Origin of the sequence: Rhodococcus sp. NyZ502 (genome assembly GCF_041464245.1) — a bacterium.
Classification (GTDB): Bacteria; Actinomycetota; Actinomycetes; order Mycobacteriales; family Mycobacteriaceae; genus Rhodococcus_F; species Rhodococcus_F qingshengii.
The window spans coordinates 997,150-1,054,820 of record NZ_CP167155.1; the positions used below are offsets into that span (position 1 = coordinate 997,150).

Here is a 57,671-nt window from a genome sequence, read left to right on the forward strand (position 1 = left end):
TGGCGGGATATACCGAGAACAGCCGACGGCTGGCCGGCCCGGACCTGGAGCTGATCTCGGAACTGCGGCAGGCACTTCCAGATGCAGTCCTCATCGCCGAGGGGCGGTACCACAGCCCGGAGGATGCGGCACGCGCCATCGCCCTGGGTGCAGACTCGGTGGTTGTCGGAACCGCAATCACGGATCCGGCGTTCATCACGTCGAAATTTGCAGCCGCAGTATCGGGCGCCGGAAGGCAGAGGGTGTGACCCCGACGTCGAAGGGTTTGAAGTCCAGGACTGCTGAACGGATTCGACTGGAGACTTTGCTCGTAGACTCCTCGACGCCGATACGGTGGGTCTTCACCGGCGACAGCATCACTCAGGGATTGACGCACACCGACGGTCATCGAAGTTACGTCGAACACTGCGCCGAGCGCATCCGTGGTGAGCTTTCCTTGTTCAACCACGTCCTTGTCAACACCGGGGTGAGCGGCAATCGATCCTCCGATGTGCGTGCGGGTTTCGCACACCGCATCGAGGTGTTCGAACCCTCGGTGGTGTTGATCATGCTCGGTACGAATGACGCATTGGATGGCGAAGAAGGACTGGAGCGGTTTCGAGACGACCTCTTGGACACGATCTTCCGGACACGAGCGATCGGTGCGGTGCCGATCCTGCAGACGCCGCCACCGATCGACGTCGAGAATGCGCCCACCAGAGCGGGATTGGTTCAGTACGTCGAGGTCGTGCGGCAGGTTGCCGCCTCGACGCGCGTGGTGTTCGTCGACCACTACGCGCAGTGGACGGCCCATTCTCCCGAGGGCCCACCGCCGGCTCTCCTGGCTGACGCATTCCATCCGAACGAACAAGGGCACTACGTGCTCGCGGACGCCGTGCTCCGTGAGTTGTCGATCGCGGATACCGAAGTTCCCGTTGTACCGCAGGTGATGTCGTGATGCATCGTAGACAAATTCTTCGTGGACAACTGGTGACCGGTGGGCAACTGCTTCCGGACGGTGTCGTCGAGATTTCCGGTGATCGTGTGGTGTGGGCCGGGCCCGCGTCGCAGCGAACCGACCCGTTACCCGAACGGGCAGCTGCGGGGACAACGATCATCCCGGGGTTGGTGGACGTTCACTGCCACGGCGCCGGCGGATTCGGTTTCCCCGAGGCAGACGAGTTCGGATCCACCGTGGCTGCCGATCACCACCGGACGAACGGCACGACCTCGGTGATCGGCTCGCTCGTCTCCGCGCCGCCGCAGATCCTGCGCAGTCGCATCGAGCTCCTGGCAGGACTGGTGGACGAGGGCACGCTGGCCGGAATTCACCTGGAAGGTCCATTCCTGTCGGTACTCCGTTGTGGCGCCCAGGATCCCGACAGCATTCTCGACGGCGACCCGGCTCTGCTCGAGTCGCTGCTCGAAGCCGGCCGCGGGCACATCCGCTCGATGACGATCGCTCCGGAGACAGCACACTTCGGCGAACTTGCCTCATTGCTGGAGCGTCACCGGGCCGTCGTGAGTATCGGACACACCGATGCGTCCAACCCGATTGCGACACGTTCGATCGCACACTCGGCGCATGCACCGCTCAGTGCCACTCACCTGTTCAACGGTATGGCTCCGATGCATCATCGCGCTCCCGGCGCAGTGGCGGCGTGTCTTGCCGCGGCCGCGAAAGGACAGATGGTGGTCGAGTTGATCGGGGACGGAGTACATCTCGCCGACGAGACGGTGGCGACGGTGTTCGATCTGGTCGGTCCGCATCAGATCGCGTTGGTCTCCGACGCGATGGCTGCGGCGGGAATGCCCGACGGGCGCTACCCACTCGGACCTCTCGACGTCGACGTGGTCGGTGGCGTGGCGCGGCTGGCCGGCCAGGGGGACACGGCCATTGCCGGCGGGACGAGTCGGTTGATGGACATTGTCCGCAGAGCCGTCAATCACGCGGGCGTCGATCTGCTTTCGGCTGTCATCGCAGCGACGGCAACGCCTGCTGCGCTGATGGGGCTGGCCGGAATAGTCGGCGATCTCGTGCCGGGTTGCCGGGCCGATCTGATCGTCACCGGTCCAGAACTCGAAACGCGCGCCGTCATGGCCGCTGGGAACTGGCTCATGAACTACACCGAAAGCTGAGGAATCAACCGATGGAAATTGTCATTGTCGACAGTGCGGAGGCGGCCGGCACCGTTGTTGCCGACGTCTTCGAACACGCGGTGCATTCAGGTGCACGGACTTTGGGCCTGGCGACAGGATCTTCACCGCTCTCGGTGTACCGCGAACTCGCGCGCCGTCACCGCGAGGAAGGGTTGAGTTTTGCCGGCGTGCAGGCGTTCCTGTTGGACGAATACGTCGGCCTGCCGGAAGGCCATCCGGAGTCGTATGCCCAGGTGATCCGCACCGAGCTGGTGAATCACCTGGACCTGGACGCGGCAAGGGTATTCAGCCCCGACGGAACCGCGCCGGATCCATTTGCCGCCGCGGCGGCCTACGACCGGGCGATTGCGTCGAATGGTCCGGTGGACGTTCAACTTCTGGGCATCGGCGGCAACGGTCATATCGGTTTCAACGAACCGACGTCCTCACTGAATTCGAGGACCAGGGTCAAGACGCTGACGGAACAGACTCGAACCGACAACGCCCGATTCTTCGAGAGTCCGGACGACGTACCACGGCACGTGATCACCCAGGGCCTCGAAACTATCTGCGAAGCAAAGCATCTGGTGATGATCGCGACCGGCGAGCACAAGGCCGCTGCGATTGCCGCTGCCGTCGAGGGGCCGCTGGCCGCGGTGTGCCCGGCATCGGTCCTCCAACTGCATCCACACGCGACAGTGGTGATCGACGAGGCAGCGGCGTCACAGCTTCGGCTCACCGAGTTCTACAAGACGGTGTCGGCGCACAAACCGCTTGCTCAGCACTACTGAGACATCGGACTAGACGGGCTCTCGCGTCTTCTCGAGGCCGAGTGCCATTTCGGGAGTGAGTAATTGGAAGTCGGATTCCCCACGCCGACGGATCCACACCGGATCGGAGGTGTTCCAGCGTTCGGCGCTCTGCGTTCGAGTGACCACCTTGAACGTCGCCGTTCTCGGGAACTCACTGCACACTCGGATCAAGGTCGGCTTCTGCTTCGGCCCGAGTTCCGGCCGGGAATCGATGTATTCGGCGACGGCTGCCGGGTCGAAGTTGTCGACATCGCCGACCGGAATCACCGACGCCATGACGCGGTCGCCGACGTCGCTGTCGGGGACTGCGTACACGGACACCTGCGCGAAGCCCGGGTAACCGACCAGGGAGCGTTCGATGGGTGCGGCACCGATGTTCTCGCCGTCCACTCGCAGCCAACCGGAACTGCGTCCCGCGAAATAGACGTAACCGTCGACGTCGGTGTACGCCAGATCGCCACTCCAGTACTGGCCGTTGCGCATTCGCTCGGCGTCGGCGTCCGGGTTCTTGTAGTACCCGGCGAACGTGCCTGGGCCGGTGACATTGACCAGTTCACCAGTTGCCTCGTCGGCGTTGGTGATCCGGCCGTCGGCATCGAAGACTGCAGGCGGGCATGGCGCTCCGGTCTCGGGATCGAGGATCTTGACGCCGTCCGGGAGCAGTCCGAGGGCGCCGGGCCGGGGAACCGGTGCCGCGGAGATCGAAATGCCGCCCTCGGTGGAACCGAACCCGTCGATGACGCGAGCGTCGAAGCGCCGGACGAAGGTGGCGACGGCGGGCGCCGAACCCTCGTTGCCGTACATGATCTTCAAGGTGTTGTCCCGCTCGTTCGGCACCTCGGGGGTGGAAGCGATGAAGGACAACGGCTTTCCGACGTAGTTGGAGTACGTGATTCCGTACTTGTGAACGTCGGGTAGAAAACCCGAAGCGGAGAACTTGCGTCGCATGGCAATTCCCGCACGAGCGTGCAGCGCGACCGTCCACGCCGCCATCATCGCGTTGGAATGGAACATGGGCATCGCCATGTAGACGACGTCGTCGGCGCCGAGCCCGAAACGATCGGCAAGCATGACGCCGGGAGAGGCCAACTTGTGGTGCGTGCACCGAACCGCTTTGGGATCACCGCTGGTTCCGGAAGTGAAGATGAGCATCAACAGATCGTCGGGCTGCGCCGTCGACGCGTAGGCCGGCGTATCGGCGAAGGGCGCCAACAATTCCGCCCAGGCCGGAGAATCCACGTTGATCACCCGGACGTCGCCGAGATCGATGTCGTCGAGTAGATGTGCCTGGTTGTTCTCGGTGAAGATGACCTGGCAGTCGGAGAGCGCAATGTCTCGCGCCAATGCCGGGCCGCGCCTGGTCGTGTTCAGCCCGGCGGCGACCGAACCCGAGAACGATGCCGCTCCGAGCAGCAACGAGAACTCGGGGACGTTCTCCATCAGAAGTCCGAAATGCCTGGGGCGCGTTCGATCGAGCAGCGTGTCCAGCAGCGCTGCTCGATCGAACGAGCCTTGAACGTGCTCGCGCCAGGTGATGACCTGGTCCTCGAAACGGAGACCGCGGTCGTCGATCTCGCTGACTCCGAGGAGTAGATCGGAAACAGTGGGGCTCTGACTCATAGCTGCATCATCATCGATTCGTCTCGGACCAGGTCATGGATTTCCACTCGGTGGGACGCACTCAGGCAGGGACTGCGGCAAGTACCTTGCCGAGCGCGCGAAGCTGATCCGTTGCGTTGCCGAGCAGGAACTCGTGATGCTTGGCCGCGAGGAAGTAGCGGTGAACCGGATGGTCCTCGTCCAGACCGACACCGCCGTGAACATGAACCGCAGTGTGCCCGACACGGTGTCCCGCATCTGCAGCCCAGAACTTGGCCGTCTGTACAGCGCCGTCGGAAGGAAGTCCTTCGCTCAGACGCCACGCGGCAGCCCACAGAGTCAGACGGACACCCTTGACGTCGATGTATCCGTCTGCGAGGCGCTGGGCCACGGCCTGGAAACTACCGATCGGTCGACCGAACTGCACACGCTCGGTGGCATATTCGGCGGTCAGCTTCAACGCTTGATCGAGCACTCCGTACTGGTAGGCGGTCGAACCGAGCTGAATTCGCTCGACGATCCACGCCGCGATGTCCGATCCCTGGGCAACCGAGCCGAGAACACGATCGGCCGGGATCTGCACCGAATCGAATTCGACGAGACCCGCGCTCGAGAAATCTGTGGTCGATTGCCTGGTAATGCTCACGCCCGCGTCCGACGGTTCGACGAGGAAGACCGCGACGCCGTCCTCGGTGATGGCGGGGACGAGGAACAGATCTGCGAGCGGTGCACTGTCGACGGTGATCTTGGCTCCGTCGATGCGCCAACCGTCGGCGGTCTTCTCGGCACGCGTGACGGGGTGGGCCGGGTCGTCGTTGTATTCCTCGGCGAGGGCCGCGGTGAGTATCTTCTCGCCGGCGGCGGCGGCGCTTGCCCAGTCGTCGCGCTGCTTGTCCGAGCCGAATTCGGCTATCGCTGCGGCGGACCCGACGATGGACGTCAGGAACGGAACAGCTGCGACGCCGCGGCCAAGTTCGGCCAGGATGCTGCACTGCTCGAGGACCCCGAATCCGTCTCCGCCGACCGACTCCGGAAGGGCCGCACCGAGGACGCCGGCCGAGGCCAGAGCGTTCCACAAGATGGCGTCGAAGCGGTCTTCCGCGGCGTCGAGTTCACGAAGGCGATCGTTGGTGACCAGTTCGGTGACTACGGATCGTGTCAGGCCGGACAGGTCCTGCTGGGCCTCGGTAAGGGTGAATTCCATGATCGTGGGTCCTTATCGCTTCGATGCGGGAAGCCGCAGAGCTGTCATTCCGATGATGTCGCGTTGCACTTCGTTGGTACCGCCGCCGAACGTCAGGATCAGCGAAGAACGATGCATACGTTCGATGCGGCCGCGCAGAAGGGCGCCGGGGGAGTTCTGCCTGATCGTGGCGGAGGATCCGAGGATTTCCATCAGCAAGCGGTAAGCCTCGGTGGCGAATTCGGTACCGAACACCTTGTTGGCGGACGCAGCTTCGGGGCCGGGAGCGTGATCGGTTGCGGAGGCGATTTCCCAGTTCATCAACTTCAGGTACTCGGCTTTGGCATGCACGCGAGCCAGATTGATCTGCACCCATTCCTGGTCGATCATGCGTCGGCCGTCGGGCAGCTTGGTGTTCTGTGCCCACTCACGGACCTCACGCTGCGCGGTCAGAATCGGTCCGGCCGAGGTGAGGGCAACGCGCTCGTGGTTGAGCTGATTGGTGATCAGTGCCCAGCCGCCGTGTTCCTGACCCACGATCGACGACGCCGGGACCCGTACGTCCTGGTAGTAGGTGGCGCTGGTGTCGGGGCCGGCCATGGTGTGAACCGGTGTGTAGGAGAAGCCTTCTGCCGTGGTGGGGACGATCAGCATGCTGATTCCCTTGTGCTTCTTGGCTTCCGGATCGGTGCGGCACGCCAACCACACGTAATCGGCGTACTGGATCAGGCTGGTCCACATCTTCTGCCCGTTGATGACGTAATCGTCACCGTCACGGACCGCCGACGTGCGCAGAGAGGCCAGGTCGGTGCCGGCCTCGGGCTCGGAGTAGCCGATCGCGAAGTGGAGCTCACCGCGAGAGATCTTGGGCAGGAAGAAGGCCTTCTGCTCGTCCGTACCGAAATGCATGATTGTCGGCGCTACCGAATTGATCGTCAGGAACGGCACCGGTGCACCGGCGATGGCGGCTTCGTCGGTGAAGATCAGCTGGTCCATCGCGGAGCGTTCCTGTCCGCCGTACTCTTTCGGCCAACCCAGGGTGAGCCAGCCGTCCTGGCCCATCTGCGCGACGACTTCGCGGTACACATTGCCTTCGCCGTACTCACCCGTCGTGGCGGCGAGCGCTTCACGCCGCTCGGGAGTCATCAGTTGTGCGAAGTAGGCACGCAACTCCTCCTGGAGCTGTTGCTGCTCAGGGGTGTAGGTGATGTGCATGGTTACCTCTCCATAGAGATACGAATCAAAGCGTCAACCATTCGATTGACACAGGTTCTATCGATGCGTTCATCGGCGACAAGGGGCGCCCTCGCCGTCGCCGGCGGATCGTTCGACGTCCGTTCTCGGTACTTTTTCGAATCATTGCACACGACTGAAACAGGTTCTAGTGTTATCGCCAGGAACGGTGTGCGGCACAGCCCTGCGGCACTCGTTTCGTATCCGTGTTCGTGTGAGCAGTTGTGAGTAGAGAAGAGGAATCGCCATGGAGGTCAGGGTTGATCTGGACCGTTGCGAGGCAAACGGTGTGTGCGTCGGGATCGCGCCCGATATTTTCGACCTCGACGACAACGAGGAGCTCGTGATCAGTTCTGTGCGCCCACCGGAGGATCGCTGGGAGGATGTCCGTTCCGCGATCGCTCAGTGCCCGCGCGCGGCACTGACCGAACATCCGTGACGATGGTTGCCCAAAACAAGAACACGTTCTAAAGTTGCGAACTCGTGGGTCACGGCAATCGAGCCGGGTAACTCGACACACGACCGCAGAGAACCGGGAGAGCGCTTCGATGAATGCTGTGAACAGCCCAGAAAACAGTCTCGAAGGCAAGGTCGCCATCGTGACCGGTGCCGGATCGGGGCTTGGAAAGTTCGAGGCCATCGGTCTGGCGAAGGCCGGTGCTTCGTTGGTCGTCAATGATCTGGCCCCGAACGAGGCCGTCGAAGCGACGCTCGAGGAAATCCGTGGTCTCGGTGCCAAGGTCGAATTCGTGGCAGGCAACGTCGGTGAGCGTTCTACTGCCGACGCACTGATGGAAGCAGCGCAGGGTCAGTTCGGCAGTGTCGACATCGTCGTCAACAATGCAGGGGTCGTACGCGACCGGATGCTGTTCAACATGTCCGACGAAGACTGGGATCTCGTACTCGAAGTGCACCTTCGCGGCCATTTCCTCTTGTGCCGCAACGCCGCTGCCTACTGGCGGGCGAAATCCAAGGAAGCCGGGGCGCCGGTGTACGGGCGCATCGTCAACACTTCTTCGGAGGCGGGTCTCCTCGGACCGGAAGGGCAGCCCAACTACGGCGCTGCAAAAGCCGGAATCACGGCGCTGACGTTGTCGGCCGCACGTGGGCTCTCGCGCTACGGCGTACGGGCCAACGCGATCTGCCCGCGGGCACGGACGTCGATGACCGAAGGTGTGTTCGGTGACGCGCCGGCCGACGGCATCGATCCGCTCTCGCCCGAGCATGTGGCATCGCTCGTCTCGTACCTGGCGTCACCGGCGGCCGACGCCGTCAACGGTCAGGTATTCGTGGTGTACGGACCGATGGTTGCGCTGATGGCGGCGCCCGTCGTCGAGCAGCGGTTCGACGCAGAGGGAGATTCTTGGTCGCCGGAAACGCTGTCCGCGGTGATGGGTGACTACTTCGCTGACCGTGACCCGGCAAAGATGTTCTCGGCATCGGCGGCCCTGCGCGCGTTGGGCTGATCGACGGGTCTGATTCTCAGGTGCGCGACACGTAGAACCGTTGTTCACACTCAGACGGTCTACGTGTCCACTTCCTGGTAGAAATAGCGTGTTCACGAGTCGGTGGGCGCGGCAGTTTGCCTGCGTTCCGTAACGAGACCAACGGTCTCGAAAAAACTGGACTGTGTTCCAATTTTGCATTCCTGCGAACGATGCGATATTCGATCGGCGTGCCCAGTCAAGGCTCTCGCATGGCTGAATTTCGAACCTGGCGCCGAAAGGCGCCGATCATTCAAAAGTATTAATTTCCAGGATATTTCGGCGAAAATCGCATCGAAAAGGGATGCTTCCCATGTCTCCGATCTTCCGGTTTCGGATCGGCGCCGTGAGGCTACTCCTTAGAGTTGGACACTTGTTTTTGACAGGTGAACACGTTCTAGTTAATATGACCTGAGTCACAAGCTGTCGGGGGCTGGACTATGAGAACAGACAGTACTGCGGCAACCAAGGACGAGGAGGGCGAATGGTAGACCTCGTCGAGGTGCCATTACGAGCGGTCGGTGGCTTCTTTCAGATGTCCGCCCAAACCTTGAGGGCAGTCTTCTCCCGCCCTTTCCAGCGGCAAGAGTTCATCGATCAGGCCTGGTTCGTGGCCCGAGTCTCGATGGTGCCGACGGTGCTGGTCGCAATCCCGTTCACTGTGCTGGTCAGCTTCACCATCAACATTCTCTTGCGCGAGATCGGTGCAGCCGACCTCAGTGGTGCCGGAGCTGCCCTCGGCACCGTCACGCAGGTCGGCCCCATCGTCACCGTGCTGATCGTCGCCGGCGCCGGCGCAACCGCCATCTGCGCGGATCTTTCGGCCCGAACCATCCGCGAAGAGATCGACGCCATGAAGGTGCTCGGGATCAATCCCATCCACCGGTTGGTCGTTCCCCGAGTGCTCGCGTCGACAGGTGTGGCGCTGCTCCTCAACGGACTGGTCTGCACCATCGGCATCCTCGGCGGTTTCGTCTTCTCCGTGTTCATCCAGGACGTGAACCCCGGCGCCTTCGTCAACGGCATCACACTGCTCACCGGATTCGGTGAGCTCATGCTCTCCATGGTCAAAGCAGGGCTGTTCGGCATGATCGCCGGCCTGGTTGCGGCCTACCTCGGACTCAACGTCAAAGGCGGCGCCAAGAGCGTCGGTGACGCGGTCAACCAGACCGTCGTGTTCGCGTTCATGGCGCTCTTCGTCGTCAACGTGCTCATCACGACCATCGGTATCAAGTTGACGGCCGGATGAGGCCCACGGCAGTCGGAGAGATCGAAGTGGACAGAACGACAAACGACAGACGGGAGGAGATCTGATGGCGTTGGCCGCAGCGGGACGCTTCCCGCGCACACGTCGACAGATCGGCTCGATCTCTCGCAGTATCGACAGCATCGGTGATCAAGCGCTGTTCTTCGCGAAGGCTCTCGGTCACGCTCCCAAGGCGCTGATGCGCTATCCACGTGAAACTCTGCGACTGATCGCCGAGATCAGCATGGGCACCGGTGCGCTCGCCGTCATCGGTGGCACCGTCGTGATCGTCGGATTCCTGACACTGTTCACCGGTGGCACCATCGCCGTTCAGGGCTACAGCTCGCTGGGCAACATCGGTGTCGAAGCACTGACGGGCTTCTTCGCCGCCTTCATCAACGTTCGCATCGCAGCGCCGGTCATCGCCGGAATCGGCCTCGCCGCGACCATCGGCGCCGGCTCCACCGCGCAGCTCGGTGCGATGCGCGTCTCCGAGGAGATCGACGCGCTGGAGACGATGGCGATCCCGTCGATTCCGTATCTGGTCAGCACCCGCGTCATGGCCGGCATGATCGCGATCATCCCGCTGTACTCACTGGCGGTCATCGCGTCGTTCGTCGCCAGCCGCTTTGCGACGGTGTTCCTCTACAACCAGTCCGGCGGCGTGTACGACCACTATTTCACGACCTTCCTGATACCCACGGACATACTGTGGTCGTTCGCTCAGGCGATAGTCATGGCGCTGGCCGTCATGCTCATCCACACCTACTACGGCTTCAACGCAACCGGTGGCCCGGTCGGCGTCGGTGTCGCGGTGGGTAACGCAGTGCGCGCCTCGTTGATCGCGGTCGTCACGGTCACCCTGCTCATCTCACTCGCCATCTACGGCGGGTCCGGCAACTTCAACCTGTCGGGATAGGCGGGCAAGCGATGACCGTACCCAGATGGCACAAGAAGTTGGCCGCAGCCGGCCTGGTCCTCGGACTCGTGGCGATCGTCGCCGTTGCTCTCACCATGTTCTCGGGTGGGTTCACCAAGAGCACGCCCATCACCGTGACGTCCACGCGTGCCGGCCTCGTCATGGAACCCAATGCCAAGGTGAAGTTGCGCGGAGTGCAGGTCGGCCGCGTCGAATCGATCTCCCTCGACGGGGACCAGGCTAACCTGAAGTTGGCGATGGACCCGGGCCAGATGTCGAAGATTCCGTCGAATGCCCGGGTGGAGATCAAGACCACCACGGTGTTCGGTGCGAAGTACGTCAACATCGTGATTCCCGACGATCCGTCGACCCAGCCGATCCAGGAGGGTGCTGTCATCGCTTCGGACAGCGTCACCGTCGAGTTCAACAGTGTCTTCGAACATCTTTCGGACGTACTCGCGAAGATCGAACCGGAAAAGCTCAACGCCACACTCGGCGCGATCTCCACCGCACTCAACGGGCGCGGCGAGTCGCTGGGTGAGGTTCTCGAGCTCGGTGACACCTATCTGAAGAAGATGAATCCGGTTCTGCCGCAGCTCCAGGAAGACTTGGTCGGCGCCGCCGATGTCACCAATCTGTACGCCGACGTGGCACCGGATCTGATGCGCATTCTCGACAATGCCACCGCGACAAGCGGATCGATCGTGGCCGAGCAGGCAAACCTCGACTTGCTGTTGCTCAACGTCACCGGCCTCGCGGACACCGGCAACGCGTTGTTGACCGACAACGAGCAGAACCTGACCACCGCCCTCGACACTCTGACCGCGACGACGACCCTGCTCGACAAGTACTCGTCGGGTCTGACGTGCTTCATCGTCGGGTTGAACGACGGCCGGATCAAGTTCGAGCCACTGGCAGGCACCGGTGACAAAGCGGCACTGATGCTGAGTGCGAGCTTCATGTACGGCGCCGAGGCGTACCAGAATCCGCAATCTCTCCCCAAGGTCGCGGCCTCCGGCGGACCCAATTGTTATGGTCTGCCCGAATTCGATCCGAAGGTCGACGGGCATGCACCGTTCGCAGTCACCAACACCGGCAACGTGCCCTTCGTTCCCAACACCGAACTGCGCGTTACCGTGCCGACCATTTTCCAGTATCTCTTCGGTGACTCCTACGAGCAGGAAGACGGGAAGTGATGAGACCGACCACGGTCAAGCTGCTGATTTTCACCGTCGTCATGGCGGTCATCTTCGCCGGACTGGCGATCGTCTTCAGTCAGGTGCGCTTCAGCAGCAGCAACGGATTTCACGCCACCTTCTCGGACGTCTCGGGACTCAAGTCCGGCGACAAGGTCCGCATCGCCGGTGTTCCGGTCGGGTCGGTCACCGGAGTGTCCATCGGTGACTCCAACCAGGCCGAGGTCGAGTTCGACGTCGACACCAAGTACTCGCTGATGAAGAGCACCAAAGCGACTGTGCGCTACGAGAACCTGGTGGGCGATCGCTACATGGAACTGCTCGAGGGCGCCGGTTCCACCGAGACGCTTCCGTCGGGAGGATCCATTCCGGTCGATCAGACGTCGCCCGCTCTCGATCTGGATCTGCTGCTCGGCGGATTCAAGCCGCTGCTTCGTTCGCTCGACCCGCAGCAGGTCAACGACCTCTCCGGGGCCCTGCTGCAGGTACTCCAGGGGCAGGGCGGAACGCTGGTTTCGTTGCTGGGAAACACCAGTTCGTTCACCAGCACGTTGGCGGACCGAGACCAGCTGATCGGGGACGTCATCACCAATCTCAACGACGTACTCGGCACCATCAACGACAAGGGCGATCAGTTCTCCACCACGATCGATCAGCTCCAGCAGTTGGTCAGTGGATTGGCGAAGGACAGTGGCCCGATCGGTAATTCGATCACCGAGATCGCCGGTGCCACGGGAGATCTCGCGTCGTTGCTGCAGGCGACACGTCCGGACATCCAGACGCTGATCGGGGAGACCAACCGAACGATGACGCAGCTGGACCTGGGCAAGGACGACATCAACACCGCTCTCGATCGTCTGCCGTCCGACTACCGGAAGCTGATCCGAGTGGGCACGTACGGAGCATTCTTCCAGTTCTATCTGTGCGCCAACACTTTCAAGTTCTCCGGACCCGACGGGACGACGATCATCTTGCCCACGGCAGTTCAGGACACGGGAAGGTGCGCAAAAGTCTCATGACCCCAACCCGTGAACGTAATCCGGTACAGATCGGTGTCATCGGTCTCGTCCTGGCGGTGGCAACCGTCGGTGCCGCGCTTCAATACGATCAACTCCAGTTCATCAACGGTGGCATTCGCTACTCGGCGTACTTCCAAGATGCCGGCGGCCTGGTCACCGGCGACGACGTGACCATGGCCGGCGTGAAGGTCGGCAAGGTCAGCGACGTCGAACTCGACGACCAGAAGGTGTTGGTCACCTTCACCGTTCAGGACGGTGTCGCCCTGGGCGAGCAGACAGCGGCCGACATCAAGACCAACACGGTTCTCGGGCGAAAGTCGTTGGCGGTACGGCCGGAAGGATCCGGACTGCTGCGGACGGACACGCCGATTCCTATCGAGCGCACCAACTCCCCGTACTCGCTCAACGACGCTCTGGGTGACCTCGGGACAACGGTGTCCGAACTCGACACGGAACAGATCAACGATTCGCTCAACGCGATCTCGGACACGCTGGCCGATACTCCGCCCGAACTGCGCACCGCGTTGGACGGAATGACGCGGCTTTCGCAGAGCATCAACTCACGCGACGAGAGCCTGCTCCAATTGCTCTCGCGGGCCGAAGATGTCACCAAGATCCTCTCCGACAGAAGCGGTCAGATCGATTCGTTGCTGGTCGACGGCAACAAGCTGTTTGCCGAACTGAGCTTGCGGCGTGACGCGATCAGCGAACTGATCGTCAACACCGGCGCAGTCTCACGTCAACTGTCAGCGCTGGTGCAGGAGAACGAGGCTCAGATGGGGCCGACCCTCGAGAAGCTGAATTCGGTCGCCGAGGTTCTCCAGCAGAACAAGGACAACATCGCGGGAGCGCTCGACGGACTCGGACCGTACATCACCGCGCTCGGTGAGACCGTGGCCAGCGGCCCGTTCTTCGACGCCTTCATCATCAACATTCTGCCGAGCAACTGGTGGAAGACCCTGGTGGACACCAGCGTCGCGCCCGAGCAGGTTCCGGGCGACCTGGAAGACTTCTTCCCCGGTATTCCACCGACGATCAGGGGGCCGGGAGAATGACCGAGACCATGACTTCACAGGATCCACAGGGCTCCACCAACCCACGCAAGAAGTGGGTGCTGATCGGAGCGGGTGTGCTGGTCGCGCTGCTCGTCGCCGGTGCGGCCTACCTCTTCATCCCAGGCCTGGGCAAGACCAAGATCTCCGCGCACTTCGTCTCGACCACCGGTCTCTACGAGGGCGATGTCGTGCGAGTGCTCGGTGTCAACGTCGGCAAGGTGACCAAGATCGAACCGCGTGATCGGGACACCTACGTCGAGATGAAGATCGATTCGAGCGTCGACGTTCCGGCAGATGCCAAGGCGCTCATCGTTGCTCAAAGCCTCGTGTCCGCACGCTTCATGCAATTGACCCCCGTGTACTCCGGCGGGGAACAGATGCCCAACGGCGGCGAGATCCCGATCGAGCGCACCGCCGTTCCGGTGGAGTGGGACGAGATCAAGACCGAACTGACCAAACTGTCGGACGCACTCGGACCGGAGGGTCTGGACGATCAGGGTTCCCTCGGTCGATTCATCGACACCGTGGGAACGAACCTCGACGGTAACGGTGAGTCGATTCGGTCGACGCTGCGCGAACTCTCGGCCACGATGCACACGCTGTCCGAAGGCCGGACCGATTTGTTCTCCACCATTCGGAACCTGCAGGCGTTTGTCACTGCGTTGTCCTTGAGCAACGAGCAGATCGTGCAGTTCAGCGGTCACCTCGCTTCGGTGACAAGCGTTCTCGCAAGCAGCTCCGACGAGTTGGGTACAGCCCTCAGTGATCTCGACCTGGCCGTCGGCGACGTCCAGCGGTTCGTCAAGGACAACAGCGAGGGACTGAGCGAATCGGTTGCGCGTCTCGCCGATGCCACTCAGGTACTGACTGACAAGCGCCCGGAGATCGAGCAGGTTCTGCACTCCGGACCGACGTCGCTTGCCAACTTCTATCAGATCTACAAGCCGGCTCAGGGCAGTATGACCGGCGCAATTGCACTGAGTAACTTCAAGAATCCGATCCAGTGGATCTGTGGTTCCATCGAAGGTATCGAGAGTGGTAACTCCCAGAACAGTGCCGACCTGTGTAAGCAGTACCTCGGGCCGGTGCTCAGCACGATGATCGGCAACTACCCCGGATTCCTGTTCAACCCGGTCGCGGGCGTGCAGGCTTTCCCGGATCAGATCGTCTACACCGAGCCGGGATTGGAAGCGGCAAGTCAGAATCAGCCGGAAACCGTCGCAGGACCGATGTCAGGTGCTCCCATGACGAGTGTTCCCAAGGATCTCGCCGAACTCTTCAACATGGGCGGAGGGAACTGATGCGGGTAGCTCGCAAGACCACGGTTGCGGTGTTGGCCACGGCAGTGGCTCTCGGCGCCAGCGGTTGTGAATGGAACGGTCTCAACTCGGTGCCGATGCCAGGCACTCAAGGCCGGGGCGAAGGCGCATACGAGGTTCAGATCGAGATGCCGAACGTGACTACGCTGTCGCAGAATTCGCCCGTCCGGGTGGATGACGTGGCAGTGGGAAGCGTTTCGAACATCGAGGTTCAAGGCTGGCACGCTCTGGTGACGGTGTCGCTGAATCCCGAGGTTCAGTTGCCGGCCAACGCGACGGCAAAAATCGGTCAGACCAGCTTGCTCGGCTCTCAGCACATCGAGTTGGCGCCGCCGGTTGGAGAAGAGCCCGAGGGCCGACTCGAAGCCGGTGACCTGATTCCGATCGAGCGAGCGGGTGCTTACCCGACGACGGAACAGACGCTGTCGTCGCTGTCGGTTGTTCTCAACGGCGGCGGTCTCGCTCAGGTTCAGGACATCACGAAGGAACTCAACGCCGCTCTCGGTGGGCGTGAAGATTCCGTTCGAGACCTCCTGCCTCAGCTCGATCAGCTGGTCGGAAGTCTGGACAAGCAACGAGGCGACATCGTTTCGGCGATGGAAGGACTCGATCGACTGTCCTCGACCGTCCAGGCACAGCACGACACCTTGAACAAAGCGCTCGAAGGTATTCCGCCGGCACTCGAGATTCTTGTCGCTCAGCGTCAGGACATCACCAACGCGTTGACCTCCCTCGGTGGTCTCAGCGAGGTGGCCAGTCGCGTCATCCAGGAGAGCGGCGACGATTTCGCGACCAATGTTCGGGCGCTGTCGCCGACTCTGAAGGCCTTGGCGGATTCGGGTAATGCTCTCACTCAGGTTCTCGGAGTCCTCTTGACGTTCCCGTTCCCACAGAACGGAATCGACAACGTCATCCGCGGTGACTATGCCAACCTGGCGATGACCATCGACATCTCGCTGCCCCGACTCGACGCGAACTTCCTCACCGGAACTCCGTTGGCCGGAACACTCTCCGGACCAGAAGGCGTGTTGGGTAAGCAGGCGGGGCTCGCCGGACAGACAGGCAACCCGTTGAGCGATCCGCTCAAGCCTGCCGCACCGCCGGCACAAGCTCCCGCCGGACAGGCTCCCGCTGCGCAGGCCCCGGCAGCGGATCCGAATACCATTCAGATTCCGGGACTTCCGCCGATCAACATTCCAGGACTTCCTCAGGGGGCACCGGCACCATGATGCTCACAAAGTTCGTCCGCATCCAGCTCATCATCTTCGCCGTCTTGACGGTCGTCGGTTTGATAGTGATGGCCACTCAGTACGTGCGTGTTCCCGCTATGGTCGGTATCGGCCGATACGACGTCACCGTCGAATTGCCCGCCACCGGTGGGCTGTACAAGAACTCGAACGTCACCTACCGCGGTCAGACCATCGGCGTCGTGAACGCGGTGGAGTTGTCGGAAACGGGCGTGAATGCGCGTCTGTCTCTCGAGAGCGGCGTCAAGGTGCCCTCGGACGTCGACGCTGCGGTCAAGAGTGTGTCGGCGATCGGCGAGCAGTTCGTCGATCTGATTCCGCACACCGACAGCTCCGGAGCGATCGTGGTCGACGGGCATCTGGAAAACGGATCGGTGATTCCCGAAGACCGAACCAGCATTCCGCAGGATGTCGGCGCGATGCTCGATCAGGCAGATGTGTTGCTGCAGAGCATTTCCGACACCAAGCTCAAGACCGTCATCGACGAATCCTTCAAGGCGTTCAACGGTGCCGGCCCGGATCTGCAGAAGCTGATCGACTCGGCTCGGCTGTTCGTCGAGGAGGCGAACAACAACTCCGACGCGACCAAGACCCTGATCGAGCAGGCCGGTCCACTCCTGGACACCCAGGTGGTCAGCAGCGACGCCATCCGTTCCTGGACAAGCAATCTGGTGACCTTCACCGATCAGCTCCGAGCCAGCGACCCTGATCTGCGTGCCGTCATCCAGAAGGGGCCGGCGGCAGCGGCGGAGGCGAATGCTCTTCTGCAAGACATGCAGCCGACATTGCCGATTCTTCTGGCGAACCTCGTGTCCGTCGGACAGGTCGGCGTGATCTACAACAACGCGATCGAGCAGATTCTGGTCATCTATCCGCCGCTGGCCGCAGCGCTGGTCACGGTGGCAGGCTCCGGCCCGGCTGCGGATGGTGCACTGGTGGACTTCCACATGGAGGTCAACGACCCGCCGCCGTGCACTACAGGATTCCTCCCTGCAGAGCAGTGGCGCAGTCCGAAGGACGAATCACCGATCGAGACGCCGTCGGATCTCTTCTGCCAGGTTGCCCAGGATTCGCCGATCGCCGTGCGCGGCGCGAGAAACCTTCCCTGCGAGGAGTATCCGGGACGTCGTGCGCCGACGGTCGAACAGTGCCGTTCCGGCTACGTACCGATGGGCACGAACCCGCAATCCGGGCCTCCGGAACCGATTACCGCGACCCCGAGCTCGTACACGTCGACGCCTTCGGTCTCGGCTCGTCGGTACGATCCGATTACAGGCACGTACATCGGGCCGGACGGAAGGACGTACTCGCAACCGAACCTCGGTGGCGGCGACGTCAGTCTCGAACAGTTCATGAAGGGTCAGCAGGGTTGATGACAGACGAAGATCCACAGGCCGGGCAGCGGGTGCGCCGTCGCGCGTCCCGCAGCGCCGGACCCACGGGTGCGGATGCAGACGCTGCCGCGGTAGTAGTGCCCACCGAAAAGAAGTCGGCCGAACAGAAGTCGGCTGAGCAGAAGTCGGCTGAGCAGAAGCCAGATGAGCAGAAGGCGGCGGCGCCAGTTGCTTTGGGCAAGCCCGATACTCCACCTGAGAAGGTCGTCAGCGGTGATCAGGTCGCGACCAAGGCTGAGCCGACCGGTACCGCCGAAACCCCCGCAGAAACTGCTGTGGACACCCCTGTTCGTTCGAAGCCCAAGGTCGGGTTGGTAGTCGGGATCGCCATTGCTTCGGTGATCGCCATCGCTCTCGCAGCCCTGACGGTGTTTCTTCTCGTCGACCGGAACAAGGCGTCCAATGCCGACGAGGACCGAGCCCGCTACGTGGCCGGTGCCCGGACCACCGCACTGAATCTGACGACACTGCACGCGGATACGGCGGCTGCCGACCTCGACAAGTTCCTCGCCGGCACCACCGACGAGTTCAAGTCGCAGTTCGACGGACGCAAGGATTCGTTTGTCAACGTCCTCGGGCAGGCCGGAGTTCAGACCGACGGCGAGGTGCTCGAAGCCGGGTTCGAGAAATCCGACGGCGATTGCGGGACTTCATTGGTCGCGGTGCGTGCGATGCAGAAGAACGGCGACGAAGCGCCCGCTGAACGCAACTACCGACTCCGAATCACCATGTGCGACGTCGACGGGCAGTTGCTTGCCTCGAATGTGGAGTTTGTGCCATGACCCCAGAAGTGAACCCCGAGACGTCCAAGCAAGTTTCGCCGAAGCCGAAGCGCGCCTCACCGCTCGCCATCATCCTGTGCGTCATCAGTGCAGTGGCCATCGCGTTGGCGGCAGTGTCGGCGTATCTCTACTTCGGTCCGGACGGAACGCGTGACACCGCAGCGATCGATCAGACCAGAGACGAAGTGGCACAGGCCTCTTCCGATCAGGCGGTAGCGATGTTCCAGTACGACTACAACAACGTCGACCAGCAGTTGCATGCAGCCACAGACGGTTTGACGGGCGATTTCCAGGGCACGTTCACCAACCTGATCGAATCGGTGATCATTCCGGGAGCCAAGGAAAAGTCGCTGACCGTTCAGGTCGTCGTCCAGGGCGCCGCGGTTCTCGACGCCGAGGCGGACAGCGCGACGACGATGCTGTTCCTCAATCAGATCACGACGTCTTCGGAATCGCCCGAAGCCGTTGCCAGTGGCAGTCGCGTGAAGATGAGTCTGGAGAAGCAGGACGGGCGTTGGCTCGTGAACAACGTCCAACCCTTCTGATCAAACACACGAAGGCTGGAGCCGGGTACGAAAGAGGCTGGGGCCGCGGAGATTCACTCTCCGCGGCCCCAGCCTTTGTGCACTGTCCTCAGTGGTCTTGTGCTTCGGCCGGGGCGATCAGCGCCGGGCCTGCGGCACCGCCGTGTGCGAGCGCGTCGAGGAACGAGCGCGCCCAGCGGTCGACGTCGTGCGTCAGGACCTGACGACGTAGCGCACGCATGTGGCGCCGGCCGTCCTCGCGCGGTTGATTGAGGGCCTTCTCCATCGAATCCTTGACGTCGTCGAGGTCGTGGGGATTGCACAGAAATGCCTGGCGGAGTTCTGCTGCGGCACCGGTGAATTCGCTGAGCAGCAATGCACCACCCAGATCGCTTCGGCAGGCGACGTACTCCTTGGCGACGAGGTTCATGCCGTCACGCAGCGGCGTGACGAGCATGAGATCGGCGGCGACGAAGAACGCGACCAGTTCGTCGCGTGGGATCGGCCGATGGATGTAATGGACGACGGGGCGGCCGACTTCGCTGAACTCGCCGTTGATTCGGGAGACCTTCTGCTCGATGTCTCCGCGCATCTGTACGTAGCTTTCGACGCGTTCGCGGCTCGGGGTCGCCAACTGCACCATGACGGTGTCGGCGGGGTCGATGCGCTTCTCCATGAGAAGTTCGTGGAGCGCAGCGAGCCTGACGTCGATGCCTTTGGTGTAGTCGAGGCGGTCGACGCCCAGCATGATGTGCTTGGGGTTTCCGAGTTCTTTGCGAATCTGCTTGGCGCGGTCTCGAATTGCCTTGGTGCGCGAGAGCTCGTCGAGCTTGCCGGAGTCGATGGAGATAGGGAAGGCGCCGACGCGGACGCTACGGAAACCTACTTGCACCACACCGAGTTTGGAGCGGACGCCGACGGTTCCACGTGAAGTCTGTTGCCCGGCAAGGCGTCTGGCCAGGTACAGGAAGTTCTGTGCGCCACCCGGAAGGTGGAAGCCGATGAGGTCGGCGCCGAGGAGGCCTTCGACGATCTCGGTGCGCCACGGCATCTGCATGAACAGCTCGACCGGGGGAAACGGAATGTGTAGGAAGAAGCCGATGGTCAGGTCGGGGCGCAGCATCCGCAGCATCTTCGGTACCAACTGCAGCTGGTAGTCCTGGATCCAGACTGTCGCGCCCTGTGCCGCTGCCTTGGAGGTGGCTTCGGCGAATCGCCGGTTCACCTCGACGTAGGCGTTCCACCATTCGCGGTGGTACTCGGGTTTGACGATGACGTCGTGATAGAGCGGCCAGAGGGTGGCGTTGGAGAATCCCTCGTAGTACTCGTTGATCTCCTCGGCGCTCAGCGGCACGGGGTAGAGCTCGAGTCCGTCTTCGACGATGGGGTCGAGCTCGGCGTCCGCCACCCCCGCCCAGCCCACCCACGCGCCCTGATTGCTGCGCAGGATCGGCTCGAGAGCGGTGACCAGTCCGCCGGGGCTTCGCTTCCAGCGGGTGGTGCCGTCGGGAAGCCGTTCCAAGTCGACGGGCAGGCGGTTCGCTACGACAACGAACTCAGCCTGCCCGGACACGGCTTCACCGGTCGAAGAAGCAGGTGCGCTGTCAGAAAGGGTTGAACTGGTCGAATCCGGACTGACAGGCACGTGGTTCCTTCTCGGTCGGTGAGGGAAAGATTCAGTCGAGCTTGGCGGCGGGGGAGATACCGAGCATCGAGAGCAGCATCCTGCACTCGTCGGCATCTTCCGCGTAGGCAGCGACGACGCGCTGTGCCTGACGAGCAGTTTCGTCCGCTACGGGCTCGAGGTCCTCGTCCGCGATCTCGGTTTCGACGGTCGTGTTCTCAGCCATCATGTTCCTCTCGTGCTTGCCTGCACGGCGCAAGCAATGGTTCTTACTCGCGACTCTATGAGAACTGGGCGTGTCGACGCTAGTTGCTCATGTATTAGGGTCGACTTACTTATCCCTGTACTCAACTTTATCGCTTCCATCGATGCTTGGAGTTCCATGAGTTCGACCCCCTCGAGTGTGACCGTCGACTCGGACGAGCCGGATAGTGGCAATCACAGCGGTGCTGCGATTTTGCGACGTGTCCTCGTCCGTAACCGTGGCCCGCTCGCCATCGGCACGGTTCTGGTCTGTCTGCACCAACTGACCGAGACGGCGGTGCCGATCTCCATCGGTGTGATCATCGACCGTGCGGTGGAGACTTCGGACACCACGGCCCTGATCGTCTCCATCGTCGGTCTCGCGGCTCTGTTTCTCGTTCTGACGGCCGCGTGGCGCTTCGGCGCACGCTTCATCGTCACCGCGATGCAGCAGGAGGCTCATCGCCTCCGGCTCGAGGTGGCGCACCGCGTCCTCGATCCGCGTGGGGTGCGCACCGATCTGCGTTCGGGTGAATTGCTGACAGTCTCGACATCCGATGCCGAGCAGACTTCGTGGATCGCGGACATCGTCCCGCGCGCCGCTGCGGCCCTGACAGCTGCGGTGGCGTCGGCGGTGGCGTTGGTGTGGATCGACCTCTGGCTGGGGCTGGCCGTTCTGATCGGAACGCCGGTCATTCTCGGTCTGCTGCAGTTGGCGGCGCCTCTCATCACGTCGAGGGCCACCGGTCAGCAGGCGTCGATCGCTCGGGCGTCGGCGATGGCTACGGATCTGGTCAGCGGATTGCGTCCACTGCGCGGTATCGGTGGTGAGAAGACCGCGTCGGCTCGCTATCGCACAGTCAGCCGTCAGGCGCTCGCGTCGACGATCGGCACGGCCAAGGCGACCGGTATCTACACCGGCGTTGCCGCGACCGTCAGTGCGTTGCTCGCAGTCGGTGTTGCGGGCTTCGCCGGATACTTCGCTTTGCAGGGCCGGATCACGGTCGGTGAACTGATCACCGTGGTGGGGCTTGCGCAGTTCATCATCGAACCGCTCGGATTGCTTGCGTCCATCCCCGGATACTTCGCGGTGGCGCGGGCGTCGTCGGATCGACTGGCATTGGTCTTGGACGCGGAGCCACTGCGGGGCGCGGGTTCGCAGACCGAACTCGAAGGCACCGACCTGACCCTCGACGGAGTCGAGTACAAGTCGCTCAAGGGCATCGACTTGCACCTGCCTGCGGGAGAACTGCTGGGCGTCGTGGCTTACCAGCCGCAGGACGCCGACGCCCTTGTCGCGGTCCTGTCCGGTCAGCTGGCGCAGGACGCGTATCGCGGAGTGGTGAGGGTTGGCGGAATCAGCCTGTCCGACATGGACTTGCGATTGGCACGTCGGACGGTGTTGGTGGAGCCGCACATCACCGATCTGTTCTCCGGGTCGCTTGCGTCGAACGTCACCGCGGGCGCCGGTGATGGCGCTGCTCTCGACATCCAGAGCGCTCTGGTGGCGTCGGCAGCGGCGGATGTCGTCGATGCACATCCGGACGGTCTCGACCTCGAAGTGACCGATCGGGGCGCCAGTTTGTCGGGAGGCCAGCGGCAACGCGTCGCCCTCGCGCGCGCCCTGGTGGCACAGGCACCCGTGATGGTCCTGCACGATCCGACGACGGCGGTGGACGCGGTGACCGAGGCGTCGATCGCCGAAGGAATCGCAGAACTGCGGCACGAGGGTGCCGGTGGCATCCACACGACGGTATTGATCACCAGCAGCCCAGCCTTGCTGGCCGTGACGGATCGAGTGATCGTGTTGAACGACGGAGTGATCGCCTCGATCGGCACACATTCCGAACTCTCTCGCGGCGACGCGAACTACCGAGGAGCGGTGCTGCGGTGACGGCCACGGACACGACAACCGAAATGCCGGCCGGGGAGAATGCCGAGAAGGTGACAGAGCGCGAGTTGTTGCCGATCGCGAGTGGTCGCCAGACCTGGAAGTGGTTGCGGGCGGCGCTGACCGAACACCGGATGCAGAGCCTGCTGGTCCTGATCGTCGCGGCTTCGGCGTCGGCGATGGCCTTGGTGCCGATTTACGTCTTCGGCGTCCTGGTCGACCGGGTCCGGGACAACGCGCCCACGTCGACGATCGTCGGGGTGGTCGTGATCATCGCCGCTGCCGCAATCGTGGGCGGTGTGTTCACCGGTGTGGCTGCCTATCTGATCAAGCGGCTCGGTGAGACGATCCTGGCGGATCTGCGAGAGCGGACCGTGGACCGGGCACTGCGACTGCCGATCCAGACCGTCGAGAAGGTCGGTAAGGGCGATCTGCTCTCGCGTGTCGGCGACGACGTGTCGGTGATCGCCAAGGCCGTGTCCGACGTGGTTCCCGGCATGATCGCGGCGGTTCTGCTCGTGGCTCTGAGCATGGTGACCATGCTCGGACTCGACTGGCGACTCGGTCTGGCCGGAATGGTCGCGCTGCCGATGTACGCGCTGGCGCTCAAGTGGTACCTGCCACGATCGGCTCCTGTTTACGCAGCCGAGCGGGTAGCGATGGGGGCTCGTTCACAAGCGCTGATCAGCAGTCTCCAGGGTGCGAAGACGGTCCGCGCGTACAGCCTCGAGAAGGAACACCTCGGGCAGATCGATGCGGCGTCGGCAAAAGCGCGCGATCTGGCAGTCGGAGTGTTCGGCCTGTTCACGAGGTTCGCCGGTCGAGGTAACCGCGCCGAATTCGTGGGCCTGTCCATGATTCTCGTCGTCGGATTCCTGCTGGTCCGTGAGGACGTCGTGACAGTCGGCCAGACGACGACTGCTGCCCTGCTGTTCCATCGCCTGTTCAACCCGATCGGCTCACTGCTCTACACCTTCGACGAAGTGCAGTCGGCCGGCGCAAGCCTCGCGCGACTGGTCGGCGTCGTCGAGATCGAGGAAACGGAGCCTTCGACGGATGCAGGTTCCGTTCCGGCCGACGGTTCGCTGCGTCTGGATGACATTCGGCACAGCTACGACGGTGGTCATGAGGTTCTCCACGGAGTGAGCCTCACACTGCGAGCGGGGGAACGCGTGGCGCTCGTCGGTTCGACCGGAGCCGGAAAGACGACGCTCGCGGCGATCGCTGCCGGTTCGATCACTCCGACGTCGGGCCGGGTGTCGATCGGCGGTGTCCCGCTTGCCGACCTCGATGACCTACGACGCCACATCGCGATCGTGAGTCAGGAGGTTCATGTCTTTGCCGGACCTCTGATCGAGGATCTGAGATTGGCGGCTCCCGAATCCTCGGACGAGGACGTTGCCGCGGCACTGCGGACGGTCGGCGCGTACGAGTGGGTGGAGGCTCTCGACGAGGGAATGCTGACAGTAGTCGGCGAAGGCGGGCACGAGATGACGGCGGCGCAGGCGCAGCAGTTGGCTTTGGCGAGACTGGTGTTGGCCGATCCCGCCGTCGCCGTACTGGACGAGGCAACAGCGGAGGCGGGCAGCGCCGGAGCGCGGGAACTGGAAGCGACTGCCGACGCCGCTACGGAGGGCCGCACCACTCTGGTTGTCGCACACCGGCTTACCCAGGCCGCGGGCGCCGACCGAGTGATCGTGCTCGAACACGGACAGATCGTAGAAGAAGGCCCGCACCGCGAACTGGTGTCCGCGGGCGGGCGTTACGCACAACTGTGGGCGGCCTGGGAAGGTCGCGACTGAGGGGTTTGTACTGGGTTTTGTACTGAGGGGGTCTGATCCGGCGATCAGGTGAGGTACCCGCCGCCGTGGGGGAAGAACTCGGCGGCGGTGTACTCGCTGCCGTCGTCGAGTCGGACGCGCTCGATCCGCAGTCCCTTGTTCTTGCCCGACCACGCGTCGGGGCCCGCGACGATCACCATGCCGTCGTCTTCCTGGATGAACACTCGGCCGGGGGTTCCGCCGTAGTGCCCGCGTGAGACGGACGCCTTCAGGATGCGGATGCGCTGGCCCTTGAACTCGGCGAAAGCGTTGGGGTACGGATCGGACTGTGCCCGGACGAAACGTTCGATGACCTCGGCGGGCCAGGACCAGTCGACGTGGCTGTCCTGCGGTGCACGCTTGTGGAAGAACGTGGCCTGCGATCGGTCCTGCGGCGTCCAGTCGGTACGGCCGGACGCGATCAGATCCAGGGCGTCGAGTGTGATGGGGCCGATCATGTCGATCGTGCGGTGGAACAGATCGGTGACGGTGTCGGTCGGGCCGACCGTCGTCGATCGCTGCAGCACGATGTCGCCCGCATCGAGTTCCTCGTCCATCAGGTGCGCCGTAAGGCCGACTTCTTCTTCGCCGTTGATCAGAGCCCAGATGAGCGGGGAGAATCCCGTGTACTTGGGCAGCAGCGAATCGTGGATGTTGAGGGTGCCGTACTTGGGTGCGTCGAAGACCTCCGCAGGCAACCAGGTACGCCAGTTGTTGGCGACGATGATGTCGGGAGCTGCTTCGGCCAGCGCGGCTTTGAAGGCATCGTCAGGCTTGTTCGCCACGTGAACGGGTACACCGTTCTCGGCCGCCAGATCTGCAACCGAGTCCGCCCACATCTGTTCGTAGACGTGTTCGCTCTTCGGGTGTGTGATTGCCAGCACGACCTCGTGATCGGAGTCGATCAAGGCCTGCAGGGTACGGTGGCCCCAGGTTTGGTATCCGAGCGTAGCGACTCTCAACGGGGGTCCTCCTGGACGAGCATGGGCTGGGGTTGCGGTCACACGACCGCCCATCAGCTTAGGCTATCCAACCAAAATTGTTGATCACACGTACGAGGAGGAAGGCTGACATGACGGTCGCCACAATCAACGGAATCCCCATCAATTACCAGGTCAAGGGTGATGGAGATCTGGTGGTGCTCATCATGGGGACCGGCAGCCCCGGCCGCGTCTGGGATCTGCACCAGACTCCGGCGCTAGTGGCCGCAGGCTACCGAGTCTGCACCTTCGACAACCGCGGAATCGCACCGTCCGGCGAGAGCCTCGGCGGCATTACGATGCCCGACATGGTCGCAGACACCGCCGGACTGATCGAGCACCTCGGTGGCGGTCCGGCCCATGTCATCGGAACCTCGATGGGCGCCCGGGTGGCGCAGGAACTGACGCTCGCCAGGCCCGATCTGGTTCGCAAAGCAGTGTTCCTCGCCGGTCACGCCCGGATGGATCATTTCCAGCAGGTCCTGACCGAGGGCGAGCGCCAGTTGTTCGACAGTGGAGTCGCTCTGCCGGCCAAGTACCGTGCCGCAGTGACCGCGGTGATGAACCTTTCGCCGGCCACGCTGGCAGACGATCACTCGGCGCGCGACTGGATGGATATCTTCGAGTTCACCGGCGGCGCAACGTCACCGGGTGTTCGCGCGCAGCTCGGTATGGACCGCGCCTTCGATCGACGGGGTGCGTACAAGTCGATCATGCGCCCGTGCCTGTCCGTCGCTTTCGCCGACGACCGCATGATCCCGCCCTACCTCTCCCGCGAGGTGGCGGACTGCATCGCTACGGCGTCGTACGAAGAGATTCCCGACGCCGGGCACTACGGCTACCTCGAGCGTCCGGAGGCCGTGAACAAGGTGCTGATCGACTTCCTGGCGAAGTAGTTCTTTCGCACGCGAGAAAGGGCCTGACCTGCTAACTGCAGGTCAGGCCCTTCTCATGTTTCAGGCCAGTGCCAGGAACAGCTTCTCGAGTTCGGCCTCGGTCATCGGTTCCTGACCTTCCGCGCTGTCACCGCTCAGGCATTCACGCAGCCCGGAAGCGACGATCTTGAACCCTGCTCGGTCCAGCGCCTTGGACACGGCGGCGAGTTGCGTGACGACGTCCTTGCAGTCGCGGCCGTTCTCGATCATCGAGATGACCCCGGCAAGTTGGCCGTGGGCACGACGCAGTCTGTTCAATACGAGCGCAATGCTCTCTTCGTCGCCGGTCATGGTGGCCCCTTCTCGAGTGTTCGTGCTGCGGTCAAGGGTACCCCTGGGGGCATGTCACTGCTTGATTCAGTGTTTGATCCGACTGCGGTGTCAGATCAGCGAGTCGACGGCCGCGCGCAACTTGACGGCTGCGTCGGCTGCCACGGACTCGAGGCCGGGTTCGCCGGAAAGATGAACCATGAGAGCAGGGTTCATCGCTTCGACGAAGAACGAATTCTCGGTAGTCGTATCTTCGCGGACGACGACGTTGCACGGCAGCAGGAGGCCGATCTGACGATCCACCGAAACTGCCCGATGGGCCAACGGCGGGTTACAGGCACCCAGGATCAGGTACTTTTCCATGTCCTCGTCCAGCTTCGCCTTGAGTGTTGCCTGCATGTCGATCTCGGTCAGGATGCCGAAGCCCTGCTCGGCGAGAGCGCCACGCGTGCGGGTGACGACGTCGTCGAAGGTTCCGGTGACCTTGGTTGCGATCGCTATCGGTTCTGTGGGTGTTGTCATTGCGCACTCCTCGTCGTGGGCTGTCACTGTCGCCGGCTTTGATTTCTCTTGTCCCCATTATACCCCTGGGGGTATCAGTAGGACAGTGATGTCGGGTACGCGATCAGCCATGCGAGAAGCTGATGTTCGGCAGGACGCGACGCAGCCATGCCGGCGCCCACCAGGCTGCCCGGCCGGTGAGGCGTAGGAGAACGGGCAGCAGTACCAAGCGGACGAGCACTGCGTCCAGGAGGACAGCTACGCCGAGAATGATGCCCATTTCCTTGGGTGGCAAGGGATCTGCGAGCGCAAAAGTGAAGAAGACCGCAACCATCACCGCTGCTGCCGCCGCAATGACCCGACCTGAATGCGCGAGGCCGTCGATGTGTGCGATCGCGGGGTCGCCTGTGCGTTCGTAGTGCTCCTTGGCACTCGAAAGCAGGAACACGGTGTAGTCCATCGCGATCGCAAAGATCATGGCGAAGAAGAAGACCGGACCCCACCCGTTGAGGAAACCCTGGGGGGTGAAGCCGAGTAGGCCTGCTCCGTGACCGTCCTGGAAGATCAGCTTCGCGATTCCGAATGCGGCCCCAGTGGACAGCAGGCTGACCAGCGTGCCGATCAAGGCGATCAAAGGCGCCTGGAGGGCGATCAGCAGCAACAGGAATCCGAGCGTCAGAATCACGACCACGACGATGGGAAGGTAGTCGTCGAGTGCCTGCTGAAGGTCGAGATTTTCGGCCGGAGCGCCGCCGACGAGCGCCGATTCCGGCAGTTGCGACCGAAGGTCGGCAAGGATGGTTTCCATCGCAGGATCTGACGGGTCGACGGTGGGAACTGCTTGCAGCATAACAAGATCGGACCCGTCGGCAGCTTGTTGCGCTGGGGTGACCATGGCCACGCCGTCAACGCTCATGGTAAGACGTGAGGTGTCGGCTGCATCGTCGGCGGACGTGACGATCTGCAACATCCCCGGGGCGCCGTCCCCGAATTGCTGCTGCACCAGTTCATAGCCCTGGCGAACCGGGGCGTCCTCGGGAACCACGGCGATGGAGGGCATTGCCACCTTCAGTCCGAAGACCGGAACAACGAGTGCGATCAGGATGAGTAAGGCGCCGACCCCGAATGGCCACGGGTGCTTGTGCAGCAATGATGCCCAACCTGCGAACATCGGGGAGCGGTGCTGCTGGCGCTTTGCATACGGTAGAGAACCGCCGTTGACCTTCGCGCCGATCCTGCCGAGCACGGCAGGCAACAGGGTGAGTGTTGCGGCGAGAACGAAGATCACAGCGAGCATGATTCCGACAGCCATCGTGCGTACGGCCGGGGCTGGAACGATGAGAACCGCAGACAAACTGACCAGAACTGTGAGGCCGGAAAGGACCACAGCCTTGCCGGCGGTGTCCATGGTTTGAGCCACGGCGGCCCTTGGATCCGGATCGGCTCGCAATGCATCCCGGAACCTGGCGACGAGGAAGAGTGCGTAGTCGATGCCCAGCGCGAGAGCGAACATCATCGCGAAGTTCATGGCCCACACGGAAATCGGCGTGATCTCGTTGAGGATTACAAGCCCACCCGCCGAAGCGACCAGGCCCGCAAGCGTCAGCAGTAGTGGTAGACCCGCGGCAACCAGGGAGCCGAAGGCCAACACCATGATCGCGAGAGTGACGGGCCACGACATCATTTCGGCTTTGATCATGGCTTCGTGATTGGCCTTGTTGAAATCGCTCCACAACGCCGACGCACCCGTCGGGTACACCTCGATCGTGTCGGTGGACAAGCCCGTGAGCTTCTTGCCGAGTTCGTCTACCGCGCTGACCATCTCGTCGGTACTCGCGTTGGCGCCCGCGACCATGATGCCGGTATGTCCGTCCGGGCTGATGGTCATACCGGGCTGCGGGGCGATCACTTCGCCGAAGCGAGGGTCCGCGGAAAAGATTTCCGTTGCCGCGGCCAGGGTTTGCTGCATCGACGGATCCGTGATGGGTAGAGAATCCGAGTGAACGACCACCTGTACTGCGGCGGAGGAATTTCCACCGAAATGCTGCTCGGCCAACTCGCGAACTTGCACGGATTCGGATCCGTTTGCCTGCCAACCCGCGCCGGCCAGAGAGGTGAACACGCTGGGTGCTGCGGCGCCGAGTGCGATCAACGCGATCAACCAGACGCCGACGACGAGGCGGGTGTGAGTCGCCATCGATCGACCGAGACGCGCAAGTATGCCGTCGGCTCGGGTGGGTGGGTCCGCGGTGACTGTTCTGGTCGCTGACATCTTCACTCCTGATACGGGTGGGGGTATTCCTGTCCGTCACCTGTATACCCCCAGGGGTATCGATCTGTCACATTCGAGGGTTCTCTATGCTGCTGGGGGCACCGTCCGATCTGAAACGGTGAAACGGATATGGGAGAGCAATCATGGACGCACGCGACTGGGACGAGCGATACCGAGCGGTGACGGAGCCATGGGGAGTCGACCCGGCGGGAACCGTCGCAACAAGAATTTCCGATCTGAGACCGGGCACCGCGATCGATCTGGCCTGCGGCGACGGCCGTCACGCGCGGTGGATGGCTGGGCAAGGTTGGTCGGTGACTGCGGTCGACTACTCGTCGGTGGCGATCGATCTGGCACGGGCGAGTGACGGGGACAAGGCTGTCGACTGGCAGGTCGGCGACGCGACCGAGTGGCAGCCGGAAGGGCTGGTTGACCTGGTGTTGGTCAGCTTTCTTCACCTCGAGGTCGACCATCTGGCCGCAACCTTGAAGCGCGTCGGGGAGTGGCTGACGCCCGGCGGACGGGTCCTCTATCTGGGGCATTCCATCGAGAACTTCCATCGTGGTGTGGGCGGTCCACCCGAACCGACCATTCTGCCCGGTATTTCCGATCTCGCTCGCGCTGCGGAGGGATCGAGGGTCTATGCCCTCGAACATGTCGTTCGGCCGCAGGACGGTAAGACAGCAATTGACGTTTTGCTCGAATTCGGTCCGTGGGAACAGGTCTGACCAGGGCGGGAGCGCACCTTCACGTTCCTGGGTAGCCTACCCTAAACTTGCGAGGGTGTTCGTCGTTCGATGAGCATGAACGACGATGATCGGATTCTTGATGTCTGACCACTCTCAGGTAGCTCACCCGGCGGTATCGGGCGGTGCCGATCTGGACGCAGCGCTCCCGGCGACGGCCGCTCAGCGTGAGGTGTGGGTTGCTCAGAACGTGGATCCGAGCAGTCCGGTCTACAACATCGGACTTGTCGTCGAGGTCGACGGCACGATCGACATCGAGCGCGCGGCAGCGGCGATCGAGGCCAGCGTCGGACGCGTCGAAGCGCTGTTCGTGCACTTCGAGGTCGATGCCGACAACCAGCTGATCCAGGTGCCGATTCCGGATGCGCGCTGGGACGTGGAAATTCTCGACCTTCGGGCCGAGGCGGATCCCGATTCGACTGCGCAGTCGTGGATGGACACCGACATGGCTCGGGTCTTCGGTCCGGACGATCTGCTGTTCCGCCAGGTGCTTCTGCTGACCGCTGACGACCGAGTCATCTGGTATCAGCGCTATCACCACAGCGTGATCGACGGGTACGGCATCTCGCTCATCGTCGCCGACGTCGCCGAGCGATACGACGATCCGAATCTCGGGACTGCCGCGCCGCAGTGGTCACTCGACGCCGTGGTTGCAGCCGATCTGGATTACCGGAACTCTCCGCGATTCCAGACCGACCGTCAGTACTGGGTCGAACGCGTTGAATCGGGACCGGAAGCGACGCGGATTCTGCATGGGCAGGTGGATGATTCGCTGCCGCCGATCTCAGCGATACTCACGCTCGACGCTGATCGCGCGGCACAGCTCTACCGCTATGCGGCCGACGCCGGGATTCGACGAACTCGCCTGCCCATGGCCGCGCTGATCGCGTACATCGCACGAACCACCGGAAAGCACGACGTTGTCGTCTCGGTACCGATGGCCGCTCGGGTGGGGCGCGACATGCGTCGCACTCCTTCGATGGCGTCGACGATTTTGCCGCTGAGTATTCGGGTAGAACGCTCGGAAACCATCGGCCAGTTGGCAACTCGTCTCGACACCGCCCTGGTCTCGATTCTCAAGCACGGGCGGTACCGAGGTGAGGATCTCGCTCGCGACATTCGGGCGATCGATCCCGACCGTCAGGTCTTCGGCCCCGGCATCAACTCGATGATGTTCGAACACACACTCACCTTCGGCGGATGCCCGGTGCGCGTGCGTAATTCGGTAACCGGTCGAGTCAGTGACCTGGATCTGAGTGTGCGCGGTGGTCAGGACGGGGAACCGATCGAGATCGACGTCCGCGCCCCGGCCGGATTCGACAGGGAGTTGGCCGATCACACCGCCAGAATCGAACAGTTCCTCGATCGATTCGTAGCCGAGCCGCAGCTTCCGATCTCGGCACTCGACCCCATGTCGCTCGCGGAGAGAGAACTCGTGCTCCACGGGTGGAACGACACCGCAGAGCCGCAGCCCGTGACGACGGTGCCGGATTTGTTGCGCAGCAGCTTCTCTGCCGATCGGGGCGCCGTCGCCGTGGTCGACGGCGATATCCGGCTGACCTACGGCGAACTCGAAAGTCGGGTATCACAGCTCGCCGCGCACTTGATCTCTCGCGGTGTCGCGACCGAAACCGTTGTGGCGATCGGCCTTCCGAGATCCGCCGAGATGGTGGTGGGGTTGTTGGCCGTCATGTGCGCCGGCGGTGCCTTCGTTCCGCTGGATCCGTCATGGCCCGCAGAGCGCCGCGAATCGGTACTCACCGATGCCGGTGCCACACTGGTGCTCACCTCGGACGGTGTAGACGACTCCGTTCCGGTCGATCTCTCCGCGTGGGCGTACGAGGACGGGCCCTCGGACCTGTCCGAGACAATGACCTCCGACATTCGTATTCACGGTGCCCAACTCGCATACGTCATCTTCACGTCCGGTTCGACCGGACGTCCGAAGGGCGCCATGATCCGCCACGAGGCAATCTGCGCAAGGTTGCTGTGGCAACGGGAGCGGATTCTCGGGTTCGGGTCCGGCGATGCCTCCTTGTTCAAAGCCCCACTCTCGTTCGATATCTCGATCAACGAGATCCTGCTCCCGCTCGTCTCCGGCGGTCGATTGGTGATCGCGAAGCCCGAGGGGGAACGCGACCCGCAATACCTGCTCGACCTGATCGCCGGAGAATCGGTCACCTTCGTCTACCTGGTCTCGTCCATGCTCGACATACTGCTGGACCTGGCGAACGAGACCGATCAGCTCGATTCGTTGAAGCACGTGTGGTGCGGCGGTGAGGTTCTCACGCCTGAACTCTTCGACCGGTTCCGTGCCCAACTGTCCACGACGCTGTATCACGGCTACGGCCCGGCCGAAGCGACCATCGGTGTCTCCCATGTGATCTACCGAGAGGACGCGGAACGAATCGCGACCTCCATCGGGCGGCCGAACCCCAACACTCGTCTGTACGTGTTGGACGGCGACTTGCAGCCGGTTCCGATCGGCACCGGCGGCGAACTCTACGCCGCGGGCTTCCTGCTGGGACGCGGATACGTGGGTGCTTCGGCACTGACCGCATCTCGCTTTGTCGCGGATCCCTTCGTCTCAGGTGATCTGGCCGGATCCCGCATGTATCGCACCGGTGACTTGGCCAGATGGACCGCCGACGGCACCCTCGACTTCCTCGGACGCACGGACAATCAGGTGAAGATCCGCGGCATGCGCCTGGAACTCGAGGATGTCGAAGCCGCCGTGATTTCGCACCCCGCAGTGCGTCACGTGGCAGTTCTGGTGCGCCAAGCACCAACAGGTGCAAAGTATCTCGCCGCCTACGTGAGCGCAGCGTCGGGGACGAACCTCGCGATCGACTCACGTGAGCTTCGCGAGTGGGCTGCGAGCAAGCTGCCCGACTACATGGTCCCGACCACCGTCACCGTCCTCGACAAGTTTCCGCTCACGGCAAACGGCAAACTCGACCGTCGCGCGCTACCCGAGCCCGATCTCGCCGAACTGAGTGCACATGTCGCTGCGAGAAACGAAGTCGAACAACAGTTCTGCACGTTGATCGCGTCGGCAGTCGGCCTCGATTCGGTCGGCGTTACCGACGACTTCTTTGCACTGGGCGGCGACAGCATCGTCGCGATCGCACTCGTGACCGCGGCTCGTGCTGCCGGTTTGTCGATCAGTCCTCGCGAGGTGTTCCAACTGCGCACCGCCGAGGCTATGGCGCGTGCCCAGCCCTCCCGAGTGGCTGAGATCGTCGACCACGCGGACCAACCGATCGGCCACGTAGCCACGACGCCGATTGCCGCCAGGGTTCTCGGAGTGTCGGACGCAGTACGAACCTTCCACCAGCGTGCGCTGATTCAGACCCCGTCAGCCTTGACGTCCGAGCATGTCCAGGCGGCGCTCGACGCCCTGGTGGCGCGCCACGATGCACTTCGTGCGACGTTGACGCCCGAAGGAAGACTGCTCGTCCCGGAGACAAACGAAGTGGCTGTGGTCTTCGAGACCCGTGCACTACCGGCACCGCTCGAAGAATGCGGACCGCTGATCGTCGCCGAGACCGAGCGAGCTGTCGGCCGTCTGAATCCGGCCGACGGCACGATGGTCAGCGCTGTTCTGTTCCGCCCTGTGACCGGTCCCGGACGGCTGTTGCTTGTCATCCACCACGCGGTGGTCGACGGCGTCTCGTGGCGCATCATCCTCGAGGACCTCGCGCGCGCCGGCATCGCAGCGATGAATGGCGACGAACCCGCACTCGCACCGGCCGGCACGTCGGTGCGAAGGTACGCCGAACTCGTCTCGGATGCGGTCGGAGCCGGGCGACTGGACTCGGAAATCGAGTTCTGGGACTCGGTGACGTCCGCACAACGGGCATCTCTCGGCCGTCGGGCACTCGACCCGGCAGTTGACCTCGCGCGCACCGCTGCAGCGCGGTCGATCACCCTACCTCCAGAACTTGCAGATCAGCTGTTGGGCAGTGTCCCACGGGCGTTCGGAGCCGATGTGAGCGAAGTGCTGGTCACCGCACTTGCCGTGGCGCTGACCCGTTGGAGCGGTGCCGGATCGGTGACGATCGACCTGGAGGGGCACGGACGCGACGAGGACATCGTTCGCGGTGACGGCGCTGCGCACGTCGACCTGACTCGTACCGTCGGATGGTTCACCACAGTGTTCCCGGTGGCGCTCGAGATCGGTACAGCCGCTCCGGATCTCGAAGCGAGCGGCGAGTTGGCGGGGGTTCTCAAGAGCGTCAAGGAGCAACTTCGACGCGTCCCCAACGCCGGCTTCGGGTACGGAGCATTGCGATACCTGGGCAGCTCGGATCAGTTGGGTAGCGTCGCAGCGCCGGAGGTGGTGCTCAACTACCTGGGACGTACTGCCGCAGCGGAGGGGGACTGGTTCCCGGTGTCGATGGACGGTGCTGCCGATCCGTCCATGCCGCTGGGACACGCGTTGTCTGTCGACGTCGTAGCCGAGGACGCCGCCGGTGGACCACGACTGCGAGCCACCCTGACCTGGGCGTCGAACATCTTCCTGCGTAGCGACATCGACAGGTTTGCGCGGTTGTGGCTGGACTCGCTCGAGGCCGTGTCCGGGCTCGCAGCCTTCGGCGGAGCCACACCCTCGGACTACCCTCTGGTGGCGCTCGCTCAGGCAGACGTGGACGGGTTACCGAAGGCTGAAGAGATTCTCCCACTCACTCCGCTGCAGGAAGGGATCTACTTCCATTCGGCGTTTGCCGATCCGGGGGCCGATCAGTATGTCGTGCAACAGGTTGTGGAACTGACCGGAGCCGTGGACAGTGCGGCGTTGCGCCGCGCGCTGCAATCCGTCGTCGATCGGCATGAGGCGCTGCGCACCGGATTCTCGGTCCTGGGTGACGGCCGGGTCGTGCAGGTGGTGCACCCGAGCGCTGTCGTGGAGATGGCGGTAGTCGAGGTGGCCGGCGCCGATGTCGATGAACTGCTTTCCGCCGACCGCGCGCGCGGGTTCGACCTGGCGCAACCGCCGCTCGTCCGTTACACGCTTGTCCGTGCCTCTTCGGAGAAGTACCTTCTGCTGCAGTCGATTCACCATGCGGTCGCAGACGGATGGTCGGTTCCGGTGATGCTGCGGGAGCTGATGGCGTCGTACAGCGTTGGCGACTCCGGCGTGGTGCTCCCGACTCCGGCGCCGTACCGCAGCTATCTCGAATGGTTGGCCGGCCACGATCACGAGGCCTCGGCAGCGGTGTGGAGAGAAGCGCTGAACTCTCCCGGGCCCGCGGTCGAACTTCCCGCGCCGAGCGCGGGCAGCAGCGGCGTCTGTGCCACCCGAGTCGAGCTGTCCGACAGTGATACTCGCGCACTGGCGATCAACGGACGCTCCCATGGCCTGACGCTGAGCACGCTCGTGCACGGCGCCTGGGGGCTGGTGCTCGGCCGAATGACCGGCCGAACAGACGTGCTGTTCGGATCGACCGTATCGGGACGCGGTGGAGACCTGCCCGGGATCGAGTCCATGGTGGGCTTGTTCATCAACACCGTGCCGGCTCGGTTGCGGTTCGATCCGGCAGAGACAGCCGCGCAAGCGCTTTCCCGTTGGCAGAGGGAACAATCGGAACTACTCGACCATCAGTACCTGGGGTTACCCGAACTGCGACGGACCGGCGGACTGGAGCAGGACTTCGAATCACTCGTCGTGTTCGAGAACTATCCACTCGGTGACACGGCAATCGCTGATCCGACGAACTCGGTGCGACTGACGGGAATTCGATTCGACGAGCGACCGGCCTACCCGTTGACCCTGATCGTCGTCCCCGGCGATCGATTGGCGTTGGAGCTCAAGTACGACGCTGCTCAGGTGGACGGCGACGCCGCTGCGTCGCTGGCCGAAACTCTCGCAGTCGTACTCACCGAGCTCTCGCGCGATCTCGATCAGGTCATCGGCCGGATCGCGCTGGCACCCGCACAGCCGGGGAGCGTCGGCACGGCCTTGGATCGGCCGCGCGCAACGCTGACCGAGCTGCTGAAGGATCAAGCCGGGCGTACGCCCGAAGCCACCGCAGTGATCTTCCGTGAAGAGTCGTTGACCTACGCCGAACTTCACTCTCGCGCTGATCGTTTTGCGCATCTGCTGCGCGAACGTGGCGTCGGACGCGAATCGTTGGTAGCGGTTGCCTTGCCTCGCTCTCCTGATCTGATGGTCGCGATACTCGGCATCGGAAAGGCCGGGGGAGCATACGTTCCCCTCGACACCGGCTACCCGGCGGAGCGGCTGACGTACATGCTGGGTGACGCCGATCCTGTGTGCGTCGTGGTGTCGGAAGATTCTTCACTCGATTCGGGTTCGGTTCCGCGGGTGACGGTATCGGAGTCGGCGCAGTTCCCCGCCGATCCGCTGAGTGTCCCAGGATCGCCCGCGGATGCCGCGTACATGATCTACACTTCGGGTTCGACCGGTCGCCCCAAAGGCGTTGTGGTCAACCACGAGGGTGTGGTCAACCGATTGCTCTGGGCACAGCAGATACGTCCGATGGACGTCTCCGACCGGATGCTGCAGAAGACCCCGTCGAGCTTCGACGTCTCCGTTCCCGAATTCTTCTGGCCGTTCCTGGTGGGGGCAACTCTCGTGATGGCCGAGCCGGACGGGCACAAGGACCCTGGCTATCTGGCCGACGTCATCGTCGAACATTCCGTGACCCGAGTGCATTTTGTTCCGTCGATGCTCGACGTGTTTCTCGCGGAGCCGAAAGCAGCACTGTGCTCTTCGCTCGAGATCGTCAACTGCAGCGGCGAGGCACTGCCCGTTCACGTTGCGCGCAAGGTCTCCGAGATCCTGCCGAATACTCTGGTGGACAACCTCTACGGCCCCACCGAGGCCGCCGTCGACGTCAGTTGGCAGCCGTCGGTGCAGGAAACTCCGGCAGACGCCGTCAGCGTCCCGATCGGCGCACCTGCCGCCAACACCGGCCTGTTGGTTCTCGATCCCTACCTGCAGAACGTCCCGGCCGGTGCCACCGGTGAGCTCTATCTGGCAGGGCCACAACTGGCACGTGGTTACCACGGACGTGGGGGATTGACCTCCGAACGATTCGTGGCGAATCCGTACAGCGACGGCGGCTCGCGGATGTACCGGACCGGTGACATCGTGCGGTGGAATGCCGACGGCGTTCTCGAGTACCTCGGCCGTGCCGACGAGCAGGTGAAGGTTCGTGGATTCCGAATCGAACTCGGCGAAATCGAAGCGCAATTGGCGCTGTGCCCCGGAGTCACGGCAAGTGCCGTGATCGTCCGAACCGACGGTCCGAGCAACCGCGCACAGGTGGTCGCCTACCTGGTCGGAGATGCTGATGATGTTGCGGTTCGAGCTCAGTTGTTGTCAGTGCTACCGGAGTTCATGGTGCCAAGTGCCTTCGTGCGGCTCGAGTCGCTGCCGCTGAGCCCGAGTGGCAAGCTCGACCGAAAAGCACTACCTGCACCGGATTTTGCGGCACAGGTGGGCGACTTGACGGGAGTGGTTTCCTCGGGCGTTGCAGACCTCCTCGCCGGGCATTTCGCGACGGTTCTCGGACTGCCCCGTGTCGGGGTGCGCGACGATTTCTTCACTCTCGGCGGCGACAGTATCCTGGCGATCCGACTGGTCAACCTGGCTCGTCGTGATTCGGTAGTGCTGACCCCGCGTCAGATCTTCGAATTGCGCACTCCCGCTGCGATCGCTGCAGCGGTGGGTGATGTCGCCACCTCGGATGCCACCGTCACGGCCGACATCGGCGTGGGTGAGCTGGTTCCGCTGCCGGTGGTTCACCGCTTGTCCGAATGGACGGGTGGTACCGACCGCTTCAACCAGGCAGTTCTGATCCACTCTCCGGCAACATCTCTCGGTTCGATCACCGGCGCATTGCAGGCCGTGCTCGATCACCACGACGGACTTCGCCAAACCTTGATCCGACATGACCGCGGGATGTGGTCGGCGCGGATCGAGGAACCCGGTAGTGTCCGGGCAGCGAACCTGGTCGAACGCGTTGATGCTCGGGGACTGGATGACTCCGAGTTGCGAAGACTCGTCACTGAGCACTCTGAAACTGCGACCAGTCGATTGGATCCGTCTGCAGGGCGGATGGTCTCGGTGGTCTGGTTCGATTGCGGCGCTGAGAGTCTGGGCCGACTCGCGATAGTCGCGCACCACCTGGTCGTGGACGGGGTTTCCTGGGGAACCCTGCTCGAGGATCTCGCGATGGCCTGGGTGGCAGTCGAAGCCGGAGAGCCCGCCGCACTGGATGCCGTCGGAACTTCGCTGCGTACCTTCTCCCGTACGGTGGCCGAACACGCATACAGTGCTCATCGATTCGCCGAACTCGATCACTGGCTGACCGTGACCGCTCCGGGCGCGCAGTTGATCCCCGACGCCGCGGGCGATGCCGTCGTATCCGGAGGCTCGAGGCGCACGGTCACGGTGGACGGAGCAATCTCCGAGGCAGCACTTGGATCGGTTGCGGCAATGGTGGGTGCCGAGGGAACGGATGTTCTGTTGGCAGCGCTGACGATGTCCGTCGATCGCTGGCGCCGCTCCACCGGCCGCAGTGAGCACGAATTGCTGGTCGATCTCGAACGGCACGGCCGGGAGGAGTTGGTGGCGGGCATCGATCTGTCGCGAACAGTCGGCTGGTTCACCACGATTGCCCCGATGCGACTGCACGGCGGAATCGACCCGGTGGACACGCTACGCGAGGTGAAGGAGAGCCTGCGGGCGGCTCCGGACGGCGGTATCGGCTACGGGATGCTGCGATACGTGAATGCCCGCACGGCATCGACATTGGCGGGGCGCTCCGAATCTCAGATCCTGTTCAACTATCTCGGACGTACGACGACAGCTGGATCGACAGCATGGTCCTTGGCAGCGGAATCCGAAGCCTTGTCCACCGATCCCGACGCAGACATGGGAGGCCCGTACCGACTGATCGTGAATGTCGTCAGCGTGGATTCGGGGCTCCGCGCCGAGTTTGCCTGGGCAAGTGAAGATTTGTCCGAGGAGGACGCGCAGTCACTCTCCGACGGCTGGGTTTCGGCCCTCGGCGATCTGGCGGCTGCGGCCGCGCGTCACGCCGGGCCTCCCATTCTGACCCCGTCCGATGTGACGTTGCTCGACCTGAGTCAGACCGAGATCGACGCGATAGCCGATGCGAGTCCGGCAGGTGTCAGCAGCATCCTCCCACTCTCACCGTTGCAGGAAGGCCTGTACTTCCAAGCCGGCTACGCGGGCAGCAGCGACAGCAGCAGTGGTGGGGACATCTACACGGCACAGTTCTCGATGGACTTCGGGCACACCCTCGATGTCGACAGGTTGGCTGCGGCCGCCCGGACACTTCAACGACGAAATCCCACGTTGCGAGCGGGTTTCGTGAGCGAAGGGCTGAACGAGCCGGTGCAGTTCTTCAGCGCTGGACTCGATGTTCCGGTCGTCGTCCACGATCTCCGTGAACTCGACGACTCGGTTGCTCGTGAGCGTGCCGAGGCCGTCGCCGCCCAAGACCGAGTGACGCCATTCGACCTGACCGCGCCGCCGCTGTGGCGTATGAGTGTGCTGCATCTGCCCGGCGGCCAGGATCGTCTGGTGATCAACAGGCAGTTCCTGCTGTGGGACGGCTGGTCCAACGGCCTTGTCGTCAGTCAGCTTCTGGCGCTTTACGATACCGGCGGCGACGACAGCGCATTCGGCGAACCCGAGGGGTCGTTCGAGACATACCTCGCCTGGTTGGCCGATCGCGACGGTGCAGCCGCCGACGAGGGGTGGCGCGGAGCGCTCGCAGGACTCGAGGAGCCGACGCTTGTTGCCGAGCCGATGCCCGGCGTCGAAGTTCAGCTTCCGGATCGCCGCGATGCGGTTCTGTCGGAAACGCTTTCGCGTGCGTTGCGTGAGCGCGCTGCCGCGTCCGGCGTCACGTTCAACACGGTACTGAATGCAGCGCTGGCCCTCGTGCTGGCGTCGGCCACCGGTCGACAGGACGTCGTCTTCGGCTCCACGGTTGCCGGACGGCCACCGGAGGTACCGGGAATCGACACCGTGGTGGGAATGTTCCTCAACACCGTTCCCGTTCGGCTGCAACTGGATCCGAACGAGAGCGTCGAGGAACTTCTTCGTCGGACACAGGCGGATCGACTTTCGCTGATGCCCTTCGACTACCTCGGTTTGGCATCGATCCAGCGTGTTTCCGAGCATCGTCAACTCTTCGACGTGCTGATGGTCCTGCAGAACTTCGTGGACGAGAAGCAAGTCCACGCGCTCAACGCCGCTCACGACGTGAGTGGAAGCGACAGTATCGATCACACGCACTATCCGCTGACCGTCGTGGTCACACCGGGTGCCACCGTCAACGTCAAGTTCGAGTTCCATCCGAATCTGGTGACCGCGCGCCGGGCCGAGGACCTACTGGGTCACTTCGTCGACCTGCTGCAGAGTTGGTCGCAGGACATGACGGGATCGGTTGTTGCGTCTCCGGTTCCCGCAGTAGCGCAGCAGACGCAGATCCGGGAGTTGCCGGAGCGCACCATTGCCGACCTGTTCGAAGAAGTCGCGTCGGCGCAACCGAACGACACGGCACTCGTGTTCGGGAAGCGCCGGATGACCTACGCCGATCTCGACGGCGAGATCAACCGGATGGCGCGGTTGCTGATCAATTGCGGCGCCGGCCCGGAAAAGATTGTCGCTCTTGGCCTACCACGTTCGGTGGACATGGTCGTCGCGCTCTTCGCGGTATTGCGCACGGGTGCTGCCTACCTACCCCTCGAACTCGACCATCCGGCCGAACGGTTGGCCGTGATGATCGACGACGCGGATCCTGTCGTGTTGCTGACAACCGTTTCGGCCTCACCGAGGTTCGAAGGTGCGGACGTCCGCACTATCGTGATCGACGAACCCGATACAGCAGCAAGGAGACTGACGATCTCGGCGCGGGCACTCTCCGCGTCGGAACTCGGAGCATTCGCTCCGGGGGCACCGCATCGACTCGACCACCCCGCGTACGTCATCTACACCTCCGGTTCGACCGGCAAGCCCAAGGGCGTGGTCACCGGTTACCGCGGCTTGACGAACATGCAGTTCAACCACCGCGAGGCGATTTTCGAACCCGTGATCGCCGCGGCGGGCCGGCGCCTGCGGATCGCGCACACCGTGTCCTTTGCCTTCGACATGTCGTGGGAGGAACTTCTGTGGCTCGTGGAAGGCCACGAGGTGCACATTTGTGACGAGGATTTGCGTCGTGATGCCGAGGCACTCGTTGCATACTGCGACGCACTGGACATCGACGTCGTCAACGTGACACCGACCTACGCGACGCACCTGATCGACAGCGGGCTTCTCGACGACGGTGTGGGACACCACCGCCCGCCGTTGGTCCTGCTCGGCGGTGAAGCCGTTCCGGATTCGGTGTGGAACAGGCTGCGCGACACCGAGGGAACCGTGGGCTACAACCTCTACGGTCCGACGGAATACACGATCAACACGCTCGGTGGCGGAACGTTCGACAGTGACACCCCGACCGTCGGCAAACCGATCTGGAACACCGCCGCGCATATTCTCGACGGCTGGCTGCGTCCGGTCCCCGATGGAGTTGCCGGCGAACTGTACATTGCCGGAGCCGGTTTGGCTCGCGGCTACCTCGGACGCTTCGCGCTCACGTCCGAGCGCTTCGTCGCAGATCCGGCTGGGACCGGAGGACGTATGTACCGCACCGGGGATCTCGTGCGGCGACGCGGTGACGGCAACCTGGACTTCCTCGGCCGCACCGACGATCAGGTGAAGATCAGAGGTCACCGCATCGAGCCGAGCGAAATCGTCTCCGTTCTCGAATCCGACGAACATGTGCGGCAAGCGGCAGTGGTGGTCGACGTCGGGGCAGGTGGAGTCAAGAGGCTCGTCGGCTACGTGACACCCGTGCGACTCGGCGCCGGGCACGACTACCGCGCGCAGGCGCGAGTTCTCCTACCCGACTACATGGTTCCGGCCGTGGTGATCGAGGTGGAGACACTACCGATGACCGTCAACGGCAAGCTCGACGTCAAGGCACTGCCAACCGCTGATTCGGTGCTGGGGGAACGGAGTGGGGAGTCGATCGCACCGCGTAACCACACGGAAGAGGTCCTCTGCGACCTCTTCTCCGACGTACTCGATGTGGGCGATATCGGGGTCGACGACAACTTCTTCGACCTCGGTGGGCACTCGCTTCTGGCCACCAAGCTGATCAGTCGAGCTCGGATCGCCATTCCGAACAGTCTGACCATGCGTGATCTCTTCGAAGCGCCGACGGTGGCGGAACTTGCGGAACGTATTGTGGCCGAGCAGGGATCGACGCGACCGGTGCTGGTAGCGAAGCCGCGGCCGGACCACCTTCCTCTTTCTGCCGCTCAACAGCGATTGTGGCTGATCGGACAGATGGAGGAGAACTCCGCGGCCTACAATTTCCCGATCGTGCTCCGTTTGGACGGCGCACTGGACGCGGACGTCTTCGCCGCGGCGCTCGGCGACGTCGTGGAACGACACGAATCCCTGCGTACGGTGTTCCGGTTGGTGGACGGATCGCCGGAGCAGATAATTCTCGAATCGGCGACGATTCCGGTCGAGACAGTTCATCGAGACGAATCCGGTGTCGCCGGTGAAATTGCCGTGGCAGTGGGTCGTCCGTTCGACCTGTCTGACGAGATTCCGATCCGCGCACGTCTGATCCGGGTGGACGGTGCCGAGGTGGACGGTGCCGTAGTGGTCGTGATCGTCCTGCATCACATCACGACGGACGAATGGTCCGATCGGCCATTCCTGCGCGATCTGATGTCTGCATACTCCTCTCGGATCCAGTGCGAAGATCCAATTTTCGAACCGCTTCCGGTTCAGTACGCGGATTACACTCTGTGGCAACGGGAATTGTTGGGCAGCCCCGACGATCCGTCGAGCATCCTGAGCACGCAGTTGGACTTCTGGGCGAAGAGTTTAGACGGAGCCCCCGAAGAACTGCTGCTTCCCGCCGACCGGAGTCGACCGGCCAGACCGAGTTTCTCCGGTGGTGCAGTGGTGACACGGTTGGGCGTGGAGACAACTGCTGCACTGCGAGATCTGGCGCGCGAGAGCCAGAGTTCGATGTTCATGGTTCTGCACGCGGCGTCGGCGGCGTTGCTGACTGCGCTCGGAGCGGGTGAGGACCTTCCCCTCGGCGCTCCCGTCGCCGGACGTAGTGAGCAGGGACTCGACGAACTGGTCGGCTTCTTCGTCAATACGATTGTGCTGCGCACGGATACGTCGGGTAACCCGACGTTCCGGGAGTTGGTGGATCGCGTTCGCGAGGGAGATCTCGAGGCCTTCGCCAACGCTGACGTTCCCTTCGAAACGGTGGTGGAGCGCCTCAATCCGTCGCGTACTTTGGCACGTAATCCGCTGTTCCAGGTCATGGTCGGCTATCACAGCCGCGAGGAGATGGGAGGGGATCCGTTCGAACTCGAGGAGTACACAGCCAAGTTCGATCTGGTGTTCAACTTCACCGAGTACCTCGGCGACGAAGGCTGCATCGACGTCCGACTCGAATACGGCAGCGACCTCTTCGATCGCGAAACAGCACAGCGAATTTCGAACCGATTGGAATCGGTGATCGCGGCAGTCGTGGAATCGGCCGACATCGAGATCGGCGACATCGACATCTTCTTGCCAGGCGAACTCGAGCAAGTTGTCACCTCGTTCAACGACACCGCCGTCGACGTGCCGGAAGAGACGTTCTACGACGCTTTCGCGCGTGGAGTCGTTGCTACGCCCGAGGCGATTGCGGTGCGCGACGAGGCGGGGCAGGCCACGTACCGCGAACTCTCCGAGCAGTGTGATCGGATCGCCGGCGTGCTGTATCGCCGCGGAGTGTCGGTCGAAGACGTGGTGGGGCTTGCCGTCCCGCGCTCGGTGGAAATGGTCGCGTCGGTCCTCGCCGTGCTCAAGCTGGGGGCCGCGTATCTACCCCTGGATTTGAGTCACCCGAGCGAGCGCATCACATACATGCTCACCGATTCCCGCGCCTCGGTACTTCTGTCCACTGCGGAGGAAAGCTCGCGGATCGAGGATGTGGTCGGCGTCGAGCGAATCCTCCTGGACGATCCGCTGATCCGTGCGGAACTGGACGAGGCAGTGATCGTCGAAACTCCCCGGCCACCAGTTGGCGTCAGCCACGCTGCCTATGTCATCTACACCTCGGGATCGACCGGCAAGCCGAAGGGAGCCGTCCTCTCCCATGACGGTATTCCGAGTCTTGTTGCCACAGCTGAGGTTCGGATGCGACTGGTACCGGGTTCGGTGGTGATGCAGTTCGCTTCGGTCGGCTTCGACGTCGCGGTATTCGAGCTGGCGATGGCACTGTGCACGAGCAGCACCCTGGTGATCGTGCCGCAGAATGCACGAGTTGCCGGTCCGGCGCTGACCGATTTCATGACGAGCAATCGTGTCACCCACGCGATCATCCCTCCCTCGTTGCTGGCCGCTCTGCCGGCAGGATGTGAAGTGCCGCAGGGCTGCACCGTGTTGGTCGGAACCGAGACGGTGCCACCGGAGCTGATCGGGCGATGGGCGGAGCGGCTGAATTTGCTTGCCGCGTACGGACTCACCGAAGCCACGGTGAACAACACACTGTGGCAGGCGGAACCCGGTTGGAACGGTCCCGTGCCCATCGGAATCCCTGACCCCAACGAACAGGCGTACGTGCTCGACGATCAACTCCGTCCGGTTCCGCCGGGAGTATCCGGCGAGCTGTACATCGCGGGACGCGGCCTGGCGAGAGGCTATCTGGGCCGATTCGATCTGACGGCGCAGAGATTCATCGCCGATCCCTTCACCGCGGGCGATCGCATGTATCGCACCGGGGACCGCGCGCGGTGGCGCACTGACGGGAACATCGACTTCCTCGGCCGCGTCGACGATCAGGTCAAGATCCGCGGTTTCCGAATCGAGTTGGGCGAAATCATCGGAGCTCTCAGTGCCCATCCTTCGGTGAAGCAGGCAACGGTCGTCGCGGATCGGCAGGGCGAAATCACGCGCCTGGTCGGTTACGTGTCACCGGAACCCGGTGTCGTCGTCGACACGACGGCAGTGCGGAACCTCGCGGCACTGTCGTTGCCCGACTACATGGTTCCGACCATGGTTGTCGCCCTTGACGGTCCGCTGCCGTTGACGCCCAACGGAAAGCTCGACCGCAAGTCGTTGCCCACTCCGGACTGGTCGGAGCTGGCGGGTGATGTTGCTCCTCGCACGGCAGTGGAGTCCACGGTTGCGGCTGCGTTCGCGGAAATCCTGCAACTCCCGAGTGTCGGAGTCCACGACAGTTTCTTCGAACTCGGCGGCCATTCGATGGCTTCGATGAAACTGGTCGGTCGCATTCGTGAAGCGTTCGGCGTGGACGTCAGTATTCGAGACGTATTCGACGCGCCGAGTGTTGCGGAGTTGGCGGCCGTCGTCGCGCGTTCGGAAGGTGGGCGTCCGATCCTGGCGCCGGCGGTGAAACGTCCCGAGACGATGGGTCTGTCTACGCCGCAACGTCGTCAATGGGAGTTGTTCCGCGCGTCCGGCGCGCAACCGCAAGCAAGCCACGCTCTGGCGCTGACCCTGAAATCGAAGATCGATCCGGAGGTTCTCGGGCACGCCTTGGACGATGTCACTTCGCGGCACGAACCCCTGCGGACCACCTTCGTCGAGGTCGACGGCATCGTCGTGGCAAGAGAATCGGTGCGTCCGACTGTCGATGTGGTCGATGTCGGCGCCGGCGATGTGGGTCGAGTGGTGTTCGAACTGGCTCAACTTCCGATGGATCTGCGTGAGCAATCACCGTTGCGGGTTCATCTGGTGCTCGGTGAAGACGGCTCTAGGACACTGCTTCTCGTCATGCACTACATCGCCGTCGACGAGTGGTCAGTAGTGCCGCTGTTGGGAGATCTGGTCTCTGCTTATGCAGCCCGGTCGCAGGGAGATCAACCGGTTTGGGACGAGCTTGCATTGACGTACGCCGATTACACCGTGTGGTCGGACGAGCTGTTGGGAGACCCCCGAGACGTCGACAGCCGTGCGTCGAAGCAACTTGCATATTGGCGGGATGCGCTCGACGGAATACCGACCAGTGTGAATCTTCCGTTGCCGGAAGGTGACTCGGAGCCTCGAGGTGACGTGATCGCCGTCGACATCGACGCGGGTCTGCACGCCGGAATCGACGCCCTGGCTGCGCGCACCGGCACGAGTATGTTCATGGTCCTGCAGGCCGCACTGGCCAGCGTTCTCACGAAGGCCGGCGCGGGTACTGATCTTCCCATCGGTTCATTGGTTGCGGGCAGGTCGGATCCCCGTCTCGAACCGATGATCGGATCGTTCTTCAATGTTGTTCTCCTGCGCACGGATACGTCCGGTAGTCCGACGTTTGCAGACTTGCTGGCTCGCATCCGGGAAAACAATCTGGAAGCGCTGAGCAATCAGGACGTCTCATATGTGTATGTCGAGCAGGCGCTGGGTAATCCGGCGTCCATGAGGCCTCAGGTGATGGTGATCCATCATCAACAGGCCGATTTGGACGGGCTCGGCGACTTCGGTTCTCTCGTACCGATTCCGGTGGGAGTGCCCGATGCGGATGTGACGTTGAGTTTTTACGAGCCGGTGGGCGATGGGCCTGTCTTTGCAACTCTCGGGTTCCGTGCCGACCGCGTCGATGCGGGTGCAGTCCGCGTATGGGCAGGTCAATTGGTCGACGTGATCGAGGCTGCAGTCGCCGCCGAAGGGGATGACGCGAGCGAGGGGGCAAAACTATGACATACGTCGCATCGCTCCGTGGGGTCGACCGCTATACGGGGGCTCACAGTGTTGATACCCTCACCTCATTAAGGGTAGCCTTTGCTACTTACTTCGGGACATCGATTGGCGGCCGTACCAGGTCGTTCCGTCGGGGATGGACTACCTGTAATGAGTGAATCACCAAGAGACTCCAGCGCCGAACCTGCCATTGTCGACATCGTCGGCGTCGGGTTCGGTCCGGCCAACCTCGCGTTGGCCATTGCTGTCGAAGAACACAATGCAAATTGTGCGGCCGTTGATCGGGTGAACGCGCGGTTCTTCGAAAAGCAGTCTCAGTTCGCGTGGCATCCCGGGATGCTGCTCGACGGTGCCACCATGCAGATCGCGTTTCCGAAGGACCTGGTGACGTTCCGGAATCCACAGAGCGGATACAGCTTCTTCTCGTATCTGTTCGAGCAGGGTCGACTGGTCGACTTCGTCAACCACCAGACCTTCTTCCCCACGCGCCACGAATTCAACGACTACCTGTGCTGGGCAGCTCGACGAGTCGACGCGGACGTGCAGTTCGGTACAACCGTCGACGGGGTCGAGGGCATCAAGAACTCCGACGGCGTTGTCGATCGCTTTGCGGTTCGCACCGCCGACGGTGAAACGGTGATCGCGCGCAACATCGTTGTCGGAGCCGGACTGAAAGAGCGGATCCCGGAGTGGGCGACGCCTTCGTCGCGGTGCTTCCACAATCACCAGTTCCTCTTCCATCTCGAAGCAATGCCGGAGCCCGTACACAACCGGTTCGTCGTTCTCGGCGCCGGCCAGAGTGCCGCGGAGATCGTGGACTACCTGCACGCGAACTACCCGAACGCCGAAGTTCACAGTGTTTTTGCCCGCTACGGCTACAGCCCGGCAGACGACAGCCCGTACGCGAACCGCATCTTCGATCCCGAAGCCGTCGATCAGCTGCACGGTGCAGACGCCGCGGAACGACGCCGACTGCTCGATCTGCACCGCAGTACCAATTACTCGGTCGTCGACATCGAACTGATCAACAAGCTGTATGCCACCGAATATCAGGAGATGGTTCGTGGGCCGCGGCGACTGTTCATGCGTCGGGCCTCGGAGATCACGAGTGCCGTGGAGACCGAATCCGGCATCGAACTGGCTGTCCGTAGCAATCTCGACGGCTTGACCGACACGCTGGCGTGCGACGCACTCATTCTGGCCACGGGTTTCACCCCGGCACCTCTGGACGATTTGTTGGGTGAACTCGTGCCGGATTCGTCCGTTCCGCGTAACGTCAGTCGGGATTATCGACTGGCTGTAACGGAGGACGTGACAGGCGGTATCTATCTGCAGGGTGGGACAGAACAGACTCACGGATTGACGTCGTCGCTGCTGTCGAACGTGGCAGTGCGGGCGGGGGAGATTCTGGCGTCGGTGCTGAGCCACCAGAACCGAACTGGTGCGCTTGCTAGTCTGGGCGCACAAGACACGTACGTAACGAGTGAGGCGAGATGAGCACTAACCCTTTCGATGACGAAGACGGCCGCTTCTACGTGCTGGTGAACGACGAGGACCAGCACTCGCTGTGGCCCACGTTTTCCGAGGTCCCCGCCGGCTGGCGCGTGGTGTTCGGCGAAGACAGCCGCAAGGCGTGCCTCGAATACGTCGAGGCGAACTGGACCGACATGCGTCCGAAGAGCCTGCGCGAGGCGATGGAAGCCGATCAGGCTGCCGGTGGAAAGCACGCAGTCGAGAGCTGATTCTCTCACCGCTCGGAACCCCCGAGTGAACAGAAAAGAGCTGGGCACCGTCAGGTGCCCAGCTCTTTCTGCTTGAACGACGCCTACTTCTCGGTGACGGGAACTCGACGCCTGCGCTTGCGGACCATCGGGCGACGTAGCGAGTCCACGCGCATCAGAATCCGTGGACGACGCAGCGTGCGCGCTCCCCATTCGCCGAGCGTGACGCCCGCGGCCAGGGCGCAGCCGATGCCGAAGGCCGACAGCAAGGCAGTCAATCCGATCAGTACCTGGTCGTTGAGCAGCGCGTACAGGCCTCGGTACAGCGACAGACCGGGGAGCAGCGGAGTGATGCCTGCGACCGCGACAACCAGCGGAGGCGTCAGTGCGCGGCGAGCCATCAGACCACCGGCAAGACCGACCACGGTTGCGGCGATTGCGGCGGCGATCACGGGACCGACGTCGAGTGTCTGCACGAAGATCGACACACCACTGCCTGCCGCACCGCCCAGGAACGCCGCGGTGAGTGCACGCCTCTCGGCGTAGCAGGCGAGCGCGTAGAACACCGACGCACACGCGCCGGAGAGCATGAGGATCGGCAACTGCGTGATGGTGGAGACTTCCACATTGATCGGTGGAAGCGTCGAACCCAACATCCCGGTCATTCGCAACGAGATTGCGACGCCCGCGATGATGCCGCCCGTCATCATCACCACTTCGAAGAATCGCGCGACAGCTGTAATGGGTGCACCCATGATCGCGTCCTGGACCGAGCCCACCAACGACAGCCCGGACAGCAGGACGACCACTCCGGCCGCGATGACCAACGACGGCCGGATACTGATCCCCAGCTGGTCCTGAAATGTATAGAGCGTGGCGGCGGGCGCAGCCGCGATGAGACCACCGACAACCTGCTGGAAGAAGAACGGTAATCCGAACCGGTTCAGTACGCGGTTGACTCGATCGATGACCATCGTCGTCAGAAACGCGACTGTAGCAACGAGGAACCCGCCGCCGAGCAGGACGGAGACCGAAGCCGCCATCGCAGCCCAGGCCATGGTCGCGGTCCATCGGTTGTACGGGTGCGGCGCCGTCGTGATGGCTGTGAGCGCGTCGTGCGCTTGGTCCGGTGTGATCGCCTCACGGCGGATACGACGTGTCAGACGGTCGACGGCCGCCAGCCGCGTGAAGTCCATCGAGCGGTAGTGGACGATGCGCATCGTGCTCGCCGGCGGTCGCGTCGGGCCGCGATAGGCAGAGAGCACAATCGAGTTGTAAGTGACGTCGACGTCACACTGGGCAAGGCCGTACGTGGCGGCGATGAACTGCACCTGCTCAGCGGTGTCCATGGCCGCGGTTCCGGATGCGAGGAGGACTTCGCCCACCCGAACCGCGAGGTCCAGGACCTCTGCGACGACGGCGTCGTCTGTCAGGTCGATCGGTTGAAGCGGTGCGGGAGCCGACGTGACCGTGTCGACGGTGGCTTGCCGGTTTCCCGTCAGGCGTGTGAGTACTTCGGTTAATTTCGCCATCAGGGGGCGGAGTGGGAGTTGCGCATGGGGCCCACGCTATCTAACGTGACCCGCGCGCGGCCACCGTGACGGCTTGGATATGATGGCTCCGCAAAGTCAGTCGCGGCAACGCGTCGGTCTTCGCCTCCTTAGCTCAGTGGTAGAGCACTCGCCTTGTAAGCGAAAGGTCGTCGGTTCAATCCCGACAGGAGGCTCCGAAAGAAGAGGCACTCACCAATGTGGTGAGTGCCTCTGTATTTGCTGAGGTGCCGATAGGCGTCCGGTTCAGTTGGTCTCGGGCTTGTTCGTAGCCTGGCGCGGGTCGATCGCGCCGTCGATGTACTGCTGGGCGATCACTCGCAGTTTGACGTTGCTGCGCTGCGAGTCCTGGATGAGAATGCGGAAGGCTCGGTCGGCGTCGACGTGGTGGGTGCCCATGATGATGCCCTTGGCCTGTTCGATGACGCCTCGCGATTCGAGTGCTCGCTCGAGGTCCATCGCGTGCTTTCTGGCGATGTCGAGGCGCTGCGAGCTGTGCAGCGCGTAGGCCGAGGTCACGGCGAACAGTTGGAGCAATGCCACGTCGGCGCCGGTGAAACCTCGGAGGTCGTGGCTGTAGAGATTGAGGGTTCCGAGCGGGCGTTCCCGGCCAGGCAGTGGCATGGACAAGAAGCTGACGGCGCCGACTGCCTTTGCCGCGCTTGCGAATTGAGGCCACCGGCTGTGGGCTTCGCTGGCATGTGCGCGGACAACCGTTCCCGTGCGTGACGACGTCACACTCGGTCCGTAGTCCAGTCGGAATTGGATCGAGTCGACGGTGCGAACAAGTTGGTGGGTGGCGGCTACGGTTCGGAATGTCGTATCCGAACCGCCGATCGTAATTCCGGCCATGTCGGCGTCGGCGATGAGATCGACGGCATGCCTGCAGACTTGTTCGAGAAATTGCTCGGCCTGGGCATGTGGATCGAGGTGTGCGTACAGCGATTGCAGGGCGTCCGAGGCGGCGTCCAGGCTGTCCTGCGACGCGGAATTTCGGCCCCCGGTAGGGCCGCGGTGTCCTCTGGCGATGCGCGGCGCCGTCATTGTCTCAACCACCCTTCCCCATCACGTCGCAGGCATGTCCGATTCGTCTTATTGTTGCACCGGACTAACTGTTGTGCACTCTGTTTCGGTGGACAAGTGTCTGATGGGGCGGACGGTTATGTGAAGTGGACTGCGTATGCCCAATCGTGATGTTTGATTCGGCCGTTAGCGGGTAGTGCGCCGATCTTGGAATTATGTTGTCCTGCAACAGTTAACGTGGAAACTGCGACCGGGGTACAAGTTTTCTCCGCAATGGCGCGCAGGTCACGAACTTGGCCTATTGTCAGCGCCAGCGCACAATCTTGTACGCGTAACCCGTAGACAGTGAAGGGGATACGACGATGAACGGACTGATCGCGGCTCTGAACAGTGGAATGACCGTTGGCTTGGCCAACACGATCCTGACTTTCGGCGGAATCATCATCAACCTCAACATCGTGATCAACAACTGACCGCGTAATCGGCGAGTAACCGTTTGTTATGCCGATTCGATCGGAAGGTCAGGCCCTGGGCGGTCGCTCTTGCTCTTGAGCCACCGGTTGGGAAGTTTGCCGGCAAGTTCTCCGAGTGGACCGACTGCAGCGCTGAGGATTCCGACGGTTTCCTGAAGGACCTCGATGCTCGCGCTCATCCGCTCGAGGTTGGGGGCGAGGGAAGTCAAGGTGTCGGACAGTGCAACGATCTGGTCAAGCGGGCCGCCTTCGGCGATGAGCCGTTCGAAGGCGCCGTTCTCTGCCAGGAGTGTTTCGAGGATGCCGTTCTCGGCCAGTGCGCGATCGATGACACCGTCCTTGGCAGTCAGGCGTTCGACGGCACCGTCTTGCGCTGTCAGGCGTTCCAGCGGACCGTCCTCCGCCATCATTCGGTCGAGGAGACCGTCCGGCGCGAGCAAGCGTTCCAATGCGCCGTTCTCGGCGAGCACCCTATCCAGCGGTCCGCCGGGGGCAAGAAGTCTTTCGAGTGGTCCGCCGGGAGCGAGCAGTCGTTCGAGAGTGCCGTCGGGTGCAGTCAGTTTGTCGACCGGGCCGCCGGGAGAGAGAAGTCGATCGAGTGGCCCACCGGGGGCCAAGGCCTGCCCGATGGGCCGATCGTCAGCGGTGAGCGATGACAACTGCTGGATCATCTGCATGGGTCCGCGGGGGCTTGCCAAGCCGGCAGCACCCGCCGTCACGGCGCCGGTATTACCGACGGCGATACGAACTGTCGTGACCGTCAGCTCGGCGATTCCCAAACTGATCTCTGCGGCTGCAATGCCCGCGCGTAGGGGAAGCGTGAGCATCTCCAGCAGTTTCATGCGTTAACTGTAACCGGTAACACACAAACACTCACCAGGATCGCCGGTCAGTGAAGGACCTTCAGACCGACGACACAGCCGACGATGCCCAGGATCAGCAGTATCTTGACGATCGACGTGGACTCCGCGCCGGTGATCATCGCATATCCCACGGTCAGGGCGGCGCCGATGCCGACCCAGATCGCGTAGGAAGTCCCGATGGGAAGGGTACGCATTGCATACGCGAGGCCGGCCATACTGACGATCAGGCCGAGGACGAAGACGATGGTAGGCGACATCTTGCTGAATCCGTCGGACTTACCGAGTGCGGTAGCCCAGACAGCTTCGAAAAGTCCGGAAATGACGAGCACGATCCATGCCATGGTGAACAACTCCCAAGGCACCGTCTTTTCGCTGGCCGGGTACGGTGCGCTCGTCCGGATGTCGTCGTTGACCACCCAACCATAGCAACAGAATTCTGCGTTCCGACCCGATCAGCTGGCGATTTAGGTCACCACCGCCGTTCGAACCCGCTTCAGATGGATGGTCGACACGGCCACCACGATCGTCGCCGTCGCAGCGAGAACAGTCAGAGGAATCGGCGTGTTCACGGCGGCCGGTCCGTGTTCGACGAGCACACCGGTAGACCACCCGAATTCCCGCGAGCCCGGGTCCAAGAAGGTCGGTGAAACCGAGAACAACGTGAAAGCGACGGGCAACATCGCCCCGCTCGAGACTGCTCCGACGGCAACAGGCATGCATGACGTGACGGCCAGTCCCAGCGCAAGCGGGAGGACGAGGACGTAGGCAACCGTGGTCGCGGCGGCATCCAGCAATCCCGAGAGTGCAGTCACGGCAAGGAGTCCCAGCCCGAGTTGCGGCATCGGTCTTCTCCAGCCGACGACGACGCCCAACGCCAGGGCAGCAGCTCCCGCGGGCATCGCCCAGGTCCAGTCGGATGGAAAGGAAATCGAGCTGACCGAAACCGCGCTGACTGCCATTCCGACGAGTACGAAACGACCGTCGTGTGGCGGCAACCGCCAAGCCAGTGCGACGGTAACGGCAACCGCCTATACCACCGCGATCACCCATGACCCAGGTGATGTCGTCGAGCCCAACCACACACAGAGAGCCGTGAATACCAGGGGCAGAACAACTCCCAGCTTCACCAGGCGTGCGTCGATGTCGCCCGGCTCCTGATTCGGTCGTGCGAGTGCGGCGACTCCACCCACGAGAAGAGTTGCGGCGAGCAGAATCCAGACGGGAACCGTGGACGGCACGGGGTAGGAATCGCCCGGAAGTGTGAGCGACCACCTGGGGACGCGATCGCGCCATAAGTCCGCTGCGCCGAAGTACAGGGTCGTCGTGGTTACGCCGAGTCCGAGAGCGGTTTGTGCTCCGCGGTGACCCTTCGTCGGAAATGCCGCTGCCGCGAGGAAAGCGCCTGCTCCGATTGCGTTCAGAGTCACCGAAATCTGGGCGGAGACGGGGACGAATGCAGGTAGCGCGATGGCGAGGGCGCCGACTACAGCGAAGACACTCGCGAGACCGCCACGTCCCCAGCGATGCAGTAGCGCTACGCCGACGGCCGCAACCACCGCGGCAGTTGCTCCCGCCCACTGCGGCGTGATCACCACCGAGATAACGCCGGCGTCGGAGAAGGAGAAGTCGTCAACTCGGGACTCGGCCACTGCGTACGCGGCTACCACACCGCCGACCAGCGCGGACGCCACAGGACCGTAGAGCTGAGCGATTTGAACTGGGCTACGTTGCTGCATAATTCGTCGAATTTTTGCACAACTCGCCTATACGACTTATCGTCGCATCGCCGTGCGGATCAATCCACACCGGTTCCCCGTCTCGAAGTCGAGGAACCAGCAGATGGCGTCCTCGACTCGGCCACTGAACGAAGTCGTAGCCGGCCAAATTTGTCTGAACTGCGTCGGCGACCCACACCGCAGCGTCCGCGAATGCAGTCTCCATCGACAGTGCGTTGAAGTAGCTGAATCCGCTGATGTCACGTGTGCCTTGCCAGCCGATCGAAGCTTGGATCCTTGCCGGGATCCTGCTGTCAGCTTTTCACCTGCACTCGGCCGTTCACAGGAAGCTCCCAGGGAACATACAGCGGGAATCCAGTGGCAGGGGAGAAGATGGTTCTCGTGACCGACAAGACCCCCGAAGCTCGCATCCTCGTTGTCGACGACGAACCCACCATCGTGGAGTTGCTCTCCGTGAGCCTCCGATTCCAGGGTTTCGAGGTGGCAACTGCTTCGAGCGGCGCCCAAGGCCTGGACGTCGCACGGACATTCCGTCCCGACGCGATCGTTCTCGACGTCATGATGCCCGGGATGGACGGCTTCGGTCTGCTTCGACGCCTGCGCGCCGACGGTGTGGACGCGCCCGTCCTGTTTCTGACGGCGAAGGATTCGCTCGACGACAAGATCAGCGGCCTGACCCTCGGCGCGGACGACTACGTGACCAAGCCGTTCAGCCTCGAAGAAGTCGTGACGCGGTTGCGGGTCATCCTGCGCCGCGCCGGTCGCGGTGTCGCGCCGGAGCAGTCGCCGCGGGTGAAGTTCGCCGACATCGAACTCGACGACGACACCCGCGAGGTCTGGAAGAAGGGCGAGTTGGTTGCACTCTCGCCCACCGAGTTCACACTGCTCCGATACTTCATGGTCAACGCCGGGACGGTTCTCAGCAAACCGCGGATTCTCGACCACGTCTGGAATTACGACTTCGGTGGGGAGGTCGGAGTTGTCGAGTCCTACGTTTCCTACCTGCGGCGCAAGGTGGACACGGGGGAGACACCGCTGATTCACACATTGCGTGGGGTCGGCTACGTGATGCGTGAACCGCGGCAATGATCGCCGCCGCGGAAAACGATCAGCTTCCGAAGCGGGGTCGTTTCCGTCTCCATTCACTGCCGCTGCGCTTCACCCTGGTTGCGGCCTTGCTGGTGTTGGCCGCGCTGGGTCTGTTGGCGTCGGGTGTAGCGGTCACTTCTGCTCTCGAGAATTCACTGACCCAGCGAACCGACAAAACGCTTTACGAAGCGGTCGACGGTTGGGCAAAGCCGCACAGCAGAGATCTGCAGCCGCCCAGTGACGTCGGCCCGGGCACCCGCCCACCCAGCCCCTTCTTCGTTCGGACCGTGACCCCGGACGGACGGGTGATCATCCTGAACGACAAGTCGACGACGACCGAACCCGACCTGTCGAAAGATTCCACCAACGGTCCGATCACCGTCGGATCGAGCGACGGTTCGGACGTGAACTGGCGGGTTCTCACGACGGTCCGCGACGGCACGACCACGACTATCGGTGTGCGACTGACGGATAACGAGCAGACCGTCGACGACTTGGTCGGCCTGCAACTCGGCATCGGCCTGGTTGTCCTGCTGATCCTCGGCGGCGCAGCGTATTTCGTGGTTCGTCGGAGCCTCCGTCCGCTTGTCGAAGTGGAGGAAACTGCCGCTGCCATTGCCGCCGGCGACCTTCATCGACGTGTTCCGGAGCGCGATGACCGCACCGAGGTCGGTCGACTGTCCGTGGCGCTCAACGGAATGCTCGCGCAGATTCAGCACGCATTTGCCGCGACCGAGGCTTCGGAGGAATCGGCCCGGCGTTCCGAGGAGAAGATGCGTAGGTTTGTCGGCGACGCGAGCCACGAGTTGCGCACACCCTTGACGACTATTCGTGGGTTCGCCGAGTTGTATCGCCAAGGCGCCATGACTGATACGGAAACGCTGATGAACCGGATCGAGGGCGAGGCGTCGAGGATGGGACTTCTGGTCGAAGATCTGCTCATGCTGGCAAGACTCGACGAACAGCGTCCACTCGAGAACAAGCCTGTGGATCTGCTTGCAGTTGCGGCGGATTCGGTACAGGCGGCACGAGCGATCGCACCGGATCGAACTGTCGAACTTCAGATGACCGGCGGCCCAGGCCTGCCCGAAGTGCATGGTGACGAGGCCAGACTGCGTCAGGTAGTTGCCAATCTGGTGGGCAACGCGATCAAACACACGCCGCCGGATGCGCAGGTCACCGTTCGTGTCGGTACGACCGAGAACTCCGCGGTGGTCGAGGTTTCGGATACCGGTCAGGGTTTGAGTGACGAGGATGCCGCGCGGATCTTCGAGCGTTTCTACCGCGCCGACACCTCTCGCACCCGTGAGACCGGGGGCGCCGGTCTCGGCCTGTCCATCGTTTCGGCGTTGGTTGCAGCGCACGACGGAACCGTCAGCGTCGAGACCTCCCTCGGGCAGGGGACGACGTTCCGCGTCGAATTGCCGCGTGACCCGAAGGACGACTGACGCCGGATTACCGCAACCGGTCCCCTCAGAAGTAGGTGTGCACTGTACCGACGACGCGGTAATCCGAATCGACCTCGGGAATCAGTGACCACTTGTCGAATGTGGTGCAGGGATGCGAGATTCCGCAACCGAGCAGATCGCCGACCTTCACGTCGAAGTCAGCCGGAACGTCGACGTACGCGTGCTGGTCGTTGAGTGCGGTGATCGTCAGCTCTCGCGCTGATCGGTTGGATCCGTCGCGTCGGCGCCACAGGACTATGGGAAAGCCTGCGTCGGAACCGACATCGCGGCGGCCGAAGCCCAGGATCACCCGTCCGGGTTCAGGTATGGAGAGCACTACACCCCAGACCTCTGCGGCTCCCTGCAGAGTTCGCGGACCGTCAGCCCACGGCGAAGTTTCGGCATAGAGACCGTGATCATGGGTGATATAGCAACCGCTGCGCAGCACGATGCGTACACCGTTGTCGAGTGCCCACCGTCCGGCCAGTTCGCGCACAACGAGATCGTGAAACGCACTGCCGCCGAAAGTGACCAGTGGCTGGGGAGCCTTCGCGGAGTTGTTCTCGAACAGGTTCTCGG

At 62.9% G+C, this 57,671-nt stretch carries 41 protein-coding genes, 1 tRNA gene and 1 riboswitch (2 of these 43 only partly in view); of the genes, 26 read left to right on the forward strand and 16 right to left on the reverse strand.

Features of this window, described 5'->3' with window-relative positions:
- The 4 genes in view from ACBG85_RS04705 to nagB are tightly spaced (at most 11 nt apart) and all read left to right on the forward strand, a layout consistent with a single transcriptional unit that may run on beyond the window.
- On the forward strand, nucleotides 1–248 hold the 3' portion of the coding sequence (locus ACBG85_RS04705) for an N-acetylmannosamine-6-phosphate 2-epimerase (protein ID WP_047269588.1). The gene continues 460 nt to the left of window position 1, outside the view; only the last 248 of its 708 coding nucleotides appear in the window; the start codon falls outside the window, past its left edge; the stop codon is at nucleotides 246–248.
- Complete coding sequence (locus ACBG85_RS04710; RefSeq protein WP_047269587.1) at nucleotides 245–937, forward strand: GDSL-type esterase/lipase family protein; 693 nt, start codon at nucleotides 245–247, stop codon at nucleotides 935–937. The genes ACBG85_RS04705 and ACBG85_RS04710 overlap by 4 nt, the downstream gene beginning before the upstream one ends.
- Nucleotides 937–2,118, forward strand: coding sequence for an N-acetylglucosamine-6-phosphate deacetylase (locus ACBG85_RS04715; protein WP_042449511.1), 1,182 nt, complete (start codon nucleotides 937–939; stop codon nucleotides 2,116–2,118). Before ACBG85_RS04710 ends, ACBG85_RS04715 begins: the two co-directional genes overlap by 1 nt.
- Before the next feature lie 11 nt (nucleotides 2,119–2,129).
- The gene (gene nagB, locus ACBG85_RS04720) at nucleotides 2,130–2,909 is read left to right on the forward strand and encodes a glucosamine-6-phosphate deaminase (RefSeq protein WP_372026377.1); all 780 of its coding nucleotides are present in this window, start codon (nucleotides 2,130–2,132) and stop codon (nucleotides 2,907–2,909) included.
- Nucleotides 2,910–2,918: 9 nt separating this feature from the next.
- On the opposite strand, the gene ACBG85_RS04725 is transcribed toward nagB, so the two are convergent.
- From ACBG85_RS04725 to ACBG85_RS04735, 3 genes are all read right to left on the reverse strand, one after another.
- Nucleotides 2,919–4,550, reverse strand: a complete 1,632-nt coding sequence (locus ACBG85_RS04725) for a long-chain-fatty-acid--CoA ligase (protein ID WP_234550813.1) — start codon at nucleotides 4,548–4,550, stop codon at nucleotides 2,919–2,921.
- A 61-nt stretch (nucleotides 4,551–4,611) separates the two neighbouring features.
- Entirely contained in the window at nucleotides 4,612–5,733 is a 1,122-nt protein-coding gene (locus tag ACBG85_RS04730) for an acyl-CoA dehydrogenase family protein (protein ID WP_372026380.1), read from the reverse strand.
- Between the two features lie 12 nt (nucleotides 5,734–5,745).
- Nucleotides 5,746–6,927, reverse strand: a complete 1,182-nt coding sequence (locus ACBG85_RS04735) for an acyl-CoA dehydrogenase family protein (RefSeq protein WP_003945878.1) — start codon at nucleotides 6,925–6,927, stop codon at nucleotides 5,746–5,748.
- 265 nt (nucleotides 6,928–7,192) lie between these two features.
- Here ACBG85_RS04735 and ACBG85_RS04740 point away from each other — a divergent pair, with 265 nt between their 5' ends.
- The 12 genes from ACBG85_RS04740 (at nucleotide 7,193) to ACBG85_RS04795 (ending at nucleotide 19,151) form a co-directional block, all read left to right on the forward strand.
- Nucleotides 7,193–7,384 carry a ferredoxin gene (locus ACBG85_RS04740; RefSeq protein WP_007734330.1) on the forward strand — a complete coding sequence of 64 codons (192 nt, stop codon included), beginning with the start codon at nucleotides 7,193–7,195 and terminating at the stop codon, nucleotides 7,382–7,384.
- 109 nt (nucleotides 7,385–7,493) lie between these two features.
- On the forward strand, nucleotides 7,494–8,411 hold the full coding sequence (locus ACBG85_RS04745; protein WP_372026383.1) for a 3-oxoacyl-ACP reductase: 918 nt from the start codon (nucleotides 7,494–7,496) through the stop codon (nucleotides 8,409–8,411).
- Between the two features lie 502 nt (nucleotides 8,412–8,913).
- Nucleotides 8,914–9,678 carry an ABC transporter permease gene (locus ACBG85_RS04750; protein ID WP_003945687.1) on the forward strand — a complete coding sequence of 255 codons (765 nt, stop codon included), beginning with the start codon at nucleotides 8,914–8,916 and terminating at the stop codon, nucleotides 9,676–9,678.
- Nucleotides 9,679–9,742: 64 nt separating this feature from the next.
- Nucleotides 9,743–10,594, forward strand: a complete 852-nt coding sequence (locus ACBG85_RS04755) for an ABC transporter permease (protein WP_003945759.1) — start codon at nucleotides 9,743–9,745, stop codon at nucleotides 10,592–10,594.
- An 11-nt stretch (nucleotides 10,595–10,605) separates the two neighbouring features.
- A complete protein-coding gene (locus ACBG85_RS04760) occupies nucleotides 10,606–11,790 on the forward strand; it encodes an MCE family protein (RefSeq protein ID WP_042449518.1) in 1,185 nt (394 codons plus the stop codon).
- A complete protein-coding gene (locus ACBG85_RS04765) occupies nucleotides 11,790–12,809 on the forward strand; it encodes an MCE family protein (protein ID WP_007734337.1) in 1,020 nt (339 codons plus the stop codon). Before ACBG85_RS04760 ends, ACBG85_RS04765 begins: the two co-directional genes overlap by 1 nt.
- Entirely contained in the window at nucleotides 12,806–13,864 is a 1,059-nt protein-coding gene (locus ACBG85_RS04770) for an MCE family protein (RefSeq protein WP_054781758.1), read from the forward strand. The genes ACBG85_RS04765 and ACBG85_RS04770 overlap by 4 nt, the downstream gene beginning before the upstream one ends.
- Nucleotides 13,861–15,165, forward strand: coding sequence for an MCE family protein (locus ACBG85_RS04775; RefSeq protein WP_372026387.1), 1,305 nt, complete (start codon nucleotides 13,861–13,863; stop codon nucleotides 15,163–15,165). Before ACBG85_RS04770 ends, ACBG85_RS04775 begins: the two co-directional genes overlap by 4 nt.
- Entirely contained in the window at nucleotides 15,165–16,412 is a 1,248-nt protein-coding gene (locus ACBG85_RS04780) for an MCE family protein (protein ID WP_007734342.1), read from the forward strand. Before ACBG85_RS04775 ends, ACBG85_RS04780 begins: the two co-directional genes overlap by 1 nt.
- Entirely contained in the window at nucleotides 16,409–17,803 is a 1,395-nt protein-coding gene (locus tag ACBG85_RS04785; RefSeq protein ID WP_037132261.1) for an MCE family protein, read from the forward strand. The genes ACBG85_RS04780 and ACBG85_RS04785 overlap by 4 nt, the downstream gene beginning before the upstream one ends.
- Entirely contained in the window at nucleotides 17,803–18,606 is an 804-nt protein-coding gene (locus ACBG85_RS04790) for a hypothetical protein (RefSeq protein ID WP_372026390.1), read from the forward strand. The genes ACBG85_RS04785 and ACBG85_RS04790 overlap by 1 nt, the downstream gene beginning before the upstream one ends.
- The gene (locus ACBG85_RS04795) at nucleotides 18,603–19,151 is read left to right on the forward strand and encodes a hypothetical protein (RefSeq protein ID WP_007734345.1); all 549 of its coding nucleotides are present in this window, start codon (nucleotides 18,603–18,605) and stop codon (nucleotides 19,149–19,151) included. The genes ACBG85_RS04790 and ACBG85_RS04795 overlap by 4 nt, the downstream gene beginning before the upstream one ends.
- 88 nt (nucleotides 19,152–19,239) lie before the next feature.
- Here ACBG85_RS04795 and ACBG85_RS04800 read toward each other — a convergent pair whose 3' ends face one another.
- Nucleotides 19,240–20,703: a trehalose-6-phosphate synthase gene (locus tag ACBG85_RS04800; RefSeq protein WP_085989962.1), complete on the reverse strand. Its 1,464-nt coding sequence runs from the start codon at nucleotides 20,701–20,703 to the stop codon at nucleotides 19,240–19,242.
- A gap of 103 nt (nucleotides 20,704–20,806) precedes the next feature.
- Nucleotides 20,807–20,980 carry a hypothetical protein gene (locus ACBG85_RS04805; protein WP_164490548.1) on the reverse strand — a complete coding sequence of 58 codons (174 nt, stop codon included), beginning with the start codon at nucleotides 20,978–20,980 and terminating at the stop codon, nucleotides 20,807–20,809.
- A gap of 156 nt (nucleotides 20,981–21,136) precedes the next feature.
- Here ACBG85_RS04805 and ACBG85_RS04810 point away from each other — a divergent pair, with 156 nt between their 5' ends.
- Nucleotides 21,137–22,891 carry an ABC transporter ATP-binding protein gene (locus ACBG85_RS04810; RefSeq protein WP_081557388.1) on the forward strand — a complete coding sequence of 585 codons (1,755 nt, stop codon included), beginning with the start codon at nucleotides 21,137–21,139 and terminating at the stop codon, nucleotides 22,889–22,891.
- Nucleotides 22,892–22,914: 23 nt separating this feature from the next.
- Entirely contained in the window at nucleotides 22,915–24,690 is a 1,776-nt protein-coding gene (locus ACBG85_RS04815; RefSeq protein WP_042920544.1) for an ABC transporter ATP-binding protein, read from the forward strand.
- Nucleotides 24,691–24,734: 44 nt separating this feature from the next.
- Here the strand turns inward: ACBG85_RS04815 and ACBG85_RS04820 are convergent, their stop codons facing one another.
- Nucleotides 24,735–25,670, reverse strand: a complete 936-nt coding sequence (locus ACBG85_RS04820) for a methionyl-tRNA formyltransferase (RefSeq protein WP_007734348.1) — start codon at nucleotides 25,668–25,670, stop codon at nucleotides 24,735–24,737.
- Between the two features lie 110 nt (nucleotides 25,671–25,780).
- On the opposite strand from ACBG85_RS04820, the gene ACBG85_RS04825 reads away from it, so the two are divergent.
- Nucleotides 25,781–26,584: an alpha/beta fold hydrolase gene (locus tag ACBG85_RS04825; protein WP_003945829.1), complete on the forward strand. Its 804-nt coding sequence runs from the start codon at nucleotides 25,781–25,783 to the stop codon at nucleotides 26,582–26,584.
- 60 nt (nucleotides 26,585–26,644) lie between these two features.
- Here the strand turns inward: ACBG85_RS04825 and ACBG85_RS04830 are convergent, their stop codons facing one another.
- The 3 genes from ACBG85_RS04830 to ACBG85_RS04840 form a co-directional block, all read right to left on the reverse strand.
- Complete coding sequence (locus ACBG85_RS04830; protein WP_007734349.1) at nucleotides 26,645–26,914, reverse strand: metal-sensitive transcriptional regulator; 270 nt, start codon at nucleotides 26,912–26,914, stop codon at nucleotides 26,645–26,647.
- Between the two features lie 90 nt (nucleotides 26,915–27,004).
- The gene (locus tag ACBG85_RS04835; protein ID WP_125050330.1) at nucleotides 27,005–27,415 is read right to left on the reverse strand and encodes a DUF302 domain-containing protein; all 411 of its coding nucleotides are present in this window, start codon (nucleotides 27,413–27,415) and stop codon (nucleotides 27,005–27,007) included.
- 103 nt (nucleotides 27,416–27,518) lie between these two features.
- The gene (locus ACBG85_RS04840; RefSeq protein ID WP_372026396.1) at nucleotides 27,519–29,666 is read right to left on the reverse strand and encodes an MMPL family transporter; all 2,148 of its coding nucleotides are present in this window, start codon (nucleotides 29,664–29,666) and stop codon (nucleotides 27,519–27,521) included.
- A 143-nt stretch (nucleotides 29,667–29,809) separates the two neighbouring features.
- Here ACBG85_RS04840 and ACBG85_RS04845 point away from each other — a divergent pair, with 143 nt between their 5' ends.
- From ACBG85_RS04845 to ACBG85_RS04860, 4 genes are all read left to right on the forward strand, one after another.
- Nucleotides 29,810–30,394, forward strand: a complete 585-nt coding sequence (locus tag ACBG85_RS04845) for a bifunctional 2-polyprenyl-6-hydroxyphenol methylase/3-demethylubiquinol 3-O-methyltransferase UbiG (RefSeq protein ID WP_003945672.1) — start codon at nucleotides 29,810–29,812, stop codon at nucleotides 30,392–30,394.
- A gap of 85 nt (nucleotides 30,395–30,479) precedes the next feature.
- Complete coding sequence (locus ACBG85_RS04850) at nucleotides 30,480–47,189, forward strand: amino acid adenylation domain-containing protein (protein WP_372026398.1); 16,710 nt, start codon at nucleotides 30,480–30,482, stop codon at nucleotides 47,187–47,189.
- A gap of 150 nt (nucleotides 47,190–47,339) precedes the next feature.
- Nucleotides 47,340–48,686 (forward strand): lysine N(6)-hydroxylase/L-ornithine N(5)-oxygenase family protein, encoded by a 1,347-nt coding sequence (locus tag ACBG85_RS04855; protein WP_007734359.1) that lies wholly within the window; start codon nucleotides 47,340–47,342, stop codon nucleotides 48,684–48,686.
- A complete protein-coding gene (locus ACBG85_RS04860; RefSeq protein WP_003945538.1) occupies nucleotides 48,683–48,931 on the forward strand; it encodes an MbtH family protein in 249 nt (82 codons plus the stop codon). The genes ACBG85_RS04855 and ACBG85_RS04860 overlap by 4 nt, the downstream gene beginning before the upstream one ends.
- 83 nt (nucleotides 48,932–49,014) lie before the next feature.
- Here ACBG85_RS04860 and ACBG85_RS04865 read toward each other — a convergent pair whose 3' ends face one another.
- A complete protein-coding gene (locus tag ACBG85_RS04865) occupies nucleotides 49,015–50,442 on the reverse strand; it encodes a threonine/serine exporter ThrE family protein (RefSeq protein ID WP_003945646.1) in 1,428 nt (475 codons plus the stop codon).
- Between the two features lie 122 nt (nucleotides 50,443–50,564).
- Between ACBG85_RS04865 and ACBG85_RS04870 the strand changes: the two genes are divergently transcribed.
- Nucleotides 50,565–50,636, forward strand: a tRNA-Thr gene (locus ACBG85_RS04870).
- 70 nt (nucleotides 50,637–50,706) lie between these two features.
- Here ACBG85_RS04870 and ACBG85_RS04875 read toward each other — a convergent pair.
- The 5 genes from ACBG85_RS04875 to ACBG85_RS04895 all read right to left on the reverse strand — a co-directional run bounded on the left by ACBG85_RS04875 (nucleotide 50,707) and on the right by ACBG85_RS04895 (nucleotide 54,555).
- Nucleotides 50,707–51,504: a GAF and ANTAR domain-containing protein gene (locus ACBG85_RS04875; RefSeq protein WP_003945473.1), complete on the reverse strand. Its 798-nt coding sequence runs from the start codon at nucleotides 51,502–51,504 to the stop codon at nucleotides 50,707–50,709.
- Nucleotides 51,505–51,982: 478 nt separating this feature from the next.
- On the reverse strand, nucleotides 51,983–52,798 hold the full coding sequence (locus tag ACBG85_RS04880) for a hypothetical protein (protein ID WP_003945831.1): 816 nt from the start codon (nucleotides 52,796–52,798) through the stop codon (nucleotides 51,983–51,985).
- Nucleotides 52,799–52,845: 47 nt separating this feature from the next.
- Entirely contained in the window at nucleotides 52,846–53,160 is a 315-nt protein-coding gene (locus ACBG85_RS04885) for a multidrug efflux SMR transporter (RefSeq protein ID WP_007734365.1), read from the reverse strand.
- A 14-nt stretch (nucleotides 53,161–53,174) separates the two neighbouring features.
- A riboswitch (guanidine-III (ykkC-III) riboswitch) is annotated at nucleotides 53,175–53,240 on the reverse strand.
- Nucleotides 53,241–53,283: 43 nt separating this feature from the next.
- Nucleotides 53,284–53,778, reverse strand: a complete 495-nt coding sequence (locus ACBG85_RS04890) for a hypothetical protein (protein WP_372026403.1) — start codon at nucleotides 53,776–53,778, stop codon at nucleotides 53,284–53,286.
- A 69-nt stretch (nucleotides 53,779–53,847) separates the two neighbouring features.
- Complete coding sequence (locus tag ACBG85_RS04895) at nucleotides 53,848–54,555, reverse strand: hypothetical protein (RefSeq protein WP_372026405.1); 708 nt, start codon at nucleotides 54,553–54,555, stop codon at nucleotides 53,848–53,850.
- 372 nt (nucleotides 54,556–54,927) lie between these two features.
- Between ACBG85_RS04895 and ACBG85_RS04900 the strand changes: the two genes are divergently transcribed.
- Both ACBG85_RS04900 and ACBG85_RS04905 read left to right on the forward strand, forming a co-directional pair.
- Nucleotides 54,928–55,644 carry a response regulator transcription factor gene (locus ACBG85_RS04900; RefSeq protein WP_007734368.1) on the forward strand — a complete coding sequence of 239 codons (717 nt, stop codon included), beginning with the start codon at nucleotides 54,928–54,930 and terminating at the stop codon, nucleotides 55,642–55,644.
- On the forward strand, nucleotides 55,641–57,092 hold the full coding sequence (locus tag ACBG85_RS04905) for a cell wall metabolism sensor histidine kinase WalK (protein WP_003945873.1): 1,452 nt from the start codon (nucleotides 55,641–55,643) through the stop codon (nucleotides 57,090–57,092). The genes ACBG85_RS04900 and ACBG85_RS04905 overlap by 4 nt, the downstream gene beginning before the upstream one ends.
- A 25-nt stretch (nucleotides 57,093–57,117) precedes the next feature.
- Here the strand turns inward: ACBG85_RS04905 and ACBG85_RS04910 are convergent, their stop codons facing one another.
- On the reverse strand, nucleotides 57,118–57,671 hold the final stretch of the coding sequence (locus tag ACBG85_RS04910) for an alanine racemase (RefSeq protein ID WP_047269583.1). 757 nt of this gene lie beyond the right edge of the window; 554 of the gene's 1,311 nt are visible here — the last part of the coding sequence; its start codon lies off the right edge, out of view — the gene reads right to left on this strand; its stop codon occupies nucleotides 57,118–57,120.

What these genes read in the sequence shown, in the direction of transcription:
- ACBG85_RS04715 (WP_042449511.1), top strand. Translation starts at nt 937, where the DNA reads ATGCATCGTAGACAAATTCTTCGTGGACAACTGGTGACCGGTGGGCAA.
- nagB (WP_372026377.1), top strand. Translation starts at nt 2,130, where the DNA reads ATGGAAATTGTCATTGTCGACAGTGCGGAGGCGGCCGGCACCGTTGTT.
- ACBG85_RS04725 (WP_234550813.1), bottom strand. Translation starts at nt 4,550, where the DNA reads ATGAGTCAGAGCCCCACTGTTTCCGATCTACTCCTCGGAGTCAGCGAG.
- ACBG85_RS04730 (WP_372026380.1), bottom strand. Translation starts at nt 5,733, where the DNA reads ATGGAATTCACCCTTACCGAGGCCCAGCAGGACCTGTCCGGCCTGACA.
- ACBG85_RS04735 (WP_003945878.1), bottom strand. Translation starts at nt 6,927, where the DNA reads ATGCACATCACCTACACCCCTGAGCAGCAACAGCTCCAGGAGGAGTTG.
- ACBG85_RS04740 (WP_007734330.1), top strand. Translation starts at nt 7,193, where the DNA reads ATGGAGGTCAGGGTTGATCTGGACCGTTGCGAGGCAAACGGTGTGTGC.
- ACBG85_RS04745 (WP_372026383.1), top strand. Translation starts at nt 7,494, where the DNA reads ATGAATGCTGTGAACAGCCCAGAAAACAGTCTCGAAGGCAAGGTCGCC.
- ACBG85_RS04750 (WP_003945687.1), top strand. Translation starts at nt 8,914, where the DNA reads ATGGTAGACCTCGTCGAGGTGCCATTACGAGCGGTCGGTGGCTTCTTT.
- ACBG85_RS04755 (WP_003945759.1), top strand. Translation starts at nt 9,743, where the DNA reads ATGGCGTTGGCCGCAGCGGGACGCTTCCCGCGCACACGTCGACAGATC.
- ACBG85_RS04760 (WP_042449518.1), top strand. Translation starts at nt 10,606, where the DNA reads ATGACCGTACCCAGATGGCACAAGAAGTTGGCCGCAGCCGGCCTGGTC.
- ACBG85_RS04765 (WP_007734337.1), top strand. Translation starts at nt 11,790, where the DNA reads ATGAGACCGACCACGGTCAAGCTGCTGATTTTCACCGTCGTCATGGCG.
- ACBG85_RS04770 (WP_054781758.1), top strand. Translation starts at nt 12,806, where the DNA reads ATGACCCCAACCCGTGAACGTAATCCGGTACAGATCGGTGTCATCGGT.
- ACBG85_RS04775 (WP_372026387.1), top strand. Translation starts at nt 13,861, where the DNA reads ATGACCGAGACCATGACTTCACAGGATCCACAGGGCTCCACCAACCCA.
- ACBG85_RS04780 (WP_007734342.1), top strand. Translation starts at nt 15,165, where the DNA reads ATGCGGGTAGCTCGCAAGACCACGGTTGCGGTGTTGGCCACGGCAGTG.
- ACBG85_RS04785 (WP_037132261.1), top strand. Translation starts at nt 16,409, where the DNA reads ATGATGCTCACAAAGTTCGTCCGCATCCAGCTCATCATCTTCGCCGTC.
- ACBG85_RS04790 (WP_372026390.1), top strand. Translation starts at nt 17,803, where the DNA reads ATGACAGACGAAGATCCACAGGCCGGGCAGCGGGTGCGCCGTCGCGCG.
- ACBG85_RS04795 (WP_007734345.1), top strand. Translation starts at nt 18,603, where the DNA reads ATGACCCCAGAAGTGAACCCCGAGACGTCCAAGCAAGTTTCGCCGAAG.
- ACBG85_RS04805 (WP_164490548.1), bottom strand. Translation starts at nt 20,980, where the DNA reads ATGGCTGAGAACACGACCGTCGAAACCGAGATCGCGGACGAGGACCTC.
- ACBG85_RS04810 (WP_081557388.1), top strand. Translation starts at nt 21,137, where the DNA reads ATGAGTTCGACCCCCTCGAGTGTGACCGTCGACTCGGACGAGCCGGAT.
- ACBG85_RS04815 (WP_042920544.1), top strand. Translation starts at nt 22,915, where the DNA reads ATGCCGGCCGGGGAGAATGCCGAGAAGGTGACAGAGCGCGAGTTGTTG.
- ACBG85_RS04825 (WP_003945829.1), top strand. Translation starts at nt 25,781, where the DNA reads ATGACGGTCGCCACAATCAACGGAATCCCCATCAATTACCAGGTCAAG.
- ACBG85_RS04830 (WP_007734349.1), bottom strand. Translation starts at nt 26,914, where the DNA reads ATGACCGGCGACGAAGAGAGCATTGCGCTCGTATTGAACAGACTGCGT.
- ACBG85_RS04835 (WP_125050330.1), bottom strand. Translation starts at nt 27,415, where the DNA reads ATGACAACACCCACAGAACCGATAGCGATCGCAACCAAGGTCACCGGA.
- ACBG85_RS04840 (WP_372026396.1), bottom strand. Translation starts at nt 29,666, where the DNA reads ATGTCAGCGACCAGAACAGTCACCGCGGACCCACCCACCCGAGCCGAC.
- ACBG85_RS04845 (WP_003945672.1), top strand. Translation starts at nt 29,810, where the DNA reads ATGGACGCACGCGACTGGGACGAGCGATACCGAGCGGTGACGGAGCCA.
- ACBG85_RS04850 (WP_372026398.1), top strand. Translation starts at nt 30,480, where the DNA reads ATGATCGGATTCTTGATGTCTGACCACTCTCAGGTAGCTCACCCGGCG.
- ACBG85_RS04855 (WP_007734359.1), top strand. Translation starts at nt 47,340, where the DNA reads ATGAGTGAATCACCAAGAGACTCCAGCGCCGAACCTGCCATTGTCGAC.
- ACBG85_RS04860 (WP_003945538.1), top strand. Translation starts at nt 48,683, where the DNA reads ATGAGCACTAACCCTTTCGATGACGAAGACGGCCGCTTCTACGTGCTG.
- ACBG85_RS04865 (WP_003945646.1), bottom strand. Translation starts at nt 50,442, where the DNA reads ATGGCGAAATTAACCGAAGTACTCACACGCCTGACGGGAAACCGGCAA.
- ACBG85_RS04875 (WP_003945473.1), bottom strand. Translation starts at nt 51,504, where the DNA reads ATGACGGCGCCGCGCATCGCCAGAGGACACCGCGGCCCTACCGGGGGC.
- ACBG85_RS04880 (WP_003945831.1), bottom strand. Translation starts at nt 52,798, where the DNA reads ATGAAACTGCTGGAGATGCTCACGCTTCCCCTACGCGCGGGCATTGCA.
- ACBG85_RS04885 (WP_007734365.1), bottom strand. Translation starts at nt 53,160, where the DNA reads ATGGCATGGATCGTGCTCGTCATTTCCGGACTTTTCGAAGCTGTCTGG.
- ACBG85_RS04890 (WP_372026403.1), bottom strand. Translation starts at nt 53,778, where the DNA reads ATGGCAGTCAGCGCGGTTTCGGTCAGCTCGATTTCCTTTCCATCCGAC.
- ACBG85_RS04895 (WP_372026405.1), bottom strand. Translation starts at nt 54,555, where the DNA reads ATGCAGCAACGTAGCCCAGTTCAAATCGCTCAGCTCTACGGTCCTGTG.
- ACBG85_RS04900 (WP_007734368.1), top strand. Translation starts at nt 54,928, where the DNA reads ATGGTTCTCGTGACCGACAAGACCCCCGAAGCTCGCATCCTCGTTGTC.
- ACBG85_RS04905 (WP_003945873.1), top strand. Translation starts at nt 55,641, where the DNA reads ATGATCGCCGCCGCGGAAAACGATCAGCTTCCGAAGCGGGGTCGTTTC.